Source organism: Spirosoma sp. SC4-14, assembly GCF_037201965.1.
In the GTDB taxonomy this organism is placed as follows: domain Bacteria; phylum Bacteroidota; class Bacteroidia; order Cytophagales; family Spirosomataceae; genus Spirosoma.
The window spans coordinates 4,574,873-4,632,543 of sequence record NZ_CP147518.1 but is presented as its reverse complement, the minus strand read 5'-3'; the positions used below and the strand labels follow the sequence as shown (position 1 = coordinate 4,632,543).

Genomic DNA, 57,671 nt, shown 5'->3' with positions numbered 1-57,671 from the left:
TTGTGCGCAACAACGGTCGACGGGGGTAAATAGCCTTTTAGGCGGGCCAGACCACCCCGGCAGCGTTCCATAACAGCCAGCAGCAGCGCGCGGCTTTCGGGTTTCAGCGCTTTACCCTGATACAGTTTGGTCAGCAGATCGACCATGGCGGTTGGGGTCGACGTGTCGCGGGGATCGGTATTGAGCCGGGCCACTGCTGCCCGTTTCATCTCCGGTGTCGTGGCGCTGTCGAGCCGGGCGTAGAACCCGAGCGTCCACTGATCGGCAGGCGGGAGGGTAATGCCATCCAGATCGGCCAGGAGCTGAATAATGGTTCGATCGACCGACATGCCCTGAACGCCCAGTTCGTTCAGTCGATTCTGGACGGCTTTCGTCCCGCCAACCAGTCGGAGCAGGATGTCGGTGGCCGAGTTATCGCTGATCACCATCATCAGTTCGAGCAGGTTCTGAACCGAAAGCTGCACGCCCGGTTTGGCAAACAGCACATCCAGCGTGCCGCTGCCGGGATGCAGGTCGGCCGGTTTCAGGTCGACCATCGTCATCAGCGACAGTTCGCCTTTTTCGATCAGTGTAAAGAGTTGGACGGCAATGGCCACTTTTACGGTACTGGCCATCGGAAAATGGTCCTGAAGGTTGATGCCAACCTGCCGACCCGATTCGAGATGGACAGCGCAGATGCCTACTTTGCCCCTGGCCAGCGTGGCTATTCGTTCGAGTTCCTGCTGCAACCGCTGGGTTGCGATGCTGGCCGTTTTGGCAGGCGACGTGTTGCTTTGGGCATACCCTGACCCCGTGTTAAGCACAAAAAGGATCGCCAGAAACCGGATACGATTTCGTTGAAGGAAGTATAGAAAACATTGCATAGCGGAAAGGGAGCGGTTGTTTTATAAAGAGGCCAGGGCATTGTCGAGGTCAGCGATCAGATCGTTCACATGTTCGATACCAACCGAATACCGGATCAGGCTTTCGGGAATACCCAGCAGGCTCCGCTGCCCGGCCGTCAGTTCGACATGGCTGGTGGTTCGGGGTGGTCCGGCCAGGGTACTGACCGACCCCAGGCTGGCGGCCAGATGGGCAAACTGAAGCTTGGGCAGAAAGGTTTTTACCTGGTCGTAATCACCAGCCAGCGAAAAGCTCAGAATACCGCCAAAACCCGACATTTGCGCTTTGGCAATGTCGTGGCCCGGATGGCTTTCGAGGCCGGGATAAAACACGTCCTGTACCCTGGGATGCGCCTTCAGGTGCCGGGCAATGGTCAGCGCCGAGGCATTCTGCCGCTCGATGCGCAGTTCCAGGGTTTTCATGCCACGGGCAATCAGATAGGCCGGATCGGCCTGCAGGCTGGCTCCGTTGATTTCCCGGAATTGAAATACCGTGTCGACCAGTTCTTTTTTACCGCACAGCAGCCCGCCCATTGCATCGGAATGACCGCCCAGAAATTTGGTGGCACTGTGCAGCACCAGATCGGCACCCAGCGCCAGCGGATTCTGGTTGATGGGGGTGGCAAAGGTGTTATCGACTACCGTAATGGCCCCGACTTTTCTGGCTGCCGCTGCCAGACGCGCAATATCGACCACTTTGAGGGTAGGGTTGGTAGGCGTTTCCAGATAAAGCAGATCACAGCCTTTCGCAATTTCGGTTTCCAGCGCGTCGAAATCGGTCGTGTCGCAGAGCGTAACGCCCACCTGATAGCGGGGCAGAAAGTCGAGAAAGATACGGCTGGCACCACCGTAGGTATCTTTGATCGATACAACCCGTTTGCCGGGAGCCAGAAAGGCAAACAGCGTATTGCTGATGGCTGCCATGCCCGTTGCAAACGAGGTAGCGGCTTCGGCACCTTCCAGAATCCGGATTTTTTCTTCGAGTACCTGAACGGTTGGGTTTGTGTTGCGGCTATAGATATGCCCCTCTGCTTTGCCGGTAGCTACCCGATGCCATTCGTCGAGATCATCGTAGGCAAAGGCAACGCTTTTGATGATGGGGGTTGTAACGGCTCCGCTGGTGAAAGGATCGGTTTCGCCAGCCCATACCGACGTTGTACTTTTCTGGTACTTCGAAAAATCCATTGTGCGTATTAAATGTATATTGGTTGTAGATGGGTAGTTGTTCTGCCCGGCAAGGCTGTTGAACAAAACCGCGTTTTTATTGGTAGAAAATAAGGTATACTCCCATGGTTGGCTTATTTTCTACGGCCATATTGAGAATCGGGTAATAATACACAAAAAGAAACAGGATGCCTAACGGCTTGAGCTGGCTACGGGCAGTTCGCGCATGTCGATCAGTTGCCGGGCCAGTATCGGGTTGTCGGCCATGAGAGATTTGATGTGGTTCAGTGTTTTTTCGGGCAGTTGGGGAGTACGGCTGATGATGTCGACACCTTCGGGGGTGAAGAGGGTTTTGGAAAAATGAATGACCGCCCACTGGCCATCGGGGTCCTGTAGCATAACCTGCCAGTGGCTGTGGAGCAGGTGCAGAAGTCCGTTGCCCTTCCAGACAAATGCCGCCGAGTCGCTGGGGTTGGGATAATCGTAGCCGGTGATGCTCTTCGTCTCGCCGTTTTTAGTGTATTTCACTTCGTCCCGCAAAACGTTCTGGGTTTCTTTTTCACTGGCGACAGCATAGGTAAAGGTTGGGTTTGTCTTGTCGCCTTTCAGCCACATTGGGAAGTTGGTACTGCAAATAAACCAGGTGCCAATCAGGGTGTGAACCAGTTTGTTCATAACGATAGGGAATTGGGAAAGTGGTTGTTTTAGTACTCAGATCAACATTATGTACAGTAGTAGGTCTGGCTGTTGAACGGGGTATGCCCGGGCGATGCTCAACTACGGATGTAAAGTGCTTTTACGTGTCATTGACAGACAATCAGTCAAGACAGACAATCAGTCAATAGGTTTTCGGGTCGCGTCGTGACTCGATACCCAATCGAGCGAGGAGATGGCAGCGGCCAGCGATAACTCACCAGCGGCTATAACCCCCGCCACAATTTCGGCAAATTTGTTGACCTGGCCGTCGCCATAACAGCCCATCAGTTCCAGACATTCGCGCTGGGTAGGGAGACTGGTTCCGCCCCCAACTGTCCCGACCACAAGCGAGGGTAAGGTAATGGAACCGTAAAAATTGCCTTCGGGCGTGAGTTCAGAATACGTGATGGCTGCCGACGATTCGGCCAGGCAGGCCACATCCTGCCCGGTTGCAATGAACAGCGCAGCCAGGCCATTTGCCGAATGGAGTCCGTTGTTGTTGGTACCCGCGAGTCGGGCGCCCACGTCGCCCAGCCGCGCATGGCGGATCAATTGCTCCGGCTCGACCTGTAGTTCGCGAATCAACAGATCGCGCGGAATGCATACTTCGGCCGTTACGCGTCGGCCCCGTGTGTTCAGCATATTGAGTTGCGATGGTTTTTTATCGGTAGCCATGTTCGATTCCAGAAAGAAATGCTCGATATGTCCCGGATGCTGTCGGTCATATTCTTCCAGAATGTAGGTGCAGGCCGCCAGGGTCGCTTTGCTAACCATGTTTTGTCCGGCTGCATCGCCGGTGTGGTAGCCAAAGCGCAGATAGGCGAGTTTTCCATTGAGGTACGTATCGACATACTGAAGCCGGGCAAAACGCGACGTCGATTCTGCTTCAGTAGCCAGTTGGCGCTGCTGGCTGTTAATCCAATGCGTAAAATTGCGGGCCTGCCGGGCGTCGGCAAACTGAAAAACTGGTGCCCGCTGCATGGCGTCGTCCTGAACCGTGCACAATACCCCCCCGCTCTGATTAATGAGTTTCATACCCCGGTTATAGCTGGCTACCAGCGTGCCTTCGGTAGTGGCCAGTGGAATCAGGAAATCGCCCTGAGCGTGTTCGCCATTGATTCGTAAGGGGCCTGCCAGTCCGATAGGTACCTGTGCTACACCGATAAAATGTTCGCAGTTGCCTTGCACCACGGTTGGGTCGAAGGCATACTGTGTTAGCTGACGGGGCGCTGTTTTTGTGAAATGGTGCATAAACTGGTGCCGCCGGGCAATAATTTCCGGTGAATAATCGTCGGTCAGGCTGCGGGGAATACCCCACAGTTCCGGGCCGGAGCGGATGGGTGTATCGGCCTGTAGTTCATCGTCAACCGTAAGCGTAATGGTGCCGAAGGGCTGGGTATGCAGCGTTAGTTCGAGCGTATGCTTACCGGGCGATAGCGGTTGGGCAACTGCCTGTATGTGCACTACCTGGCGCAGGGGAAACGCCAGAGGATTGGTGGGCGAAATTTGCGGGAGAGCTACCGGCTCGTTGCCGGTTATCGTTAGCGTGAATTGGTCGGCCGCATACTCCTGGCCATCGATGCGGGCTCGTTGCAGACCGGTGAAACCGGCGTCGGTGAGCCGGTTTTTTAGGGAAAACGTAAAGCCATTGGGCGTATTGCGCAGGCTATTGCGGTTGTATAGCTGTTTCAGGAGAATGTTCGGAATGAATCGAAACACAATGCGGGATGGTTAATGATCGGTCTGTAATTTACGGGCGAGTTTCCGTCCACCCTACAAATTCCAGTAGTTGGTAAACCGTAATGGGCTGGATTGGTTTACTATGCCTATGCCCAATGTTTCCATAATTATACCAACTCTGAACGAAGAGCATACGCTGCCCCGAACCTTGCGGTTGCTACAACGGCTGTGTCCCGAACCGCTCGAAATTATTGTTGTCGATGGCGGCAGCACAGACCGGACAGTTCAGCTAGTCGAAGCAACCCGTCCCTGCTTTCGGGCGTTACGCATCATGCGGAGCCAGCAGCCGGGAAGGGCTCCGCAGATGAATGCGGGCGCTGCCAAAGCGTCGGGCGATATACTCTGTTTTCTTCATGCCGATACAACCCTGCCCGACGATGCCCTGCGGGTTATTGCCCATACCTTGTCGGACCCCAAAACCGTAGCAGGAGGTTTCATTTCGGTGATGCGGGGAGCAATGACCACCCGCTGGCTGACTTCTTTTCATAACTACATCAAAACCTACTACGCCCCACTGCTTTTTCGGCCCTATCTGTTCTTTTTCAAAGGTGCCCGGCTGTTGTTTGGCGATCAGGTTATTTTCTGCCGTCGCGACCAGTTTATGGCAGTGGGAGGGTATACCGAAGCGATGCCGATTATGGAAGAGGCCGATCTGCTGCTCAAACTGATTCGGTTCGGTCGGGTTCGCCAGGTGAACCGTATCGTCGAATCGTCGGACCGACGGGTGGCCAAATGGGGGTTCTGGAAAGCCAATGCGGTATTTCTGTCGATTGGTTTTTTGTGGGGAATGGGCTATTCGCCGGAGAAATTGAAGCGGTGGTTCGTAGACATTCGGTAAATTACGCTTTTGATGTAGATTTGCCCGACTACTCCTATACCCGCATGAAACGACTTCTTTTACCCCTTGGCGCCGTGGCGGCACTGACGTTGGGCTGGTCGCAGCTAAGGCCGAACCTTACCGACGATAAACCCAACGACAACACCAACTGGGCCGAATACCTCGGCGGTCCCGATCGCAACCATTACTCAGCCCTGACGCAGATTTCGCCCGACAATGTAACGAACCTGAAAGTGGCCTGGACCTATGCGGCTCCCGATAGCGGCCAGATTCAGACCAACCCGATTATTGTCGACGGTATTTTGTATGGTGTTACGCCTACCGTTCAGGCGTTTGCGCTCGATGCGGCTACGGGTAAGGAAATCTGGAAATTTGGCGATCCGCTCAAGGTCTGGCATAGCACAAGCCGTGGGGTGGCCTACTGGCAATCGGGCGACGACAGGCGGATTCTCTATACGGTTGGACCCATGCTGTATGCGCTCGATGCCAAAACGGGGAAGCCTATTCCGAGCTTCGGCGACAATGGTCATGCCGATCTGCACGAAGGGCTGGGCGAAGCCGCGAAAGATAAATTTATTATCTCGAATACGCCCGGTACCATTTTCGAAGACCTGATTGTGATGCCGGTTCGGGTGGCCGAAGAGGTTGGAGGGGCACCGGGCCACATACGGGCGTTTAATGTCCGGACTGGCAAACTGGCCTGGACATTTTATACGATTCCGCGACCCGGACAACTGGGCTACGATACCTGGCCAAAAGACGCTTATCGGAATCCCGATATTGGTGCGGCCAACAACTGGTCGGGGATGGCGGTCGACCGTCGGAGAGGAATTATTTATGTGCCAACGGGTTCGCCTTCCTACGATTTTTATGGTGGGAATCGATTGGGTAAAAACCTGTTTGCCAACTGTCTGCTGGCGCTCGATGCCCGAACTGGTAAGCGGCTCTGGCATTTTCAGGCCGTACACCACGATTTGTGGGACCGCGATTTTCCCTCTCCCCCCAACCTCGTAACCGTAACCCAGAATGGCCCCGACGGCCGACCCCGAAAAATCGATGCGGTAGCACAGGTTACAAAATCTGGTTTTGTCTATCTCTTCGACCGCGTGACCGGTAAGCCGCTCTTCCCCATTAAAGAAGTGCCCGTTCCTCAATCGGACATACCGGGCGAAGTGACCGCACCCACGCAACCGGTTCCGCAAAAGCCCGCCCCCTTTGCCCGCCAAACCATGACCGAAGCCGACATAAACCCCTATTCGGGCGATAAAGACTCGTTGCTGGCCGTTTTTCGGTCGGTAGGAACGCGGTTCTATGAACCCATCAGCAAACGCGGTAGTCTGATGTTTCCGGGAACGGATGGGGGGGCTGAGTGGGGTGGGTCGGCAGCTGATCCCGAGGGGATTCTGTATGTCAATGCCAACGACGTGCCCTGGATTTTTAAGATGATCGATACGCCAAAAAACGATGAACTGGCGCATCTGAGTCCGGGCCAGCGCGTATATACCCAAAACTGCATTGGCTGCCACGGACCCGAGCGGAAAGGGAATGCCCGAAGCGGCTATCCATCGCTGGTCGATATTGGCCAACGGCGCGACCGGCCCTATGTGATGCAGATTGTTAGCAATGGCAAAGGAATGATGCCCGGTTTTACGGCGCTCTCGGCCGAAGAGAAACAGGCTTTGATCGCCTTTCTGTTTGGTGAAGAAAAACAGGAAGTGGGCCGTTCTGCACCAGTGGCAACGGCAAAACAGCCTTATCTGCCCTATAAAGTCACGGGCTATAATAAGTTTCAGGACAGTAAAGGCTATCCGGCCATTGCACCACCCTGGGGAACGCTTAATGCCATCAATCTGAACACGGGCGAATACGTCTGGAAAATTCCGCTCGGCGAAGACAAAGCTTTAAAAGCAAAAGGCATTCACAATACCGGTACTGAAAACTACGGTGGCCCGGTCGTTACGGCCAGTGGCTTGCTGTTTATTGCCGCCACTAAAGACGAAAAATTCCGGGCTTTCGACAAAAAAACAGGGAAACTGCTTTGGGAAACCGATTTGCCTGCCGCTGGCTTTGCAACGCCAGCGACCTATCAGGTCAATGGAAAACAATATGTGGTAATTGCCTGCGGTGGCGCTAAATTAGGCGCTAAAAAAGGGAATCAGTACGTAGCTTTCGCGCTGCCATAAGTGGTGGCTATCAGAGGTTGGACATTGGGGTTAGCTGTTAAATAAATGTCTAATAGCCAATGTCCAGCCTATAACATCCAGATTAGCGATGAAACGACTCTTCTACATCGGCATTGTGGGCATGATTCTGTTCGAGATTGCGAACGTGTACTTTATCATGCCTATGCCCGGCAGTCAGCGAATGGTCAGCATCGATCTGGCTTATTTTCTGTATTCTTGGCGCTGGGCGTTTCGGGTACTGTTCGCTGTGCTGATCATGTCGGGCATTGTCAGCGCGTTTCAGCAGACAAAATGGGGGGTGTTCATGGCAATACTCGTGCTGGTAGGAGTGGGCTATGCCTTTAATTTTCAACTTGCAGCCGACCATATGTTCTACCAGCCCGGCCAGTTGACGTTTGCCGCCGGGAAGGGCAGTAGGGTCAGCACCGATCGGGAAATTGTAGGCGTAGAACTGAATGGCCAGGCCAAAGCCTACCCCATTCAATACATCGCATACCATCATCAGGTACGTGACACCATTGGGGGCGAAACCGTAATTGTGACCTACTGTTCGGTATGTCGCACCGGACGGGTGTTTCGGCCATTGGTGAACAACCAGCCTGAGGTTTTCCGGCTGGTAGGTATGGATCACTTCAATGCTATGTTCGAGGATGCGACAACGGGTAGCTGGTGGCGTCAGGCCAATGGCGAAGCCATTGCTGGTCCGCTGCGGGGCGATACCCTGCCTGAAGTATTTAGCCAGCAGGTTACGCTGAAACAATGGCTGGCTCTGTACCCAAACAGCCTGATCATGCAACCCGACAGTACGTATAATGACTCGTATGCCAAACTCGACAAGTATGAACGGGGCAAAGGTGGTAGTGAACTGACCCAGACCGATAGCCTGTCGTGGCACGACAAATCGTGGGTTGTGGGCATACAAGTCGGTAAGCGAACAAAAGCCTACGACTGGAACCGGCTGAAGCGCGAACGGGTCATCAACGATACACTGGGTGAGCGCCCAATTCTGATCGTACTGGCTCCCGACAACCGAAGTTTTTTTGCGTACCATCGGCCATTGCCTGCCGACCAGTTTCGGCTTCAGCACGATACGTTATTAACCAGCCAGCAAGCGTATCGAATTACGGGGCAAAATATAACCAACTCAACTGCGCCCCTTGCCCGGCTGTCGGCTTATCAGGAGTTTTGGCATAGCTGGCGCACGTTCCATCCCGATACAAGCCGGTGAAGAATCGGTTTACGGCGGCTGCGCCTATTAGCTTACACCTTCTGCTACAACGCAATCGTAAACCGTATATCACAGCCCATTACCACTCATCCCTGAATTTGGCCGAATATATATGTTTAAATAGTTGTCTAAATAAGTAATTAGATATTTGTCTAATTGTTTAAAGTCGTCTATATGAATAATCTCTTTAAAGCACTGAACGACCCGACCCGACGGCAGATTCTGGATTTACTTCGCGACGGTGATCTGAATGCGGGGGAGATTGCCGACCGCTTCGATATGACCAAACCCAGCATTTCGCATCATCTCGATTTGCTGCGTCAGGCGGGGTTGGTAGAAGCAACCAAGCAGGGGCAGTTTATCCACTATTCGCTGAATACGACCGTTATGGACGAATTGCTGGCCTGGGTAATGAGCTTTCAGAAACCGACGAAAGCGGAGTCGACTGCTACTGAAAAAACAGAAAAATAAACCACCATAACCTTATCAAACGCATGAAAACGAAATCAACAACAGCCGAACTCCTGATGGTTGCTCCGTGGCTGCTGGCCATTCTCTATGTAGCCTCAATCTGGAATCAGCTTCCGGCCAATATGCCTATTCATTATGATGCATCAGGGAATGTGAATGGCTGGGAAAGTAAAAATGTAGTGGGTGGGGCAGGGCTTCTTTTGGCGGTATTGCTCTATCTGCTGTTTCGCTATCTTCCCAATCTTGATCCGAGAGGCCGACTGCAATCGGCTAACTATCAGAAGCTACGGTTTGTGATGATGCTATTTCTGGCCGCAATTCTGGTTACAATTTTTTACCTGGCCATTCATCAGGAAAGCAGTAAGTCGTTGTTGAGGCCTGAGTTGGCATTAATCAGCTTACTGATTGCTGCAATTGGCAACTACCTGACTAGTATAAAACCTAATTTTTTTGTCGGGATTCGTACCCCGTGGACATTGAGCAGCGATGCCGTATGGCGGAAAACGCACCAACTCGGCGGTCGATTGATGGTTGCTGGTGGTCTGGTGGGGGCCGTGCTGGCTCTGATTGTCCCAATGCCTTACACGGTTTGGGCGGTAGTAGGCATTATCCTGATTGCTTCGCTGATTCCAGTTGTCTATTCATACGTCTATTTTCAGCGCGAAAAGAACCATCAGTTCAATTAGACCAGGTACACACCATTACCAATTAAACAAGACTGCAATGAATCGTTTTCTCACTACCACCCTTGTTCTTCTTTTTGTTAGTCTGGGGGCTTCGGCGCAAACCGAAGAGCCTATCCACTATAAAATCACCGTTCCGGCCGGAGCCGACCTAACCCTCGATGGCACATTGACCCTTCCTGACGATACCAAAAAGCCCGTACCGGTGGTACTGCTCATTGCCGGGTCGGGGCCAACCGACCGCGATTGCAACAGTGGTTATGGCCTGAAATCCAATGCTTTCAAAATGCTGGCCGACAGCCTTGTGAAGCAGGGTATTGCGGTTGCCCGGTATGATAAACGCGGGTCGGGTACGAATTTACAGGCAGCGATAAAAGCGATAAAACCCGAAGAACACCGCTTCGATTTCTACGTAAGTGATGCTGTTGGGTTCATTCGGCAATTGCAGGCCGACAAACGATTTGCGGGCGTATATGTAGCCGGGCATTCGGAAGGTTCGCTGGTGGGAATGCTGGCCGCCGGGCAGACAAACGCGAAGGGATATATTTCGATAGCTGGTGCCGGTCAGAATATTGTGGAGGTGATGAAGGCGCAGGGACGGCAGGCTAATTCAAAAGAACTGCAGGCCGAAGTCGATGCGGCCCTGGATTCGATGCGGGCCGGACATATTGTACATCCCAAAAATCCAATCCTCAAAGCGCAGCTTTCGCCATCGCAGCAGCCTGGTTTGATTTCGTGGATGCAATATGATCCGGCTGTTGAAATCAAACGCTACAAAGGCCCGGTGCTGATTATCAACGGGAAAAACGATTTGCAGGTGGCCGTTGGCGAAGCCGAGCTACTAAAAGCAGCCCGGCCCGATGCCAAACTTGTTCTGTTCGATGAAATGAATCACATCCTGAAAAATGCGCCTGCCAATCGTATCGAAAATATCAAAACATATGCCGATCCGAAGTTGCCGCTTACACCCGGTCTGGCAACAGCTATTGCGCAGTTTGTGAAGCAGCATTGAGTTAGTTGGCTGAATAATGCTGTAGATAGGCAATCAATCGCTCAAAGTGGAGCTGTTCGTACGGGTTCTGGGTTTGACGGATCAGAATATGCCGGTAGCTATCGATCAGACCATCGAAGTAAGGGTTATGATCGAGCCGGGCCGCCACCAGTCCTTTATAGCACCGATGGGTCTGGTTGTAAACATACTGGCAGGGTTGAGCCGGATGTTCGTTCAGCAGTCGATCCAGATTGGCCAGCGAGCAGGCCGTGTCGAGAAAGGAGAAGCCTTTGGTATCGAAAAACTGTTCAATCTGGGTGCAGATAGCATTCAGATCGTCTTCGGACTGGATCTTATAGCGAAAATACTGAAACCCACTGAATTTACCGATGGAGACAATCAGCGTGTTGGCTTCTGGCCGGAAATCGGGTAAGTTATTCAAAAACTGTTGGGCAATCTGTTCTACCTGTTCGTTCCGGCAACCGAAGTTAACCTCCAGAATGGTTTCATCGCCATAGAAGGATGGCGACAGAATGACATTCTGGAAACCGATTGGAGTGGTTCGGCGGTACTGTTTTTTTTCGGGAAGTAACGCAAAGGCGTGCTCCGTAAAAAACGGAGTTAAGTTCTGATAGAGGGTCGTTTCAAAAGCCGTGATGGTCATTAGCGTTCATTGTATAGATCATGGGAAAGAGGAAGTAGAGTAACCACATAACTAGCTAAAGGCGAATTAGTTTATTAAAGTTAGTACAGAAGTGAGGGAATGTGTACACCACAAACTGAACCAAACCAATTTTTTTCAGGTTTACTGATACACGCCCACAGTGGGAGTCAGTTGGGGACGACCGGAATTGACAGCTTGCTGAGGTCGCGTGTAAGCATGCCGGGAGTTGGCGGAATTTCCCGACCCGAACAAATCGTCAAAACAATAACTGGCGAGTATAACTACGCCATGGCTGCCTAATCCGGAGGATTAAGCAATAGCCATTGTCTCCCCGGCCTACGTGCTGCTGGCTGGATCAGGAGGCATCGACTCGCAGCGCTGGCTCGGTTTATGGTGTTAACGGCCGAGTGAGAAACAAGCACCTACGGATGAGGTTTGGTTTGGTACACACCGGACCGATTCCCGACAATCCTAAGGGTACCTAAGCATGTAGAAAGCACGACGGTTTCCTTGACTGGACGAGAGTTCGAATCTCTCCGTCTCCACAAAAAAGTAAAAACCCCCGAAATCTGGTTGATTTCGGGGGTTTTGTTCTTAGCCATAGCAGGGTAACAATTCCAGCTATACTACACCAATCGTTGTCGGCAGGGTAAATTTATTTACTTATGTGAGTAACTAGTTGACGAGTATTTGGTAAGCTTGCCAGAAAACGCTGGGTCAATTTTTTACGCAACGTGTTGACCGTTCCTATTGTAATCGCTGATTCCATATGGATGTTTACCCGAAAGTACCACCAAATCCATCGGTGTTTGACCCCGTCTTCAAGGTGAGTTTCTTAATATTTCCCAAGCCCTGGAGCGTAGGAGTTTGATACGCCTTTTTGGGCGAACTGTTTGGTATATGTTTAGATTTTGTTTTCATCTGTTAAGAAGTTAACATGGGTGAAATCCACAACTGATTTGGCAAATAATCCTTGCCGTTCTTCTGTACTGCTATACTAAGCCAATGAACGAATCTATTGAACCACGATTCGATGCTGGCGAGTTTGGCCGCGTTCTTCAACCGTCAGAATATAAACCCCACTTGAAAGTTTGTCCGTTGTCTGTAGTAATAGATTGCCCCCCTGAATGCCTTTTTTTCTGACGGTCTGTAAGCGTCCATCTATGCTATAAAAGCTTAGCCGGGCGCTTTCGGGCTCATCTAGGCGGAGGGTAAAGCTTTCATTACTCACAACTGGGTTTGGAAATGTACCATAAGCTTCATCCCGAAGAATAACCGAAATGGCTGGGAAGACCGTTACTTTTCCATTCAGGTCAGTTTGGCTAAGTCGGTAATAGCTGGTACCTGGGTAAGGAGATGAATCCAGGAGTTGATAGCTTTTCAGCGAATTGTTGTTGGCCGTTTCTGAGCGTATTTCACCAACTGTCTCAAAGAGTACTAAATCTTTTGAGCGCTCAATAAGAAAGCCTTTATTGTTGGTTTCAAGCGAGGTTTTCCAGTTGAGCAAAACGGTTTGGTTCGATTGAGCCATTGCCGTAAACGATAATAGAGCCACAGGCAGAGGAGCCGCTGTTGAATTAGAAACCTGATTTGTGTTTAGATTAATCGCACCAGCAATGGAAAGGCCTCTGCCTTCCAGAGCAGCACCCGTCAATAAGCTAATGGCTCCGTTGGCAAGAATTGTCCCTCTAAACAGAGAACCAAGGCCAATATTGACTGCGCCATCGACTTGAAAATAGACATTGGCAAAGGAAGCTCCATTGGTCAGCAGAATCCCGGATCCGGTGGCAGTTGTTAAGGCTCCAGTCAATTTAATAATAAACACCGCATTCGGATTGCCTTGCCCGTCTAAAGTTAGATTTCCATCTAAAGAGGATGCTCCTGCTGGGCCGCTCTGACAGTAAACGCCTGGAGTAAGCGTCTGCCCTCCTATGTTGGCACTAACCGCCGAGGTACATGACACCCCTGTTAAGGCGGAATAGGCACTAACGACATCAATCGCTACTTGAGCAGAGGTAGCATCAGCAACATGCATTTGTCCCGTAACGGTGCCCGGCGGAAATCCGGTTAATGCACCTGCATCTGTACCAATGTCACCGCTAACGGTAGAAGCGCCCGTATTAGTAAAGGCACCTGTTACCGTAAATAAGGCATAACTGGCGGCTGTTCCCAAATTGGGAGCCTGTGCCCGGCCTACTAGCTGAAATGCTAACAATAAAATACATGTTAAGCTTAAAGGTATAGTCTTTTTCATTTTTTGTATAAATTAAAGTATTCACATATAAGATTTGATTCAATTTTTTTATAAATATAAATATTTAAAATTTAAAAAAATAAAAATAAATTAACTAAAAATGTAAAAAAGTTAACAAAGAAACTAAATTGACCATATTGCATATAACCATTGTGAATTTGAGGAATTTAATGGTAGGAAAAACGCCTATAATAGTCTCTTTACGCCGTTCGGTGAGCCGGTTTAGGGGGAGAAGTCACCCGGATATTAACATAGTTAGTCGATCGCTACTTACTCTTGATAAGTTCGCTCTATTGCCGATACGATTTGGTAAAGCTCTGATAATGAAAAGTTATCGGAGCTTTTTATGTGCAGTCGTGATCTGCTACTATAGGCTGTAGGTATTGAGTGTGAAACCAGGCCGGTTTAAGCACAGAATGGATTGGGATTCCCAGGCGCTTACGTCGATGAGAAAATTGATTAAAAGGGCAGTATTTCGGTCATGAAAGTTGCTTTCGCTCTCCATGATACTATTTTTTATTGCTTTAGGACTACTTGTAGCCCTTGCGTTCATCTATCTATACCGTACCATTAGCTTTAGTGATCGTTGCCCACGCTGTAAACGGTTAGACGAAGAGCGGATTCCCCGAAAAGGGCTGGCGAAAATCCTTTCTTATCTGGTTCCGCTTCGCGCTTACCGATGCCGGAAATGCTGGAATCGGTACATTGTAATCGACCGATCGAAACGTACTGCTTCCTAACGACAGGAATTCCTGGCCAGAGCCTACAGTTCATGCAGCCGATTGGCAAAGAACAGACAAATGAGATAAAAAGGAGGTAAACTCAATAAACGATGCCTGAATATAGCATAAAACAAAGAAGCAGACCCGTAAAACCAGCCTGCTTACCCTAAATCCTATTCTTACATTAATGCGCGAATTAACGCATATTACTGATTTGTTAAAAATCTAATAGACTATCAGTCCCCAAATGCCGATGAATGGATAGACTCAGTCGATAAATGGATCAATGCGTGCGTGGTGTAAGCCGACTGTTAAAAAAAGCTAACAACGGTTAAAAGTCGAAATAGTTTCTGAAAGTCGAAATACCTTTATCGGGAAGCAAGCTCATCTGAAAAGGTATGAAATCTATATTGACGTTTCTGCTCTGCCTGATGGCTCAACAAGCAATTGGGCAACGTTTTCCCGATAGAGTTGATCCTGAAGCCTGGAAACCACCCTACAACCTTGCCGTTCCGGATGGGTGGACTACCGAACGGTTTCCGATTCCTATCGACTTTGCTCCCCAGATTCCATATAAGGGCGTCGAAGAGCTGCGGTTTACGCCCGGCTGGGGGAAACGAACAAGCGCGGAGTATTGGTCTTACGCATACCTCTGGTGGCTCGAAGGGAGTCCGACTATCACGGCGTTGAGCTTACAGGCTAATTTAACGGCATACTACGCCGGATTGGTAAGCCGCAATAGTACCAGCAGGCATGGGTTAACCACTAAAGGGGTTGATACAACAACGCAGCTGAAAAAGATCAGATCGACCGGCGCAGGCGAGGTGTATAGCGGAACTATTGTCATGCTGGATTACATGGCTCAAACACCAATTATCCTGAACTGTCGGATTCATGTGGACAGGTGTCGCGAACAAAACCACACGGCAGTTTTCGTTGAAATATCGCCAAAACCAGCTCAGAATCCTACCTGGAAAAAACTAGATGCGCTATATGGTAGTTTTGTGTGTAAGAAATGAACCGTGCAGCCTACTGCATAACGGACGCGCATCAAACTCCTGACCAGCAATGAACGAAGACTCCGGCTTAAAACGGTTTCTGGACGCTCAGCAGCATGACTATGACCGGGCGCTGGCTGAAATACAAAACGGACGGAAACAAAGTCACTGGATGTGGTATATTTTTCCGCAGATTGCGGGGCTGGGCTTTAGCCATATGGCCCGGTTTTATGCAATTAAAGACCTGACAGAAGCTACTAACTATCTGCACCACCCTGTTTTAGGAAATCGACTTGTCGAAATAGCAGGAGCGCTACTGGCTATTCAGGGCAAAACAGCTTTGCAGATTATGGGCTCGCCCGACGATCTGAAACTACATTCGAGTATGACGCTGTTTAGTTTGGTTGAGGGTGCTGATCCGGTTTTTCAGAACGTGCTGGACATGTATTATAACGGCAAGCCCGATCCACAAACCATCGAGCGAGCTACATGAATGGGTATTGGCTGTTCGTCAATCGTCCAACGAGTCAATGACAACGGGCTCTCACTTATCGGGGGCTTTTAAGGGCTGGAGCGTGAAATAGCTGATCTGGAATTCGCCACCGGATCGGGCCGTAATCGATGCGGCTTCTCTGGCGCTCTCCTGACACTGTTGCTGCCAGTTGGCATCGCCATAGTGAATTGGATATTCGGCGTAGTTATCGGTCTTCTCATCATAAATGCCAATCGTTTCGAGTACATAGCTATGATCGACCGGTGATTCCTTGAAGGTTGTTCCATCGGTAAATGTGATGAGCGAAGCCCCCATTCGTTTTAGCCAGCGTATGTCTAGCAGGTGAGAGCCGGGAGGGAACCGGAGCGTTTCGCCGGATCTGACAACCGCATGATGTTCATAAATAAGGGTGTCGAACCGGTGTGTTGGCAAGGCCGGGAGGGATTGAGCTGGTGCTTTATCCGGCGTGAACAGTAAAACAAGAATCAGTACGTTAAGCCAGCTAATTCCCTGGAGTTTTCTCATAGCGTTACTCGTTGGCATTATAACAGCCAAATCACACTACGAAGTAAAGTGAATCAGAAAACATTGCTACTCTGAACCGACCCACTTTGTAACATTACGGCATTCCGATGGTGGGCTGGTCTTCTATGAGCAGGCATCATTCAGTAAACAAAAATCCCCGTTCTCATCTGGAACGGGGATTTCGCCCACCGTAACTTGTACTTAACCTGATAATTCGGACCCGTTCTGAATAAAGTTGGTTGGAATGCAGTCCTGATTTATTTATTGAAAGCGTAAACCAGCGTCGACTTTGCCCGAAACTCCTCGTTCGTATACTAACCTGCCGGGCATGGTCTGAAGCCTGACCCGCCAGGTAGACTAACAAAACCTGCGGCCTGTCTGGAGCGGGTTTTGTTATAAAATAGGGAGTTGTAGGATGAAAAAATGAATTTGGCTACCAGACAGGGTACCATTTCCTTGAAACGAGACTATATAAGCAGAGTGCTATTAGTACCGTTATGCCACGTCCAAGAAAGTACCCGATTCGAATTGTTGTTGATGGCGAACTAGTCCATGTGAAGCCAGTGGGAGGAGATGTTTTTCGGTCGAAAAAACACGATTACCGGGTGGAATACGATTCCTCTGGAAACTTGATCGGTAAACTGATCAAAAAACGTACAGTTTCTTACTACTGATCAGTAGTATTACGCCGATGGGTTTGCGGCCGTAAACCCATCGGCGTATGTGCGCTAATTTCCAGCCACACGGGGATCGGGTTTCGTTTCCAGCAGAAACTCGTGGGGTGGTTCGGCACCGAGCAGATTTTTTACAAAATAATCCCAGCGTCGACGGGTCATATAAGGCGTATAGCTGCCAAAACCGTGGGCGCTGTTTGGGAAAATGATCAGATCGTAGTCTTTGTTCGCTTTCTCCAGCGCTTCAACAACAAGCAGGGTGTTGTAGGGCGGCACATTATTGTCCAGCATACCATGCGCCAGCATGAGTTTACCTTTCAGGTTTTTGGCATAGTTCTGGTTGGCCTGGGCTTCATAATCCGATGCGGATGTCAGGCCGTTGTAGCGTTCGCCCCAGTCGTCTTCATAGTTTCGGTTGTCGTGGTTACCCGATTCTGAAATGCCGACTTTAAAGAAATCGGGGAAGCGGAACATGGCCGTTGCCGTTGCGAACCCACCGCCCGAGTGCCCCCAGATGCCTACGCGGTTCGTATCGATATAGGCATACCGCTGAGCTAGTTGGCGGATTCCCGTGATCTGATCGGGGAGGGTGTTGGTAGCCATGTTGCCATAGCTCATATCATGAAAACTTTTGGACCGGAGTGGGTTGCTGGTGCCTTCAATCTCTACAACAATAAAGCCTAACTCTGCCAGCGACTGATTGTCTTTTCGGGCGGCAGCAAACGACCAGTTGCCAACACTACCTCCTTGCGGACCGGGGTAAATGTAGTCGACAATGGGGTACTTTTTCGATGGGTCAAGCTTCGTTGGGGTATACATCAGCCCATAAATATCGGTCTTCCCATCGTCGGCTTTTACCATGAAGGGCACTGGAGGATGCCAGCCGGTAGCTGTCAATCGCGAAATATCGGCTTTTTCGAGCGTGCTGATGAGTTTTCCGTCCATATTGCGCAATACAGTGACGGGCGGTACGTCGGGTTTCGAATAACTGTCGACAAAATAATTACCCGAGGGCGAAATCGATACCTGGTGGTTTCCTTCTTCGGGAGTCAGGACGGCAAATCGTTTTCCATCGAATCCGATGCGACACAACTGGCCAAAATACGGATTGACAGCCTGGCGGCCATTGGCCATAAAATACAGCAGCCGGTTTTTTTCGTCAACCTTCAGCAGTTTCGTAACCAGCCAGTCGCCTTTGGTAATCTGGTTTTTCAGTTTGCCCGTTGCGGCATCATACAGATAGAGATGCCCCCAGTTGTCGCGCTCCGAAAACCAGATGAACTCGTTCGACTTGTCGAGATACCGCCAGTTGATGGCTCCCCATCCTGACTCGTATTGAGTCGGTACGGTTTCCTCAAATACCTCGCGAACAGCACCCGTGCTGGCATCGGCCAGCCGAACCTTCTCCTGCTTATGGTCGCGGGAGGTGGAGACAAATGCCAGTTTAGAACCATCTTCAGACCAGTTCACATCGTCGAAGGTTCCACTGCTCGAAATATCGTCGCTCAGGGTAGCCCGGTGTGGGTCAGGTGGAATTTGCAACATGATCACCTTCGGTGCGTCGACGTCGATAATTACCCGCTGAATTGTTGGAATGGCGTTATCGCCGGGTAGCGGATATTTCCACTGCTTGAGGGTTGGTTTGCCCACGTTGGTTGTCACCAGATACATGTCGCTAACTTCCCGCTGGTCCTGCTTAAAGGTCGCAATCTTTTTTGAATCGGGCGACCAGGCCAGAATTGGGCGGTCGCTTGAGCGCCAGCCTGCATTGTCGGTGGCATAGCCGAAATCCCTGCTGCCATCGGTCGTAAGCTGGGTTTCTTTGCCCGTTTGCAGGTCGCGGACCCATAAATTATAGTCTTTAATAAAAGCGGCTCTTTTGTGGTCGGGGGATATAACATCCAGGCCAGCCGCTGCTCCACGCGCAGGCCTGCCGCCTTCGTTGGTATGGGGGCTGGTTGTGGGAGCGGAGTCTGGACTGAGCTGAGCCGACGAAAGGGTATATTCCCAGTGTTTTCCCGCCACCAGAAACGATACCGACTGGTTGTCGGGCGAAAAGCTGATGCTGTTAAACGGTAGTTTGTTGGCCGTATAGGAATTGCCTGTTGCTTTTGACAGGGCGTCGGCCAGTTTCTGATGGTCGAATGCAACGGTACGGGTTCCTTTGGCCGGATCGACCACGATAAACTGAGTACCATTGGCCGTTAAATCGCGGTACCAGAATCGGTCGCCGGGTAGCCAGTTGGGGCGGATGCTGGCATGATCGACCAATTGGTCGGCGTTGGTAGCGAGGAAACGCTGAGCCTGCTCATAGTCGTTTGCCGTTACAGCCGGGCGCTGCTGAGCCTGAGCCGTTATGAGCAGCATAAGCGGTAGGCCCGTTAACAAAAGTTTATTCATAGTTTGTTTGATTACAGCATACAGGTTTACCGATCTGTCTGCCGTGCTGAGGTAGATGAGTGTGAAAACGAACAAGACAACAGAGTATAAGGCTTGATGAAGCCTGGTGACCATACAATTTGGAAAAAACACATTGCCGAAAGATAATACGGAATACGGCTCAATGCCAATTTTTCAGCAGAATTGGCCCTTTGTCGCTGGCTATGAGAATTAACCCAATGACAAAGGCCCAGTATAAAACCAGAAAGCCAGTCTGCATCGGGCAAACTGGCTTTCTTATTTGATCTAACGTATCCCCTACAGGAGAGTATCTTCTTTCAGGAGGATATACGGATAAGTGTTGTGGTTGGGTTGCGTCGACCTGTGTAGATTTATTAAAAGGTGGCTTCGCCATTACTTAACTTTCACGATCTCACCAAAGTAGTTCATAAATACCGTATACTCTGTTGTTTTTTGATCGATGGGATCAATTAACTGCATGGTCAGGGTGATGTATTTCTGGCTGTTGAACGTGGGTTTGTAAGCGACTTTTTGCAAAAGCGATTGATTGATCGATTCGTCGTTTTTGCTGAAATAGAGCAGATCATCTTTGAGCAGCGTCCGTTTGAAAACCCGACTGCCCGACTTTTTAGTAGTCAATACCGTAACGCTATGATTGAAGTAGCAGCCGTTGGTTGTTTGTGTGGTACTGCTGTCCTGTTCCAGGGTCAGGGCCACTTTAATGGGCTTGGCCGATTCCTGATATTCGTCGGCTTTGCCCAGCTTATCGGCCTCGATCACCGATTTACAGTTCTTGGGCTTAGCCGGGGCGGCTGCAACAGAGTCGGAATGGGTTGTGGAAGACTGATCACGGGTTTCGGTTTGGCCGCAGGCTACCAGCAGGCTGGTTACCAGTAGGAGTACACATGCGTTTTTCATGCTGTAAATTTCGTATTTATCCGTCAGTTACACATGCCTTAAGCTGCATATCTTCCGTTCGCTGCTCATTCTGGCAGGCAATGGCAGCTACGGTTGGCTACTTTCTTCGATCCATCTTTGGGCACTATCCTGGTCGATAAACAACTGGGCGTTGGCATGTTGCCGCAAAATGGTTGATGGATACTGTTCTGAAACCCGATCGGTCAGGGTGTGTAGAATGGCCTCTGCTTTGTGTGCGGCAGGAACCATGCAAAATACGGTGGGTGCTTTTACCAATGCCGGAATGGTGAGCGTCAGCGCATATTCGGGGACCTGATCCAGGGTAGCAAAACAGCCGTCGTGAACCTGTTGCATGCGGCTGGTTAAGTCCAGATCGATTTTTTTGATCAGTACCGGGTCATTGAAATCGGCCACGTGCGGGTCGTTGAACGCAATATGGCAGTTTTCGCCGATGCCCATGCACACAATATCAGTAGGAAACTCGTTCAGCAGAGCGTCGTAGCGGGCACATTCTGCTGCCGGATCGTTATTCCCATCGATGTAATAAATAGCCCGTAGCGGTACTTTGCTGAACAATTGATGGTTCAGGTAATTGCCAAATCGCTGGGGCGCATCGTCGGACAGACCAACGTATTCGTCCATATGAAAGGCATTGATACGATTCCAGTCAATGTCTGGCTGAAGGGCCAGAGCATCCAGAAACTCATTCTGCGACGGTGCTGCGGCAAAAACGATATTGACCGTTGGCTGTTTGGCCAGTAAAGTACGTATCGCTTCAGCAGCTTGTATGGCCGCGTTCCCGCCTAGCGCCCGTCGGTTTTCGTATAGGTTTACCATCAGGTGATCGACGCTGAACGAGCGAAGTAACGAATCTTGAGTAGTCATAAATGAAGGGTTTTGGGCGTCATTGATTAGTTGTCATTCGCTATGCGGATTAAATCCGTCACCAGTCTGCCGATGACTATTGACCATTGACGAGTATTGAATTTGCATAGACGAGTTTTCCCCGAACAAAGGTGGCATTGACCCTAAAGTCCTGATCGAACAGGACAATATCAGCATCTTTACCGGTAACCAACGAGCCTTTTCGAGTGTCTACACCCATAATGCGGGCGGGTGTGGTGCTGGCCATCCGAACAGCATCGGGCAACGATACATCGGCTAGTTTTACCATGTTTCTGACGAGCTGGTTCGTGGTGGCAACGCTGCCCGCAAACGCCGTTCGGTCGGGGAGCTTAGCAACACCGTCTTCAACAATAACTGCCAGTCCGTTTTTAAGTGATCCGAGCATACTTTCGCCTTCAGGCATGCCAGCGGCCCGCATGGCGTCGGTAATCAGCGCAATGCGGTCGGGGCCTTTTATTTTGTAGACAAGTTTGAGCAACGGAGCGGGCAGGTGAATACCATCGCCAATGAGTTCAACATCCATATCCAGCAACAGCGCACTCTCGATCGTACCCGCATACCGGAAGGCATTCCGACGTGTAACGCCCGACATGCCCGAGTATAGATGCGTAGCCAGCGAATAGCCATTTTCGTAGGCCGTCAGCACATCGTCGTACAGGGCGTCGGTATGGGCAATAGCCGCTAGTATGCCTTTCTGTCTTAGTCGTTGCCCGAAAGCAATGGCACCATCCAGCTCGGGAGCGGCACTCCAGCGTACAATAGAAGATGAATAACTGAGAATTCGCTCATATTCGGCCGGGTCTGGATGTCGGATGTATCGCGGGTCCTGCGCTCCGCGTTGGCTGAGGGCGAAATAAGGCCCTTCGAGGTGCATACCCAGCAGAGTAGCTCCTTTGGCGTTGACCCGGTTGGCAGCTTCAAAAGCATCCAGTGTTTGTAACAGATCATCCAGTTCGGCCGTGAGCGTAGTCGGAACCAGCGATGTGGTTCCGTAGCGGGCGTGCAGCTCGGCAATACGCAGAAAAGCGTCTTGGGTACCATCCATGAAGTCGGAACCACCTCCGCCATGCACGTGAATATCGATAAAGCCGGGTGCCACAAACTGCCCAGTGGCATCGATTTCAACGGCATCGGGCACATCGACTGCTCGTTCGTGAAGGCCCAGAATGGTGCCATTTTCAAAAACGAGGGTGCCGTTCGGAATTGCCCGGAAGGGTGTAAGAATGGTTCCGTTGGTTAGTTTATAGCGCATCAGATACTCCAGCGTTTGATTTTATGGCCATACAGGGCATAATAAACCAGATACAGATAACAGGGGAAAAGTACCCAGTAGGCCATACGGACATCGAATTTATCGGCAAAATAACCGTAAAACAGGGGCATAATGGCATTGCCGCATAAGCCCATAATCAGGATGGAAGCACCGATTTTGGTGAAACGTCCCAGTCCGTCGAGTGCCAGTGGCCATATGCCCGCCCATACCAGCGAATTGGCCAGGCCCAGCAGCACCACAAACCAGATCGACAGATCGGCCGTATGGCCCAGAAACGTCACCGAACCTTTGGCGAAAATAATAAGGAGCGTGAACACCGTACCGAGCAGCGTACAGAAACGCAGCGCATTGACCTGACTGATAAACCGGGGAATGGTGATGATGCCGATCAGGTAGCCACAAATGGTGCAGGTTAGGGTGTACGACGGAAACGTTTTAGCTTCCAGGAGGTCGATGCCCATCGAGTTGGCATACCCAATCACTGTGTCGATGGCGATGACCTGCGTGCCTACGTGCAGGAAAATAGCAACGGCACCCAGAATCAGGTGGGGAAACTGAAGAATGCTGTTTTTCCCGGCATTGGCGGTGGCAACTTCGGTATTTTCGTGCTCTGTGTCGATCTCCGGCAGTGGAGAGCGGTAGACCAGATAGCCCAAAACGAACAGAAAGGTGCCTAACACACTATAGGGCATGATGACCCGCCGAACCAGTTCGTCGAGGGCTGCCCCGCGTTCAGATGCGCTCATGGTATTGAGTTGAGCAAACAGATCGGTGTCGGTGGGGCGCAGAATAACGGCGGCAAAAATCAACGGAGACAGAATACCGGCGGCTTTATTGCAGATACCCATCATGCTGATTCGCTGGGCAGCCCGCTCTTTCGGTCCAAGGATGGTGATATATGGATTGGTGGCGGTTTGCAGAATTGCCAGCCCGATGCCAATTGTAAACAGACCCAGCAAAAACACCGTGTAGGTGCGGGTCATGGCGGCCGGTACGAAGATAAACGCACCCAGCGCCATAGCCCAGAACCCAACCATCATCCCTTTTTTGAACCCAACGGCCTTGAGTAGATACGACGCCGGAACCGACATGATGAAATAGGCAATGTAGAACGCAAAGGCTACCAGATAGGCCTGAAAACTGGTCAATTCACAGGCAATTTTAAAGTAGGGAATCAGAATGGAATTGACCCACGATATAAAACCAAAGATGAAAAACATCAGCCCGACCAGAAAGATCGAAATGGTGGTTTCCCGCTTGCTAAGCGCACCCGCATCAATGCTTAAAGTTGCCATTCAAATTTTACGTTAATTGGAAATTGGTCATTGGCCTAAACAGGCCTAAAAGGTTTTAAATACCTTTTAGGTCTCATCGGCATAGGTTCTACACCGTCGGCTCCCAGCCCTTCTCATAATCGCGCTGCCAGAACTTAAGCGCGGCTTTGTTGTTTAAAATATGCCCGTTTTTCGAATCGATTTCCAGCGTTCCCCCCGACCTCAGGGCTATGTTGCCGAGCTGACAAAGTAGTGTGCTCTGATGGCCACCCACAATACCCGATGCCAGCGGTGTTCCTTTTTTGATACCATCGACAAAATTTTGAAGGTGAGTGGCATCCAGCGCCTGTGAGGGGTTCATTTTGTTGCGGGGATCGATCGGTAAGTCGTTCTTTACCTCTTTAACGAGTTTATTGTCGAGGTCGAAGATTTTGTAGGCATTGCCACCGCCATATACCAGCGATCCTTTTTCGCCGTAAAACGTAACGCCTACATCGCTGCCCTCAACGGTGCGCCCATTACAGCTACGCCCTTCCCAGGTCATGGCCGTATTGTTGTCGAAGGTAAGGCTGATTACCTGCGTATCGGGCGTTTCCCAGTCGTCGTTGTATCGATAGCGACCGCCCAGCGAAACCACTTTGTTCGGATAGTCAACGCCCAAACCCCAGCGCATCAAATCGAGCATGTGGGTGCCGTTGTTGAGGGCTTCGCCCGTGCCCCAATGCCAGAACCAGTGCCAGTTGTAATGAATGACATTGTCTTTATACGGACGACGTGGAGCCGGACCCTGCCACAGGTCGTAGTTGAGCCATGCCGGAACAGCCGCCTGTTTGCCGATGCCGATGGTAGCCCGGTTGTTGGTATACCAGCCTTTGGCAAAATAAGGTCGGCCAATGGCTCCATTCTGGATGTCCTGAATGGCCAGTTTTACATTGGGCCACGACCGACGCTGATTGCCCATCTGAATCACGTTTTTGTATTTTGCCGCAGCCGCTACCAGCAGTTCGCCCTCGTGCGGATTGTGGCTACAGGGTTTTTCGAGGTAAACGTGTTTGCCTGCTTTGGAGGCCAGAATGGCGGCTGGCGCGTGCCAGTGGTCGGGAGCGGCAATCACGAGTGCATCCATATCCTTGTTGTCGAGGGCTTTTCGAAAATCGGGCTGGTTGCTGGGTTTGCCCGATTGTAGCCCAGCTACGGTCGAAATGGCTTTTTCGGCGGCTCGCGTATCTACGTCGCAAATGGTGGCTACTTCGCAGTTGGGTTGCAGAGCAAAATTGCTCGACAGGGCCAGCCCGCGACTATTGACACCCATGACGCCAACCCTGACTTTTTCATTGGCGCCCAGAATGCGGGCGTAGCTTTGCGGACTGAATCCTGGCAAAATTCCGCCTGCCGACAGGGCGGCAGTGCCGACGAGTGTTTTTCTGATGAATTCGCGACGGGTGTCGGTTGTGGGCTCGTGAGAAGCGTTTTTCATGAAAAAGGCTTTTGATAAACAGATGATTAGTTGCTTTGAGGAGCCCAGTACGTGCAGTAGCCCGTTGTATGAACAGGCCCCTTAAACAACATACACCCGCCACAGGCTTTGCCCGCTTTGGGCGGAAGCCATAGGTTGCAGTTACCACACTTCGATTCGGGCCGGGGCGACTGATCGACGTAGCCTAGCTTTTTGCGGGTTTTCAGGTCGGTTTCGCTAACGCCCGAAAAGTCGGTGCAGGGGTCGATTGCCGTTGCTGATTCCTTGGCATCAGAAGAGCTTTTTGACCGACACCTACTCAGCAACAGCGATAAGCCGAAAACGGATGTTCCCACAGCCATGAATTTTCGTCGTGAATACGATGGATTCATAAATTGGATTTTATATCTATCTCTTAACCGCAGAGAAGGTCTGGCGCTCTTTGCGGTTAAAACCTATACTGTACGCGTCTGGCCTTCTGCCACACCTTTCGAGGCAATGGCTTTCCAATGCGGTTGTTTATCGAATAAGGCCAGTAGTTCGGCGGTTTCGTTACCGCGTTTTCGGGAGCCTATGACAAAGGCGAGATCATGCAGAAAAGCATCCGCATAAGGGGTTTCGGTTTTGAAGATTACGCCATTCTGTACCAACTGCTTAGCCAACGCTACCGACGAGCCCGATTCAGAACTTAAAATGGCTGTTCGGAACCAACGATCCCGACCGTATTTTTCCAGGATACGTGCCAGCGCAGGTACAACAGTTGGAGAAGAAAATTGTCCTAGACTCAAACTCGTCTGAAACACCACCCGTGCCGATGAATCGCTGGCTTTGTCGATCAGTTGCGGTAAACAAGCCGAGAACCGTTCGGCCTGCATCGCGCCATACGCTCTGATCTCCGGTTGTATATCCTGCATACCCTGAACGATCAGACTGGCATCCAGCGCATCCAATCCTTCGAGAACAAAAAAAGCATGGAGCCGGGCCTGAGAATCAGGGTGTTTCGCTGCCATTGTTCGTAGGGCTGGAATTGTCGATTTATCCTGTTTTTCGAGCAACAACCGATGTGCCTGCAACCGCCACCACTGGTTCGGATGGGCGAGTAAGGGAATCAGTTCGGCGCTGGATTTGCTGCGTAGTTTTGGCCGAACAGTAGCCGCGTTATGGGTTTTTGGCGCTATGCGATAAATCCGTCCCTGTGTGCGGCCATTCGTAAAATCCATTTCTTCTTTAAGATCGTCGGGGATGGCCGTTGGGGTTTCAATATGTTGCCGATACATATCGATCACGTATAGGCAACCATCGGGCCCGACCGTAAAATTGACTGGTCGAAACCAGGGATCGGTAGATGCCAGAAACTCATGTTCTTTTTCCTGACTTCCCCGACTGGCAACAAATGCAGGGCTGGTGGGCGAAGTGGTGAGCACATCGCGGTGTACCAGATTACCGGCTACATCGCCCGTGAAAACAGAACCATAATACTCCTTTGGCAAACCATCTCCACCGTAAAACGTGCCACCTGAAGCGCCCGTAAAATGATCGTCGGCATATTCTTTCCGGTCGAGGTTGGCTTCGGCAAACTGTTGGTTGCGTCGTTTTGTGCGTTCGGCCCGCCAATACGGAGCGGGGGTTTCCTGAACCATAATGGGGGCATGGTCCGAAATATTGACAGTTGCTTCAACGGCAGGCAGATGCTTGTGCCGATATAGATACCGGGCGGGAATTGGTGCCTGCTGTATATGTAGGCTGTTTTCGGTGAAGAAGCGGTTGCCCCAGTTATCGATGGCGAGGCCAAACTGGCCGTTGCTGGATTCGATTTCAAACTGCCCCCGGTCGAGCCGGAACCGAAAATCACCCCCTTTCACCGAAACAGCGGGTGCTTTCGGGTTTCGCATAAACCGGATTTCGCCTTCCCGACCAGTATTGGATGCATATATCCAGTTATCGATACTGTAGCGCAAGTTGGTGATCTGTGCTTCGGAATTATCGGCAAAGAATCCCGTAAAAAGCACTTCTCTGATGTCGGCCCGATGGTCGCCCGTCGTATCTTTCAGAAACCAGATGCTGGGCGCAGCCGTCACCAGCAGGCCGCCCTGCCAGGGTAAAATGCTGGTCGCTTCCGACAGATTATCGGCAAAAACGAGCGACGAATCCATCCGTCCGTCGCCGTTGGTATCGGTCAACATCCGAATGGTACCGTTCCATTGGCCGTTTTCGGGTTTAGTCGGGTAATCGGGCATTTCAACAACAAAAGCATTGCCCTCTTCATCGAAGGCCATCTCAACGGGGTCGAGCACCTGCGGTTCGGCGGCAAAGATGCTTACGCCCAATTGTTCGTCGGCAAGGGTAAAGCTATTGAGGGCATCGTCGGGCGATAACGCGTCTTTGTAATGCGAGCAGGACAGGCATAAACCCGTAACCAGTAGCAAACCAAACCATTTCATAGTGACTATTTTTTTGACAGGATTTACAGGGGTGTAATCCTGCTAATTCTGTAAATCCTGTCGAAAACAAATCTTGATCAAGTCCTGAATCTCGTGTCCATCGTGCTCAAACCGGGCCAGTGTATAGACCGACCCATCTGTACCGATAGCAATGGAATTGACGTAGGTTGGGCGATTGCCGTCGGCGTAAAAAATGGGGCCGTGGTCGGTATAGCGTTGTGTTGGTAAGTGGAACGTTACCAGATGCAGATTCTCCAGTCCTTTGGCGGCTCCTTTCGCAATCTGGTCGGCACCTTTCACCCGTTTTCCGTCGATGTAGATAGGGCCACCCGTCAGGTAGTAAATGGTCTGTTGATCGGGGCCGGGCTGAAATCCCAGATAGCCGTAGCTAAACTGATCGAACATACCGCTTTTGCGCGACGGCTCCGAGGTAAGTCGTTCTACGAGTTCGATTGTGGCCTGTTCGGGATCGAAACGGAACAGATAGCCCGAGTTACCGTGAATGCCGTAGGCTACCTGCTCGGGCGCATACCAGAAAATTTTGCGCCAGTTGTAGCCCATGCTGCCGGGGTGTTTGGGGTCGTACTGACCAAAATAATCGAGCCGAAGATCGACTCCATCCACTTTTTTCAGCGATTCGCTGCCGGGTCGATACGAGAGAATATCGCCTTCTGAGGTAGACAGATAAACCGTTCCGTCGCGTGGATCGACAACCATCGACCGGCATAAAACCCGGTAGTCGTCGCCCACGTTTCCTGCTTCACCTTTAGCCGAAACGAGTCCGAGGTTTTGGAGCGTATCTGCCTTGATATCGTAGTCGATAAAATAGCCCATTGGCCAGGTGATGCCATAGAGATGGTCGCGCTCCCGGTCGATGGTCATGGTTAGAATGCCTTCGCCCTCAGGAGCAATGGCCAGGTTTTCGAAAGTCCCCGTTGCCAGATCGTAGGACAGAAAATGGCCCCCAGGATACAGGTTTTTGCCATCGGGGGCCTGCTGAGGTAACCGCTCCATACCGTCGATCATCTCGTAGACACCGATGTGTGTGGCAAAATACAGCTTTCCCTTGCTTTCGTAGAACCGCACGTGGCTCTTGCCCTGTGGAATGGCATTCGCATTGGCTTCTTCGCAGAGGGCGGTCAGATCGGCCAGCCACTGTGTTTTATCCGTAATGGGATCATAGACATAAAGTTGGCCGCCCTGGTCGTAGGATTCAGAGCAGAGTACGTAGTAGATTTTACCGTCGCTGGCGGCCGTAATGGCGTTATAGGTATCGTGTGCCAGCGGAAAGCCCGAATAATAGGGCGTTGCGGTTAACGACGCAGGTGCTAAAACCAGACGGGCTGTATGAAGATGGGACATGGTAATCTTGTGTCGATTTATTTGCTTACGGGAATGCCCACTTCTTCAGCGAGCCGGTTTATTTCGTCGTAGATTAGATTCGGGACCGATGATGCCCAGACGCTCGGCAGGCCATAGACCATCTGAGACGAAGCTCCTTCGTAGCCACCTTCCTGCAAAATGGTAGCGGAAGGGATATAGCCCATGACATCGTTGTTGTAACCCATCACGAAAATGTCAGGCCCGAAGCGTTTTTTGCAGACCAGTGCATACTCGATAACCAACTCACCGCCAAAACTCAGAATTGGCTGATTGCCCAACTGCCAGATTTGCAACGGGTAAGGATAACTCCTGACAAACGGTTTGCCCCGTTTCTGTTCGGCAAGCAGGCGAGTTGCCCAGCGTTTGAGGTAAGGTGTTGTCTCGCTGGCGGTTTTGCGTAGTTCGGCTTCGGTTGGTGGAGCTGAGAGCGGAAGTTCGATTTCGGAATAAGCGGTTTTGAGATGTGGTTCGAGGGGGCGCATCGGCTCTTCCAGTACCCGATCTACGGCAGCCGCCAATTCGCGCCCGTACTGCCGGGCAAGCGACACCGTTCGGCGGGGGAGTGGATTCTGATCGCCAGCGGCACCCTGAAAAAACAGGGCCGTTGTTCCGGGATGCGCTTTCTCCAGTTCGATCTGCGCAAATCCTGCGTAATCCCCCGACCACTGGTATAGGTCGAGCACCGTTGGGTGGCAGGCATAGCCAAACACAATGGCTTTCAACTTGCCGGTTGCGGTCGTGATCTTAATGACCGGAACGGCATAATCGTTAGGGCCTTTCAGTTCGGTCTGTTCCAGCAAAGCTCCTTCTTTGTTGTTGCGCCGATTTACCTGAAAGCGCGTTACACCGTTCTGAGCAGCCAATGAAACGGGTTCCAACTGCTTTAGGGCATTGCCCACCAGCATTACAAGCTGATCTTCCAGCCATCGGGTATAGCGGTCAATGATGGCCTGCTGACTGGCATCCAGCGGATAAATATCCTGCAACGCATGGCCTAGCACTGGCCCCGAATGCGTGTGCGAACTGTTCAGAATGATCTGGGCTTTTGAGAGACCGTATTGTTTCTTCAGGCGTTCCCGAATGGGGTCCGACAGGTCTTTCGGAAACCCCAGCATATCGGTCGTAACCAAGACCGCCCGCTGGCCCGATTCGTCTTCCAGCACTAGTGCTTTTGCCCATAAATCGTGGAGTTTCCCGTCGGATGGGTGCGTACGGGACGCATAGCCCGCCAGCCATTGTGGTTCTTTGGGCGTAATAATCTCTTTGGCTACCCCCGCTTTCCAGCCTTTTGACCAGACCGATCCTGCCATCAAACTCAGCAGCAGTAGACTACCGACGAACCAACGTATGTATTTCATTTCTGACTTAGCAGTTTATCCGCATTGGCGTGAATTTTTTCGATGGCACTGGCAATTTCATCCATGTCCGATTGGGAGCCGAGCAGCATGTTCTGGGTGAACCAGACCGCTTCTTCGTTGCAGAGTCGGTCGTTTTGCGGGCAGTGATTTCGTTCAACATAAGTCCTGAAGCTGAGCATTTCTTTCGGATACATCTTCTGGAAATTCTTCGACTGAAAGGCATCGTTCAGATACGGCATGTTGTTGAGCGTAGCGTATCCCTTCGAGCAGGGAATGCCTTCGGCAGTCAGGGCTTTCAGAAACACCTCGCGCGAAAGTCCTTTGAAGGCTTCTTTCTGGTAGCGGAACGGGAACAGGTGAAATGCCCCGCGGGTAACGCTGTCGTATAGTTTGTAGGGAACAATACCCGGAATGTGCCTGATCTTGTTTTTCAGATAAGCCGCATTGGTGTTGCGGGTCGTGGTTTCGGCATCGAGCCGTTTCAGTTGCGCCAGACCAATGGCGGCCTGGTATTCGGTCAGCCGAAGTTTAGTGCCCTGGATGAGCGTTCCGGTTCCGATGGCTCCGGCAACGGTGCCGTATGGGTTGCCGTAGTTGTGGTATGAAAAACAGCGATCCATAAATGCTTCGTCGTTGCTGACAATGGCTCCCCCTTCGCCAATGGCCAGGTTTTTCGAGTTCTGGAAACTGAAACAACCCGCATGGCCAAACGTACCTACTTTCTGATGATTGATTTCGGCCAGGTGCGCCTGACAGGCATCTTCAATAACGACCAGATTGTGTTTTTTCGCAATGGACAGAATCTGCGGCATATTGGCCGGAAGTCCCAGAATATGAACGGGCAGAATGGCTTTGGTGCGTGGGGTTATTTTAGCTTCAATCTTGGCCGGGTCGATCTGAAACGTTTCAGGGTCGACATCGACAAACACAGGCATAGCCCCATTGGCCAGTATAGGGGCAACCGTGCCGATAAACGTGTAGGGTGGCACCAATACCTCATCGCCACCCCGGATGTTAAGCTGGGCCAGCGCTGTTATGATCGCATTGGTGCCATTGACAACCGCCAGCGACCGTTTGGCTCCGACGGTTGAGGCCCACCTGGTTTCAAATTCGCTAACAACCTTGTCGCGCGACCAGATTCCACTCCGAATCACTTCCAGCAACAGTTTCTCGTCCTGTTCGGGTTTCCAGAGCGGCCAGGCAGGCCAGTCTTTCGTTCGGACGGGTTTTCCACCCAGAAGGGCAGGCGGCTCGGTTACCAAAAATGAGGTAGAGCGGATGGGCATGGCCGACGAAGTCGCTGCTGCTTTGGGTGGTTTATTGGTTAAAAAAGAGGGGGTTAGCACTGCGCCCAGACCCGTTAGCGAGTTTCGCCAGATGAATTCACGTCTTGAGTAGTTCTTATGTGCCATAGGGGTAATGATCTAAAGGTCTGTTAAGGGAAATAGGCCATTGGTCATCTGGCATTGGGAGTGAAATCAATATACTAATCTCCAATGACCGCTTATTGCTTTGCCTTCGCCAGCACGCTTTCCAGTGTAACGGGGGCTCCTCCGCGTCGTTTGCTTTCGTCGGCAGCTTCCATAAAGGCAAAAATCTCAATGGTTTCGTCGGGCGATACGGGAACCTGTCCAGTTTCGAAATAGTGGATAATGTCGTCCAGCAAAGGCTCGTAACCACCATAAGGCCCTAAAATGAGATTTCCCGATTTGGTGAAGACCGTTCCGCCGTAGTCGTGTTTGCCCGTACGTGTACCCCGAACGGTGCCTACGCGCCCATCAGCCCAGGTGCCTACGATAATGTCTGTACCGTCGGTATGCACCCGCACCACCTGTTTGCACCCCGTTCCCATGACCGTATAGAGTGTTTCGACTCCATGGATGCCATACCAGAAAAAATCGGGGTGGGTTTTTTCGAGTACGGCCGGACTAAAAGTGTCGGCACCAACCACCTGGCTTTTATCGACTTTTTCGATACCCTTGATGTGCCGAAGCGACGAAGCGGAAAACAAGGGGATGTTGTATTTTTTTGATGCATCGAAAATGGCGATAGCATCCGTTAGAGAGGCCGCAATAGGCTTGTCGATAAAGACACGTTTCCCCGCTTTAAGTACCTGTAAGGCCTGTTCGCGGTGGAGTCGGCCATCGTTGGTTTCGAGCAGGACAACGTCCACTTTTTTGAGCAGATCGGCAATTGAATCAACGATTTCGACATTTAGCTTTTTCACTTCGTCGGTATAGGCCGGAATCCGCGACGTACTGCTTTCAATGTCTTTGCTCCCCTGCGGGTAAGCGGCCACTACTTTATAGCTCAGAAACCGGTCGCCAGCATCGGGACCGTTCAGCGCTTTGGTAAAAGCGGTGCTATGCGACGTATCGAGCCCAATAATGCCCACTCGTTTCCCCGTTGCCGCTGAGGGCTTAGGCAGGATAAACTCAGGGCCCAGGAGCAGAGCGGTGCTGGCCTGTGCGGTTTGCTTCAAAAATGTTCTTCGACTAGGTGATGGGTTCATAGATGTAGGTTTTGATAAATCTTGACAGGTTTATTTTCGACAGGATTAACAGGATTTACAAGATTGTAATCCACGAAATCCTGTTAATCCTGTCGAAAAAAACTGACATCACACTTTAGCCTGCGTAGTGCCGCCTTTCGTCATCGAAATATCGACGGGTTTGTTCGTCTGCCAGGAGCCACCCGTGAAGTCAGGTACGTCGATTGAGCTGGACCGATGCGCTACCGACCAGGCACTCAACGGCCCCACCGAACTCCAGAGTGCCGCATCGTACACGTCCTGATCAAGCGGCAATCCATTCCGCAGGCAGTCGATCGTACGCCAGTCCATCAGGAAATCCATGCCACCATGACCACCCACGTTTTTAGCAATTTCGCCCATTTTCTTCACAATGGGGGGCATATATTTCGTTTCCAGTTCTTTCACTTCTTTCTCGTTCATCCACTCATGACCCGTTGAGTAACGGGCTGGTTCGGGGTATTTTAAGGCTACGGCTTTGGTACCACTAATGAGCTGGATGCGGGAGTAGGGTCGGGGAGACGATACATCGTACTGCACCATAATGGTCTTTCCTTTTTTGGTGCGGATGGTGCTGGTGTTCATGTTGCCGTTAAACGACTTGTTGGCGTAGGGCTTGTAGAAATCATCGTTGGCTGCCAATTCTTTGGCCATCTTGCCCAGCACAAAATCGTTACTCGACATCGACGTCAGATAGTCCATCTGGTCGCCCCGGTTAATGTTCAGTACCTGACAAACCGGACCCAGGCCATGCGTTGGATAGAGGTTCCCTTTCCGTTGGCTCATTTCATTCAGTTCCCACATTTGGTAGAAGTGGTTTTTCGAGAAAACCAGCTCCTGCAGGTTGTGGATATAAGCCGCTTCGCAGTGGGCTATTTCGCCAAAGAATCCGTGCCGGGCCAGATTCAGGTTAAGCAGTTCGGTGAAATCGTAGCAGCAGTTTTCGACCATCATGCAGTGCTTTTTGGTTCGTTCCGAAGTTTCGACCAGTTGCCAGCATTCGTCGAGGGTTTTAGCTGCCGGGACTTCCACGCAAACGTGCTTCCCATGATTCATCGCGAACACCGCCATTGGCGTATGATAGGCCCAGGGGGTAAGGATGTAGACCAGGTCGAGGTCGGTGCGTTCGGCCAGTTTTTTCCAGACATCAGTGCTACCAGAATAAAGTTCGGGTTTGTGCCCATTGGGGTCAATTTTCGATTTCGCCAGATTGACACGCTCGCGCCGAAGATCGCACAGGGCTTTTATGGAGACACCTTCCAGTTTATTCAAGCGCTCAACAGCTCCAATGCCCCGGTTTCCAATACCAATAATCCCGACCCGAACGATGTCGAGTTTTGGAGCTGCGTAGCCGCTCATGTTAAACACCTGAGGTGAGGTTCGCTGGGCCTGTTCGGCAATAGCCTGTAGCTCATCGGGTGTTTGGGCATATACCGAAAGCGGAGTGCTTGCCAGTAGCCCCAGTCCCGTTTTCTTCAAAAAATCCCGACGGTTCGTTTCCATAGTGTTAGTATCTACTTTTTGTTTTTACCGCAGAGGTCGCAGGAGTTAAGCGCAAAGTACAAGAAGACAATAAGCTTAGCGCTCTCTGCGAATTCCCTAGCGCACTTTGGGTTAAAAGAGGATTCTGGTTGTAAATCAATGTTTATCCTGCAAGCACATCGCCCAGAAAAGCGGGTTTGTAACCGTTCTCGGTAGCCCATTGAACGGCCGTCAGAATACGTTCCCGATAGTCGGGCTGGTAGGCTTCGTAAAACGGATAGAAGTACTGTTCGTGAATCAGGAAATCGGCAAAGGGTGGCAGTCCCGATGGCTTATCGGCGTAGCTGTCCAGAAAGGGAACAATATCGGACAGGTCGGTTTTGTCGAGTACAATGCAGGCCCGGACGAACGAAATAGTTTCCTGATTATCGTGCCATACGAATCGCTTTTTCAGGTGCCTTCGTTGGGCCTCGGTCAGGTAATACGAAACCGCTGGCAGGTTATCATCGACATTGAAATAGCCCAGTTGTGCCTTATAGCCTGCATCGCGCAGCGCCCGCGACCCCTCCACCGTTGCTTCGCCCCAGTGGAGTGTTGTAACGGGGCCCCTAACAGCCTCCCCCGCAAACCGTTGAATTTCGGTGTTAACCACGGCGCAGTCCTGACTAACCTGTTCATAGCCCGCTTCGCGGTAGGGCATATCCGGGAATTCACCTTTAGCGTGAAAGCTGAGCCGTAACCAGTTGGCATTGGCCTGCCATTCGGCTTTGAACCGTGCCGGAAATTGCGACAGGTTGAAGCCATCGGTTTCGTAGAAGAGGTTCAGGTGGATTTTTGTGCCGTAGGTGTTGTGGACCTGCCGCAAAAACCCCAGATACGGGTTGTCGAACAGCGACTGATAGTTGTCTTTCTGTTGGTAAATATCGCGCAGAAACCAGATGTTGTCGTCGATCGACAGGCGGTAGTGGCCCGCAAAGTTCGGGAGCCAATAAACCGTAATGTGCTGGCTTTCGTTGGTGGTGCAATTATGAACGGTCAGCGTATTCTGAAACTGAGTTAATAGCACTTTTCCGGTAAACGTACCCTGCTTGTAGGAAGCGCCAATATTGTTGATTGTCAGGTAATGGGAAGCCGGAGCCGACACCCGTACGTCGATTTCCAGACCGGCATCGGTTCTGTTGCCGTCGCGGGCGTGGAGCATGTCGCCGTCGATAGGGTGCAAAAACTGAATAGTATTGTTCATGATGGTTAAAAGTCGGGGGTAAATTGTTGGACAAACGACCGGGCCGGGCCCTGCTTTTGCTGAATCTTATAGTCGAGCAGTTTCAGGTGCAGTTTGCGCCAGAGACCAAAATCAACATCGAAACGGCCCAATATCGTATTCAGCCGGTAGGGCATATTTTCCGACAGCCAGGCCTGCGCGTATTGTTGTTTGAGTTCGCCCGTTTCGTCCATGGCATCAACCAGCAGGCTATGGCATGGGTAGGTCAGATCGTAAAAAACATAATCCGGGTTTTTCTTTACAAGCATGGCGTCGTTCCAGCGATCGACAATGGCTTTGGCCCACAGAAACCGGCTGGCCGAATAGTTGATCAATCGGGCCGATACGAGCAACGAGTTGACATAGCTACTATCGGCGGTAGACTGGCGCAGTACCGAAATCAACCGGGACTGCGCTTCTTCGGTATGTTTACGGACCTGCTCAAAATCGGTCTGATGCTGGTTGGTAATAGTCAGGTAATAATCCGAAAACGGATTCGACCAGCTTTCGACCAGCGTGCCACGGGGCAGGCTTTGGGTATTTTTGCCAAGGCATTTTTCGAGGTAAGTTCCCGCCGTGGCCAGATGGTCGAAGGCCGCCTGCATATCGGTGGCCTGTGCCGGATACAGTACTGAGGCAAAGGCACCCGTAAAGGTAGCTTGGTTGGGGGCAGTGCCCTGCCAGGCTGCTATGCATCCGTAAGCCATAAACAGCCACGATGCCCGCACGAAGGGTTCGACCGAATCGGTCCAGACCGACGTGATGTAGCCCAGGGTGTTATGCCGAAGTCCGGTTTGCAGGCAGAGATCCATGTTGTTGTAGGTGTAGGTCGACGACGGGTAAATGTGCCCCCAACCCGACACGGCTGGCTGGATAAAAAACGGCTTTTTTTCGGTAAGAACAGGATTCAGGTACTGGTAAATGGCGGTGGTGTCGGGCGAGTATTCCCAGATGACGGGAATTACGTCTTTCGGAAATTTGCTGATGATATTCGGGTAAAACAGGCTCATGTCGGTCCAGGCCAGCAGGGTTTTGCCGTGCTGTTTCAGTTCTGAACTGACAAAACTCAACTGCTCAATGTAGAGCGTTTCGGGATTGAGGTGTGTCGATGAATCGCTGGCAATTCGTTTGGTTTCCCAGGTTTCATCGAAGCCAACGTGTATGAACGGACTGTTGAAGAGTTGCGTATACTGCCCGATCCAGTTTTTAAGCAGTGTCCGAACCGCCGGATTGCGTGGGTCGAGTTCGTGTCCGTAATGCCCAATGCCCAGCGAAGCGTACTTTTCGTTCCGTACCAACTCATGCAGATGACCGTAGAAGTTCACGAACGGAATCACGTCCATATGCCGCTCACGGGCGTAGGCAATGATGTCCCGAACCTGCTTCTGCGAATAGCTGGCTTTGTAGTTCAGCGTCGAAAAACCGTCGAGCTGGATACTCACCTCATTGTAGAAATAGTATTGATTGGTTTTCCAGCGGGCCAGAAAATCGATCTGTTTCTTAATTTCATCGACCGTAAGTAATCCACCGTGCGCAAAATCCATCATCACCCCCCGATAGGCCAGCCGGGGCTGATCGCGGATGGTCACAACCGGAAAATAGGCATTGCGGCCCTGCCCCTGTACTAACTGCCGGAGCGTCTGAACGGCATAATAGAGCCCTGTTGAGGTTTCGGCAGCGATGTCGATCCCTTTGGCGGTAATGCTCAGTGTATACTGTTCACGGGTGTTTCTTGTGGCAATTTCATCCGTACCGGGTAATTGATGCCCTGAGGTGTTAACCGTGTAACGAATGGTGGATGTGGCGGCCGACGAACTTTTCTTAACTGGCTGGCCCGATTGGGTGCTAACAAATTTACTGAATTCGGACAGTGCAAAAACAACGTCGGCCGCTGCGTTGGGTGCTATATATACCGACAGATTATGCACCGGTAACTCACCCTTTCCATACTGCACAGACTGTGGCACAGGCAACAGCGTTGGGGGCTGTTGGGCCTGTGCCGCACCCTGCAACCGGCTAATGAGGAAGACGATGATCCAGAAACGTTTCATGCGTGTTTGAATAAGCCTCTGGCCAACAGTAAACGGTTGGTCAGAGGCTGTTCCATTGATTAATAGGTAGCTCGCCCTCCCGACAGGTCGAAGGTGAAGCCAGTGGTAAAGCTGTTTTGGGGCGATATAATGTAGGCTGCCAGGTTAGCCGCTTCGTTGAGGGTACCGCACCGCTTCATCGGAATCTTGTCGGTCATGTATTTCACCTGCGCGTCGGGCATGGCATCAACCAGCGGTGTCTGAATAACGGCCGGTGCCAGTGCATTGACGGTGATGCCCCGTTCGGCATATTCTTTTCCCTGTACTTTAGCCATTGCAATCACGGCCGCTTTTGAGGCCGAGTAAGCCAGCATTCCGGCATTGCCTTCTTTCCCGGCAATAGACGCAATGTGCAGAATCCGACCGTAATTGCGGGCAAGCATCAGCGGCAACACGGCCTTTGAGGTATAAAAGCTACCCATAAAATTCACGTGAAATACTTTGTGCAGGTTTTCGCTGCTGACCTCGTGACTGTGTACGTTCGTAATACCCGTAATGCCTACGCAGTTGATCAGCGCATCAATTTTGCCAAATTGGGCATGGACTTTCAAAATGGCATCGTTCACGCGGGCTTCGTCGGTAACGTCGACACCAACAGATAAGGCATCGGGACCATATTTTCCAAAGGTTTTCTGCAACGCACTTTCATTAAAATCCAGCAGGCCAACCTGGGCGCCATCGGTCAGTAATTTGTGGGCAATGGCTAATCCAATCCCCGAAGCGGCTCCGGTAATCAGTACTACCTGTCCGTTAAAATCGTTCATACTGTGGCAAAGAGTTAAGGAGGAATGATGAATTATAAATGATGAATGATTATGTGAGAAGTGTCAGCTATTTCATTATTCATCATTCCTACACGATCAGGCTATTCGCAACGGGGCGAATGGCATAGTTTTCATCGTTGAGTAAATCCAGAATGCGGTTGTTAAGCTCGCGTATGTAGCTGACCGACGAAGGGTCGGGGATGTAAGCCGCCTTGCGGGCGATGCTGTTGCTTAAAACCCCTCGGGCGATGAGCAGTTCTTTCTCGGCATAGTGGAACAGTTCCATGTTTTGCAAGGAGAAGAAGATCTGCGGCATTACCTTTTCGAACAGTTCAAACGCTTTGGTTGTCTCGCCATTGGAACGCAGGGTAAAGATTTTCTGGAGAATATCGGCTACGGCCAGCCCCGGCATTACACCCCGGATGCCTACCGGTACCAGTTCGAGCATGTAGAGCCCTCCCCAGCCTTCGAAGAGGCCAATTTTATTCTCGGTGGCCTGAATGATTTGCTCAAATTTGGGTGCGCAGAGGGGTTCTTCCAGTTTGAGGTAGTTGAAATTAGGATGCTCATCCATTAGCCGTTTAATCAGGTCGACACTGATGGACGAACCACCGGGGTTGAAATCCTGAATCAGTACGGGGGTGTTGGGAATGGCCTGGAAAAACGCTGACAAATACTCCTGTATAGACGATTCGGGCAGGCTGAAAATGCGCGGTACCGCCAGCGAAATGACATCGGCGCCTGCTTCTACATTGGCCTGCGCCAATCGGATAGCTACTTTTAGTGATGGATGGTTAGACTGAGCAACAACTTTCATCCGACCGGCAGCGTGGTTGACCGCCACCCGAACCACCTGTAGTTTTTCGTCGTCGGTCAGTTTATAAAATTCACTGGCATAAGCGGGCAGGCAGGCAGCCCGGATTCCACCATCAATGGCAAAGTCGACTAAACTCCGAAGGGCCTCTTCGTCAATTTCTTCCGTTTCGGTGAATGGTGTGGGAATGATGGGAACTACACCAAAAAGTTCGTTGTCTGGGTTTGTCATAACTTTGCCGGTTCTTGATTGAGATTAACCATTTTTTTTTGTTGTACTTTACTATCGACAATAGATAGGATAAGGGTTGAGACGAGTACGAGTATGCCGCCAATAATGGCCTGTTTACTAAGGCTTTCGCCGAGCCAGATGGCCGCAATGGGCAGGCCCATAAACGTAATGAGGTAGTTGGATAAGGCGACCTGTGTCGCATCCAGATTCTTCAGGGCTTTAAAGAACAGAATCATCGACAGGAAGTTGTGGAAGAGCGTCAGCGACGTCATACCGATCCAGGTATTGGTTGTGAATTCCGGGATTCGGGCAAAGGTGTTGGGTTCGTAATAGAGCACCAGTGGAGTCAGCAGAATCGACATGACCAGATAGGTATAAAAAACCATTTCCATTTCGGTGAACCGATCCGCCACTTTCTTGCAACCTACGTTGTAGTAGGCATTACCCAGAATAGCCAGAAAAATCAGCACGTTGCCCAGCGCATACCGCGAACTTAAATCGACCCGTTTAATATCGTCGGTCGAGCACAGCGCTACCCCAAGGATGGCAATGACGAAGCTGATCCAGCGGGCGGTGTTCATTTTCTCTTTCAGAATAAGAAAGGCGAAAACGGCCGTGATGATGGGCAGTGTCATGACCAGAATGGCCGCATTGCTGGCCAGCGAATACTGGGTTCCCCAGGTCATGAGTACCTGCGATGGGAAAGCCCCCAGTGTGGCCAACTGCACAAAAATCAGCGCATCTTTCAGCTTTTTTCCGCCTTTCCGAAAGTCGCGGATAACAAACGGAGCCAGAAAGAGGGTGGCCAGCAGCATGGGAGCCCAGACCGTAAAATAAGGCCCGACCTGATCCTGGGTTAGCTTGATGCTGGTGAAGTGAAACGCCCAGATGAGGTTGCAGAAAAAGAGGATGGCCCACGAAACAAGAGATTTGTTCATAACATCGCGAGGAGTGTCTGGTTAGTCGAATAGGTTGCCAGTGCGTCATAATCCAGCTCGATGCCTAGTCCGGCTCCCTGCGGAACGAGGGCGGCTCCATTCTCGAACTGGATCGGTTCAACAATCAGATCGTCGGTACGGACCAGCTCGCCAAACAGATCGGATGGGAGGGTACAGTTGATACTGGCAGCAGCAATGTGTAACCCCATCGTTTCGGAAATGCCCAGGTCAACTTCAGAACCTCGCCAGCATTCTTTACCTTCCAGATGGGCGATTTCGGCCAGCAGAACCGAGTTGTAGGCCGACCCGTTGATGTTGTAGCCGTCGACCGCATCGGCTCGCACAAAGGCAATCATATCGCGAATGTCCTGGGTGTAAGGCAACGAAATGTGCCGGTACATCGGCATGCCCAGTGTTTCGCGCAGGTATTTAAATCCGGCCACATCGGCATGTAGAATGGGGTCTTCCAGGCCCAGCATAATAGACGGGTCTACGCCCTCCATGAGCCGAAGGGTTGTTTCAACGTCCGTCCAGCGCTGATTGGGATCGAGCAGAATTTTGATGCCGTCGCCACATTTTTTTCGGATTTCCTCGGTCCATAGTCGAACCGGGTCGTCGTCGGAGCATTTGAATTTAAACGCTTTATGGCCTTTCTGCATGGCTTCGTAGGCTTTCTGTGCGGCCTCTTCCGGCGTTCGGCGACCCGTCCAGCCAAAACAGTCGATTTGCTCCCAATAGGCTCCGCCAAGCAGTTGGTGGACTGGCACATGCAGCAGTTTGCCTACCACATCTAGCACCGCCGATTCGAAGGCTTCGTAAATGCGCTGATCAATAACCGGTAATCGGCGCCAGTTGAGTTTCAGTACATCCTGCCCTACAAACTGCTGCATGGCCTCGTAGAGGAGTTCGCCCAGGGCACTACGGTAGGTTTCGCCAATGCCCGTCAGGCCGTTCGCTAAGGTTAGCTGAATGATCCATTTGGGCTGGTTGGCAAACTCGGTCCAGCGTTCGCCAGTCAGGAATTTCTTGGCAAAGGCCGAGTCACTGTCAATCACCTCATCGGAATTCAGACTGCCGGGTTTGGCAGGAACAATAACTTCGGTGGCTTTTATTGATTGAATGATTGTCATTTACTGTCGTTGGCAGAGGTTGATGAATAGCGTTGGGCAAGTTTCCGAATGTCGTAGCTGAAATTGATGAACTGCTCTTCCCAGTGCTGCGCCGATTCGGGTGTGTACGGATAAAAACCCTGTGCGTTTTGCACTCCCTTCGCCCCCGCAGCCACTAGTTCTTCCATGAGTTTGGGCGTTTGGGTTGCGTTGCTGAGTTCGGGAAAAAGATCATTCATCACTGTCAGGTAGGCCGGTATGCCCGTTAGGTCCATGAACCGAAACGGCCCGGCGAAGGTGATCCAGTAGCCCAGGTCGTTACGAAGCGATCGGTCTACATCCTCAATGGTGGCATACCCATTTTCGACCAGATGGAAGGCTTCGCGGAGCATGGCATACATGATCCGGTTGGTGATGAACCCACGAATGTCTTTCCGCAGAAGCGATGGCTCTTTACCCCAGCTTTCGGCTAGTGCCACAACCTGTTTTGCATACTGAATATCTGACTCATTACCGCAAATCACTTCCATGAAGCGGGTGATGTGTGCAGGCTCAGCCCAGTGAATGCCCAATACTCGCTCAGGATGTTTCAGCCCGTTCTGGAGCACCGTAACCGGAATGGCCGACGTGTTGCTGCCGATAATAGCCGTGGGTGCCAGAACGGTTTCCAGCCGGTGGTAGACACTTTTTTTCTCCTCGATATTTTCGATAATCGACTCGATAACCACTTCATAATCGCGCAGGAGCGTTACGTCGTCGGTGATCGTCAGCCGATTCAGAACGGTTTCGGGCAATTCTGTTAACAAACCTTCATCCTGTAGCTGATGCAGAAAACCCAGTATTCGGTCACGGGCTTCGTTGGCCTGACTCAGCTCCTTCACCAGCGACATGACGGGATGACCAGCCGCCAGAATGCAGGTAGCAATGCTGCTGCCCATCAGGCCTAAGCCAACCGTGCCAATTGGTAGTTTTGGTGTTTGCGTCGTCATGCGTTAAGCTTGTTTAGCCGTAATACGAGCAATGGCGTCGATCTCGATCCTGATTCCATCCGACAAAACTGACTGAACCGTGGTGCGGGCCGGACGAATGCCGGTAAAGAACGAGCCGTAAGCCACATCGTAGCGATCAAACTCCCGAATGTCTTCCAGATGCACCGTACATTTTACAATGTCATCGATGGTGCCACCGGCCGCTTCTACAATTGCCCGAATGTGCGACAGGGTCAGTAGGGTTTCTTCCTCAATGGTACCGTGTTTTACGTCGCCCGTTGTCAGATCCAGAGGGCCTTGTCCACTGATAAACAGCAAATCGCCGACTAAGACACCGGCCGAGTAAGCGCCTGTGTTAATGGCTTTGTCGGGATGCTTGATTTCTATTTTACGCATGGTTTTGTTGTCAGGTTTTCGGATAATGGCCAGTTTTTAAACGATTCCAGAAACTGGATCAATCCAGCCAGTGCCTGATCGAACAGGTGTTTGCCTTTTTTGGCAGTACCAAGCTGGGGTTCGCCACTGCTGCCATTGCTGGAGATAAAGGCGGTTTGTTTAAAGACCGTAACACCCCGGTAAGGCTCATCGTCTTCCCAGCCGATGTAGCCATTTCGTTCGGGCCGCTGGGCCCGCTCTACCCGATCCATCCAGACTTTTTCGGGGAAAAGATGAAGCATCAGGCTGGTTTCGTATTCGCAGGCATGACTCAGCGCCGGGCTTTCCATGGGTGCCGAGCCTGCAAATGCTTTTCCACCCACTTCCCAATAGGTAGCTAATGCGATGGTTGGCTGATGACTCGCGTCGAACTGTTTACTCAGAACAGCCAATGCCTGTTTGACGGGGGTGATGTTGCCACCGTGTCCATTGAGCAACACAATTCGCTGATGCCCGCTCATAACCAGCGATTCAACCAGATTGGTTACCACCTGCGTGTAGAGTTCCGGCGCAAGACTTAGCGTGCCGCCAAACGACAGGTGATGGTGGCTGGAGCCGACCGGTAGCGTAGGGCAAAGCAGAACGGTGTCGGGAAGGGCTTTTTCGACTTCCTGGGCCATTCGGGTAACAATGTCCGTATCCGTCGAAACCGACAGGTGAGGGCCGTGCTGCTCGATAGCTCCGAGGGGAAGCACCACAACAGTGTCTGTTTTTACCTGCTGAATAGTCTGATAGGTGGATGCGTAAAACAACATACAGTTAATGTTTTGAACCGGATAAAGCAACGCGGCACCGGTAGACCGACAGTTTTTTATGATGTGTTCTGATCGCGGGAAATCAGAACACACCATAAAAATCATAAAGATCGGCGTTCTATTGGCTTAGTATCCAGGGTTTTGTTTTAACATAGGTGCGCCGTTCACCACACTGAGGTCAATCTGGGCTTGTGGGATCGGATAGAGTTCATTTTTTCCTTTCGTAAACATGGCTCCTTTCATGTAGGTGAAATCATAGCCCGGTATCGACGTTTCGTGCTGAACATAGGCATTCAGTGTACTGGCCATGTAGCCAGTGCCGTTGTCCCAGCGACGCAGGTCGAAGAAGCGGTGGCCTTCCATTGCCAGTTCCAGTTTACGCTCGAACCGAACGGCTTCACGGGCGAAATCCTTACCATTGGCCACAAACTGATCTGTGTAGAGACCCACTTTGTAGTTGGCTGCTGGCTCAGTTGTGTATCCTTTTAATGGGGCCGTGGGATCGATATACTTCTTCACCCAGCCAGCCGGATTAGCTGCCCGCGCCCGAACCTGATTGACATAGTCCTGTGCTTTGGCCAGCGAACCAATTTCTACTTCCACTTCAGCCGCCCACAGCAGCACATCGGCAAAACGAATCATGGTGTAGTTGTTGGAGGTCCAGCGCGAATACAGCGACGTTGTTGCCTGAGCCGCCTGATAGTAGATGGTTTTGATGGGACTATACGGACCCGCTACCGATTGCACTCGAATCCAGGCTTTGCCAGGGTGATTTCCCCAGTCGAGGTACGGAATACCCCGGCGGCCAACCGTCCAGTCGAGTCGTGCATCGAGCGTGCCGGCATAGGGCGTAAAGGGGGCACTGCTTTCGATCCCCTGATCGTTGGTGATGTCCGAATCGTTGAATGAGGTTAGCAGAGGTAATCCCGTGTTGGGGTCCGTTTTGTAGGAGTTGACGAGGCTAAACGACGGCTGATAGGCACCGCAGCAGGTGGCGGGGCCGCCCATTGGAAAGTTGAGTGCATCGCCGTAGTTGCCGTTCTGGTAGGTTTGATCGATCGACATCTGGACCGCAAAAACTGACTCGGCACTGTTCTTTTTCAGCGGATTGAAGTTGTCGGCAAAATTGACCAGCGCATATTTAGTGCCCGAAGCCGTTACACCATTGGCGATAATGTCGTCAAGTAACGGTTTGGCGTCGGTATATTTATCCTGAAACATATATACTTTGGCCAGAAACGCTTTGGCTGCCCAGCTATTGGCTCGCCCTACATCCGACTTGGTAGCGCTGAGGTTATCGGCGGCAAATTTAAAATCGGCCTCCAGTTTCGACCAGACCGATGCCGTGTTCGCTACATTGTAGTTCCCATTGGCATAGCTGATGGTTTGGTCGACGTACGGAACGTTTTCCCAGAGTTTAGCTGCTTCAAAATGATAGACCGCCCGCAGAAATGTAGCTTCGGCTTTAATCTGAAGGGCTTCGGCTTCGGTTAAGGAGTTGTCCTTTACCTGAGCCAGCACCCGAAGTACGTCGTTGGCTCGTTGCACACCCGCATACAACACAATCCATTTGTTGTTGAAGGGAGCCATCGTTGGGTCGTAGTTATAACTTTCTACCGACTCCATTGGTGGCAGGGCTGAGGCCTGGGTGCCCGTGTGGGCATCGTCGGAGGTGACGCCCCCATAAATCCAGTTGCTGACCCCAATAAAATAATAGGTAGTGTTCGGAACCCCCCAACCGTCGAGGAGGGAGTAGGCACCCACGAGCAGGCCGTTAACCCCCGCTTTGTTGGCCAGCGTCGATTCGCTGGTGGCACCAATAGCCTGTACTTCGAGGTATTCCTTTGTGCAGGAATTTGTTGCTGTTAAAAATACCAGGCAACACGATAAGCTGACAAGTATGTGCTTATAATTCATGATCGATGGCGGTTTGAGGTATTTTTAAAAAGAGATGTTAAGACCCAGGATGTAGTTTTTCTGATTGCTCGGATAGTTGGCATAGTCGACGCCAAAGGCCGAACTTACTCCGCTTACCTCAGGATCGAGGCCGCTGTAGTTGGTAATCATAAACAGGTTGGCTCCCTGTGCGTAGACCCGAACTTTGTTCAACCCAACTTTCCGAAGTAGTTGTGGACTTACGGTATAGCCAATGATTAGCGAGCGCATTTTCAGAAAGGAACCATTCTCGACATAAAACGAGTTGGAAACCCCCGACGAACTAAACGAACCCGTCGACTCAACCTTCGGAATAGCGGTATTGGTGTTTTCGGGTGTCCAGGCATTTAGCAGGTCGTTGCTCTTGGCACCTACATACGTGCTGAAGAAGTGCGTGAACGACTTGACGGTATTATAAATCTCATTGCCCTGCGAACCGTAGAGCGTTGTCGAGAAATCGAAGCGCTTATACGTTAGCCCCAGATTCAGACCATAGGTGAAATCGGGATTCGGGCTACCGAGAAACGTGCGGTCACTGGCGTCGATTTTACCGTCGCCATTAATGTCCTGGTATTTGAAACGACCAGGAGCGGCCCCACTCTGAGTAGGCGCAGCGGCCACTTCGGCATCGCTGTTGAAGAGGCCAATGACTTTATAGCCGAAGAACGAACTGACTGGCTGGCCAACCTGATTGCGGATGACGTTGCCCAGGTTCTGCGTATTGGCAGTTTCGAAATAACCCGGCGACGGAATACTTACGACTCTGTTGTTGTAGGTGGTAATGTTGGCACCAAGGGTGAAATGAAGATCGCTATTAACGGTACCTCTATACGTAAGGCCAATGTCGAAACCTTTATTCTGAATATCGCCTACATTAACCGTAGGTGCCGTAGCACCACCAACGGTAGCAGGCAGAGTCTGGGGAAACAACAGGCCATTGATCGACTTCTTATAGTATTCTATGGACAGGTCGAGTTTGTTGAACAGGGTTGCATCGAAGCCCACGTTGGTCATAACGTTTTCTTCCCAGCCCGTGTTGGGGTTGCCAATGTTGGTTTGGGTAAATCCCTGAACAATTTTACCGGCCCCTGCAATGTCATAATAAGCATCGTAGAACGAACCGCCAAAAAGCGTAAAGGCATTTTGTGGGCTGACGTTATTTTGCGAACCCAAAACGCCATAACTGGCCCGTACTTTCAGGTCGTTGAGCCACGAGATGTTTTTCATGAAGGCTTCACTGCTGATCCGCCAGGCTGCCGAAACCGAAGGAAACGTACCGAACCGGCGCTGCGAACCAAACTGCGATGAGCCATCTCTGCGGACGGTTACACCCACCAGGTATTTTTCATCGAATGAATAGTCGACCCGGCCAAACAATGAGAACAAGGTATTTTCGTAGGCGCTACTCGTATTGGTTACGTTTGAGGTTCCGTTGGTAAGCGTCAGGTAATCGAAATTAGAAGAAAAATACCCGCTGCTCGATGCCGTTACGGCCCGGCCATAGTTGCGGATTGCTTCGGAACCGACGATGGCTTTCACGCTATGTTTACCAAGCTGATTGTTGTAGGCCAGCGTGTTGGTCCACATGGTGTTGCTGTTATACAGCGCGGTTTCGGCAAACGAATTTGGATTGGTGTTGCCCTCCGAATTGTTGTAGGGTGTAAAGGTGAAGTTGGTTGCGTACTGATTGTCGATGGTGCCACTAAAACTGGTGCGAGCCGTGAAGTGCTTCAGGAAATCGACTTCGGCAAACACATTGCCTACCACATCCCAGGCATTGCTTTTGTTGTTGACCGTATTCATCTGAACGGCTACCGGGTTGGAAGAGCTACCCAGTTCAGGACCATCGAAGGTGCCGCCGTAATTACCTTTGATGTCATAGACCGGAATAATCGGCATGGCACGGTAAGTCCAGGCAATGGGGTTACCGCTGCTCAGGTTGTCGAAAGTTGGGTTTTGCTTGTAAAAGAAGTACGCGTTTTCGCCGATACGAACGTTATTCTTGATCTTAAACTGCGTATTGACCCGTCCCGAATAGCGTTTCAGATAGCTTTTCAGCATGGTGCCCTGCTGGTTGAAATAGTTTAGCGAAACCATGTAGTTCGACTTGTCGGTGCCGCCACTGGCCGTGAGGTTATGACTGGTGATGGGGGCCGCTTTGAAGAGTTCATGAAACCAGTCTGTCCCATTTTTATTGACTTTCTGAATCAGGTAGTTGTTGGCCGGATTGGTAGCGTCGAAATTATACTTCGACGGATCTACGGCTGCATCGCCTTCATTGCCAACACCCGTTGCGCCAGGGCCCCGGTAGGTGTAGTCGGGTAAACCGTTCTGAAACAGGCCCGTAGTTGGGTAGGCAACTTTGGTTAGCCGGGCAAAATCCTGCGAATTCATCAGGTTAAATACGTTGCCCTGCAATGGAACCTGAGTGCCATAATAGGCGTCGTAGGCAATGGTTGGTGCGCCCGATTTGCCTTTTTTGGTGGTAACAATAATAACACCGTTAGAGGACCCCCGCACGCCATAGATGGCCGCAGCTCCGGCGTCTTTCAGCACCTGAATCGATTCAATATCACTGGAGCTGACGTCGTTCAGTTCGGCCTGAACCCCATCGATCAGAACCAGCGGTTTCGTGCTGCCAAAGGAGCTAATGCCCCGAATGAAAATATTGCTGCTGCTGCCGGGTGCTCCCGAATTAATGATGTTCACTCCTGGAGCCTGACCCTGTAACGCCTGCACAGCCGAGCCTGCCGGAATCGATTTTAGAGCCTTCATGTCGACAATCGAAACCGAACCCGTAATGTCTTTCTTTTTCTCTGACGTATAGCCTGTTACAACTACTTCGCTGAGCGATGTTGCGGCCGGAGCCAGTGCAATAGTAAGGTTTGTTTGTGCCCCAACCGCAAGTTCCTGGGTCTGATAGCCGATATACGACACCACAAGGCTGGCATTGACCGGAACGGTGAGCGTAAAACTACCGTCGGCATCGGTTGAGGTTCCACTGGATGTGCTTCCTTTGACCAGTACGTTGGCACCGGGAATCGGTTGCTGGTCTTCGGCACCAATAACTTTACCAGAAATCAGGTTTTGTCCGTTAACGAGAACGGCCGAGAGCATGCCCAGGAGCAGCATGCACAATTTTTGTTTTCGCAGACGTAGTGAGTAGGTCATAATTTAGTTTTTGTAAAAGAGTTACGCGTTTATGGAGGTTTATTGGCAAATTCCGTTTCGTACTCATACGCTCAGCGCATTCTGTTCAGGTTACTTGTAGAATGGCTCCAACTACTCAGTCTTTAGTTAAAAATCGTATCGGTTGCATGATCACATTGCTTTTACTACCCACAGTGCAATGAGCAACTGTGGAATTAGAAATTGGCTTACTGATCGGATTTATGTGGAGGGTAAGGGAGTTGTATTACGCCCTATGGTTGAATTTTGATTACAAATAAAAGGTAATTTTGTAAACAAAAAAAATTTTGAAATTATTTTTTGTCCTGGCAGTTTAAGACCCTGCTCCATGAAGGTTAGTAGGCTTTTGACAGTTATAATCTGTTTACAAAGCAGCCAGCTGTGGCCTGCGGGCGCAGATACCTCCTTTTGTTGTTGACGAATGAGCTAATAAGCAAGAAGGCCCATTGTAAACGGGCCTTCTTGCTTGAGTTTTTCTGGAAAGGTTGGTTAATGGGAGCTTAAGCGATCAGTCAATATCGATGGATGACACTTCACCCCGGATCAGGTGTTTGGTTAAAGTGTCCTGTGCTAGTTGTAAGTCTTTATTCTTTAGGGCTTTAACAAGTTGGCGGTGTTCCATGTCGGTTTGTTCGTAGTCGTCCATGTGCATCTGCGTTTTGCCAATTTTCTGATGAAATAGCGGAATGTTGCTGATCTGGTAAATATCCATCAGTTTGCTGTTACCAGCCGAATCGATCAGGGTTTCATGGAATTTCATGTCTGCTTCCAGGGCACCACTCAGATACCCCCGCTCGACCATTGCTGAAAAGTCGTCGCAGATGGCTTCGAGTTTAGTAATCTGTTGATCGTCAATTTTCTGGATAGCCAGCCGGATAGCGCCCAATTCAAGGATTTCCCGAATTTCCCGCATTTCCCGTATGTCGCTGGCAGTTAGTGATTTTACGAAATAGCCGCCTTTCTCGCCAAAAACCACCAGTTGTTCTCCCTGCAATCGGGTTAGGGCCTCGCGAACGGCAATTCGGTTAACCTCCATTTTTTTGGCCCACAGGTCTTCTTTTAGCCGGGTTCCAGCCACTAACTGGTTCGATAGAATCTTACGTCTTATCTCGCTATATACTTTGTTGGCTAACGAATCAGCTTTCATTTTGTAAACAAAAATATAGGTATATAATTAACAAATTAAGCTAGTTTTAGTAAAGGTACTAAAATATTTTACTTCTTCATGATCATCTGTCAACTGCTGCCAGTTAATTGGATTTTGCGAATCAATAATTAAGTTTATCAAATTGTTGCCTTTAATACTGGTACCATTGCCACCCTTTAACGATCCCATCTTGCATGGTCTGGAAACAGGTAACAGATCCCTTTAACAATATTATACTATCGGTACTGATTGCAGCGGTGCCCATTCTGTTCATTTTCTGGGCGCTGATTATCCGGAAGATGAAAGGCTATCAGGCCAGTCTGATTGCAACAGGAATTGCTGCCGTTATTGCTATACTGGTCTATGGGATGCCCGTAAAACTGGCGATGCTATCCGTTGCACATGGAGCCATTTATGGCTTGTTCCCAATTTGCTGGCTGGTTATTATGGCCGTATTTCTCTTTAACCTGACCGTCAGGAGCGGTCAGTTTGAGATTATCAAGCACTTTATGGCCTCCATCACGGCCGACCGGCGGTTGCAGGCGTTGTTGATCGCCTTTTCATTTGGTTCGTTTCTGGAAGGAACGGCCGGGTTTGGCGCACCGGTGGCCATTACGGCGGCCATGCTGGTTGGGCTTGGCTTCAATCCGCTCTATGCGTCCGGAATTTGTTTAATTGCCAATACAGCTCCGGTGGCGTTTGGCTCTATTGGTATTCCCATTACGGTGGCTTCGCAGGTGTCGGGGATTCCCGAACTTCCCATTTCGCAGATGGTAGGTCGAACCTTGCCGATTTTGTCGCTCATGCTGCCGTTTTATCTGGTTACGATTGTTGCCGGATTTAAAAAAGCGCGTGAGGTTGGCCCGGCGGTTCTGGTATCAGGACTTACGTTTGCTTTTCTCCAGTATTTTTCGTCGAATTTTCTGGGGCCGTCCCTGCCCGATGTCATTGCGGGTCTGGGCTCAATTATCAGTCTGATGATTTTTCTCCGGTTCTGGAAACCCAAAACAATCTGGCGATTTGAGGACGAACCAGCGGCTACCCTCCCTTCTGTTACGGCCTATTCGGCTGGACAGCTTATTCGGGCATGGTCGCCCTTTCTGGTGCTGACGATCATGATTATTGCCTGGGGGTTACAGCCCATCAAAGATGCCTTGAATTCGGTCGGAATGCTTCAGTTTGAGTTTCCGGGGCTGCATAATGCAATTCAGGGAGAAGATGGCGGACTGCTTCCCAAGGTTTTTAAGGTCAATTATCTGACGGCTGCCGGAACGGCTATTCTGATTGCTGCCTTGCTGGCTATTCCGTTGGCAGGCCTGACGTATCGGAAGGGGCTTTCGGTATTTGGGGCTACGCTAACTCAGTTGAAGTTTCCGATTTTGACCGTTGCGGCCGTATTAGGGTTTGCCTATATCGCCAATGATTCGGGCATTACGCTGACGCTGGCGCGGGTATTAGCCAATACGGGTACATGGTTCCCCTTCTTTGCCCCCGTATTAGGCTGGCTGGGCGTGTTCATTACGGGTTCCGACACCTCGGCAAATGCGCTGTTCAGTAAACTTCAGTTTGCTACCGCCCAAACAATCGGTGTCGACCCGGTGGTGACGGTGGCGGCCAATGTCTCGGGGGGCGTTGTTGGGAAAATGATTTCTCCCCAGTCCATTGCGGTGGCCGCAGCGGCCGGCGACTTGGTTGGCCGCGAGGCCGAGCTGTTCCGCTTTACCGTTAAGCATAGCTTTATTATGCTGCTGTTTATCTGTTTTCTGACATTGGCACAGGCCTACGTCATTAAATGGATTATTCCGATCTATGAACTGCTGACGGTCAAAAGTTCGGTAACCACTCCCAACTTAACTACGGGCTACGTCTATCTGCTTATTCTCGCCATTTTGCTGGTGTCAATCGCCATTGCTATCCTGCGCCATGCCCGCCGGAATCAGCAAATAGCTGAATTTGAATGATTGAATTGTTGAATTATGGCTCGCCTTTACATTTTGTGAATGACAAGTTTGGTAAACATTCAACAATTCAATTTCCCCCGCAATAGCCTGTTTTCCGGGCATGAACGTACTATAGCAAAGCGGGCCGTCGACCGTCGGCACTAGAAAACAATGAACACGAATCAAATGGAGCAACTGGCCATTCGGGGTGGTGAAAAAACAGTAAAGGCGACATTTCCCTGGCCTATCTACGATGAAACCGAAGTAGAAGCTGTCGCCAATGTAGTACGAAGCGGTCAGTGGGGCAATCCCGATTGTGCCGATCTGGTTGCTCGTTTTGAGGAGCAGTTTGCAGCTTATTGTGGAAGCAAATATGCCATTACCTGTGTCAATGGCTCGGTATCGTTGCGGATGGCTCTGATGGCCTGTGGATTGCGCCCCGGCGATGAGGTAATTGTGCCACCCTATACGTTTATTGCTACGGCTTCGGTTGTGCTGGAAATCAATTGTGTGCCCGTTTTTGTAGACATCGATCCGCAAACCTATAATCTCGATCCATCGAAAATAGAAGCCGCCATCACGAGCCGAACTAAAGCAATTGTTCCGGTGCATTTTGCCGGACTGGCCTGCGACATGGACGCTATTCTGGACATTGCCCGTCGGTATAACCTGCGGGTTATTGAAGATGCCGCTCATGCGCATGGGGCCGAATACAACGGCCGGAAATTGGGTACGTTTGGCGATGCGGGTAGTTTTAGTTTTCAGTCGTCGAAGAACCTGACCAGTGGCGAAGGTGGAATCGTGATAACGGACAGCGACGAGCTCTACGAAACGATTAACTCGCTTCGGAATGTGGGCCGGTTGCCGCATGGCCAATGGTACGATCATTTTAATCCCGGCTGTAATTATCGCATTACCCAGCTCCAGGCGGTCTTATTGTCGGAGCAGTTGAAACGGCTCGATGAGCAGACCCGCGTTCGTGACGAAAATGGCTTATATCTAAATAGTTTGCTGGCTACGATTGCTGGCGTGGTTCCATTGAGTCGTGGTGATGTTGCCATGCGGCATTGTTATCACCTGTACATTTTCAAATACGACAAAGCAGCGTTTGCGAATCTGCCCAGGAAAACGTTTGTCGAGATGTTGTCGGCCGAAGGCGTGCCCTGTTCGGCTGGGTATCCGCATCCGCTATATAAGCAGCCCGTGTTTCAGCAGAAAAACTTTATGTGCTATGCCATTCCCGACTCAGTCGATTACACACAGGTAAGCTGCCCCGAAGCCGAACGGGCCTGTGCCCACGAAGCTGTCTGGATTTTTCAGCACGCCATGCTCGGAACAAAAGCCGATATAGAGTCCTTTGCGCAGGCTATCCGTAAAATTCAGCTAGCAGTTGCCCGTGAATGACAAACACATGGTTGTCCGCAGAGGCCGCAAGTAGCCCTACTATGGATAATTTTTGATTTATTAAAGTGTTTTTTTTGACAGGATGAACAGCCGGGCCGATGTTTCGGATTTTCATCCTGTCAAAAAAAACTTGTCCTCTCCTGAATCCATGAAGTATAATCGTTTTTGTCAGGGTCTACTCAACGTTCTGGTCGTGCTCATTTCCTGTACGTATAGCGTAGCCCAATCGATCAATCTGAAGCAGGCCGTTATCCTGGTATCGCCATCTGTTCCGTCGCCAATGCGCGAAACGGCTCCCCGAATGCTGAGTGAAGAAATTGCGAAGCGAACGGGTATTCAATTGGCTAAATCGGCAGGCTGGCCTAAAAATAACATAACCCGTATTGCGCTGGTACTGGCCAGTGACAACGAATTGGAGGGCGTTCAGATTCCGGCTTCTGCAACTACTGATCGACCAGAACAAAAACCTGAAGGGTTCCGGGTCGTTAGCGAACAGGCGCCAACCGGTACAACACTCTGGGTAATTGGAGCCGATAGTCGGGGAATTTTGTTCGGAACGGGCTGGCTGTTGCGGAATCTGCTAATGGATCGTAAGCAACTTACGCTGGCGGGACCGGTCAATGTTGCCCTATCGCCCGCTTATCCAATTCGTGGACACCAGTTAGGGTATCGGAATACGGCCAATTCATACGATGCCTGGACGGTTGCCCAGTTCGATCAGTACATCCGCGATCTGGCTATTTTCGGCACCAACGCCATCGAAGGTATTCCGTTTCACGAAGACGAGAAACCCAGCGTTCATTTCAAAATTCCGGCGGCAGAAATGCGGGTAAAAATGAGTGAGATCTGCCAGGCCTACGATCTGGATTACTGGGTCTGGACACCTGCTACCTTCGAGCTAACCGATGCGTCGAAGCGGCAGGCTGAGCTGGCGATGCATGAGACTTTTTATAAAGCCTGTCCCCGGCTCGACCATATCTTTTTTCCCGGTGGCGACCCTGGCGATAACCACCCAAAAGATGTGATGCCGTTTCTGAAAGACCTGCACGACCGATTGGTAAAATACCATCCGAAAGCGAAAGTCTGGATTTCATTACAGGGGTTTAATGTCGAACAGATCGATTATTTCTACGATTATCTGGCTCAACAGAAGCCCGATTGGTTAGCAGGTGTTGTATACGGGCCAGGTAGCCCATCACTTTCCGAAACCCGCTACCGATTGCCCGAACAGTATCAGCTTCGGCAGTATCCCGACATTACCCACACGGTCCGCTGCGAATTTCCGGTCGAACGCTGGGATCAGGCCTATGCGCTTACGCTGGGCCGGGAAGCTTCCAACCCACGCCCTTATTTCTACGCCCGGGTTCAGGATGCAATGGCACCGTTTACTGATGGATTCGTTTCGTATTCCGATGGATGCCACGACGATGTGAACAAGGTCGTTTGGAGTATGCACGCACTGGATGCATCGATGCCCGTTCACCAGATTTTGAAAGAGTATGGCCGCTTTTTTATGAGTCCACAACTGGACGAATCTGTTGCCAACGGCATTGAAGCACTGGAACAAAACTGGAATGGCCCGCTGGCGCAGAATGGTGGGGTTGAAGCAACCGTCAACTTCTGGAAATCGCTCGAAACCGCTAACCCAATCCTGGCAACAAACTGGCGCTGGCAACTTCTCTTACTGCGGGCCTATTACGATACGTATACACGTAGGCGTTTGCTGTATGAACAGAATCTTGAAGCTCAGGCAAACACGCTCTTAGTGCAGAAAGCCGATAAGGAACCTGACAAGGCCATGCAACAGGCTCTTGAGCTGCTCAATCGGGCCGACTCCCAGCCAACCGCGCCGGAGTTGCGGGCAAAAATTGAGCGGTTGTGTGCCGATTTATACACGTCTATTGGTCTTCAGACCAGCGTGCCCAAATATAAGGCCAAAGGCTATGAACGGGGAAGTCTGCTCGATTTTGTCGATTATCCGCTGAACAATCGCTGGTGGCTGGCCGACGAATTCGAGAAAGTTCGCGGCCTGAAATCGCCGGATGAAAAAGCTAAACGCCTGATTGAAATCGGCACGTGGGAAACCCCCGGAACGGGGAGTTATTATGATGATGTGTCGAGCGTAAGTAAAGGACCACGGGTGAAAACCATCTCTGATGATGCCACTGACATTGCCTGGTGGAAAGATGGGTTTAGCCGTGCCCGACTGTCGTCGCAAACGTTTCAGCGAAGCCCGTCGCTGGATTATGCCAACCTGGACCCTGGTGCCCATTATATTATTCGCGTGGTGGGTTTTGGGGAGGCTTTGCTGCGGGTAGATGGTAAGCGCTTAAGTCCAGTCAAGTACAATCGGGAGGCCGATGCGGTGAAAGAATGGATTGTTCCATTGGCCGATACGCAGGATGGGCGTATCAGTGTTACCTTCGATGAGCCGGAAGAATCGCACCTGAACTGGCGCCAAAATTCCCGAATCTCAGATATCTGGCTCTTGAAAGAGACGGTGAACAAGTAAAGTAAATGGGGAGTTTAGATAGCCGTGTCCTTATTATTGGGGCATGGCTTTTTGTATGTGTGGCGGTTCGTTCGTTTGTAACCTGCGGGGCGAGTGCTGTCTAATGATTCATGAAACGCGACGATACCCTGTGGAAGGCGATCCGGGAAGATATCTTTGATGATTTTCTTCGGTTCTTTTTCGCCAACGCCGATGAGTTGGTGCAGGTTAAACTGGGTATTGCCAAACGACTCTTATCGAGTTCGTTGCCGAAGGGTAAAGTGCGCAGTCTGATGAACTTCCTTCGGTATTATGTACGTTTGGAAAATCAGCAGGCAAGCGATTGAATCAATTACAGGCCGAAGTACAGCGATGGGAATCGAATAATTTTTGTTGGAACGTGCTAAAAAAGAAGGAGTTGAACAGGAAAAACGCCTGTTTGTGATCCGGCTGTTGACAAAAACCAACTTTATTGCCGAGCAGATTGCCGATATGGCTGGCGTATCGGTTGCGTTTGTTGAGCAGGTTAAGAAAACGATGCCATCATAACTGATGTCGGTAGTTTTGATATTGCCGGCTATTTTCCGGCCAGATACCGGTTGCGGTATTCCAGGGGCGTACAGCCTTTTACCTGCCGAAATTGCCTGGAGATATTCTTGCTATCATTGAAACCCAGATCCATGGCAATCTCAAAAACAGTCTGGTCGGTTTCCAGCAGTTTTTTAGAGAACTTCTCGATTCGAAGATTCTGGATGTATTTGTAGATAGGGTAGCCAATAACGTTCTGGAACCGCATCTCCAGCGACCGACGTGACAAAGGTACCTGCTTAACGACTTCGTCTACCTGTAAATTCTTGTCGATATTCTGGTGAATGTATTTCAGCGACGACGCAATGTAGTCGTCATGAGTTGCATAGATGTCCGTCGACTGCCGGGTAATGACCTGGGTTGGTTTAACGATAATGTCGTAAAAACTATCCGTTTCTTTCCGAATCATGCGGTCGAGCAGCCGGGCGGCATCGTAGCCGCCCTTCTCAGCATCCTGAGCAATGCTGGATAGCGGAGGGTCCGAGAGTTCGCAGAGCATTTCGTCGTTGTCGACGCCCAGCACGGCTACTTCGTCGGGAATGCGAATTCCCGAATGTCGACACGCTTCAGTAATATGCTGGCCCAGCCGGTCGTCGCAGGCCATAATCGCCACTGGTTTGGGGAGCGAAAGTAGCCATTGACTTAAAGAACTGGGTTTGTAATACCACAATTCGGATTCGTTGGCGCGAGCGTTACGGTTCTCAAAATAATGGACCTGATACCCAGAGCGAGTAACTCGTTCATCGAACCCTTCGGCTCGCTCCCGCGACCAGACAATGTCGCTAAAGCCATAAAAGGCAAAATTCTGGAAGCCTTTTTTCAGGAAATAGTCGGCACCCATAGCACCGGTTTCGCGGTGATCGCCCGTAATGTTCGGTATTTCAGTAAAACGCTCCTTAAAATCCTGTGCAATGAGCGGAATGCCTGCCTTAACGATTTTTTCGATGCTTTCGTCATTATAAAGC

The 57,671-nt window shown here is 50.8% G+C and carries 47 protein-coding genes and 1 other RNA gene (2 of these 48 running past the window's edge); 15 read left to right on the top strand and 33 right to left on the bottom strand.

The features are described from left to right. From bla to WBJ53_RS18840, 4 genes are all read right to left on the bottom strand, one after another. Nucleotides 1-863: the 5' portion of a class A beta-lactamase gene (bla, locus tag WBJ53_RS18855; protein ID WP_338868949.1), read on the bottom strand. Its footprint begins 181 nt before the window's first position; the window shows 863 of its 1,044 coding nt (coding positions 1-863); the start codon lies at nt 861-863; the stop codon falls past the left edge of the window. A 21-nt stretch (nt 864-884) separates the two neighbouring features. Further along, a complete protein-coding gene (locus WBJ53_RS18850; RefSeq protein ID WP_338868947.1) occupies nt 885-2,066 on the bottom strand; it encodes a cystathionine gamma-synthase family protein in 1,182 nt (393 codons plus the stop codon). Between the two features lie 171 nt (nt 2,067-2,237). After that, on the bottom strand, nt 2,238-2,720 hold the full coding sequence (locus WBJ53_RS18845) for a lipocalin family protein (RefSeq protein WP_338868945.1): 483 nt from the start codon (nt 2,718-2,720) through the stop codon (nt 2,238-2,240). A gap of 159 nt (nt 2,721-2,879) precedes the next feature. After that, complete coding sequence (locus WBJ53_RS18840) at nt 2,880-4,460, bottom strand: hydroxymethylglutaryl-CoA reductase (RefSeq protein ID WP_338868943.1); 1,581 nt, start codon at nt 4,458-4,460, stop codon at nt 2,880-2,882. A gap of 109 nt (nt 4,461-4,569) precedes the next feature. Between WBJ53_RS18840 and WBJ53_RS18835 the strand changes: the two genes are divergently transcribed. The 6 genes from WBJ53_RS18835 to WBJ53_RS18810 all read left to right on the top strand — a co-directional run bounded on the left by WBJ53_RS18835 (nt 4,570) and on the right by WBJ53_RS18810 (nt 10,896). Continuing rightward, the gene (locus WBJ53_RS18835; RefSeq protein WP_338868941.1) at nt 4,570-5,319 is read left to right on the top strand and encodes a TIGR04283 family arsenosugar biosynthesis glycosyltransferase; all 750 of its coding nucleotides are present in this window, start codon (nt 4,570-4,572) and stop codon (nt 5,317-5,319) included. A 44-nt stretch (nt 5,320-5,363) separates the two neighbouring features. Next, entirely contained in the window at nt 5,364-7,502 is a 2,139-nt protein-coding gene (locus WBJ53_RS18830) for a PQQ-binding-like beta-propeller repeat protein (RefSeq protein ID WP_338868939.1), read from the top strand. An 88-nt stretch (nt 7,503-7,590) separates the two neighbouring features. Continuing rightward, nucleotides 7,591-8,730, top strand: a complete 1,140-nt coding sequence (locus WBJ53_RS18825; RefSeq protein ID WP_338868937.1) for a DUF3179 domain-containing (seleno)protein — start codon at nt 7,591-7,593, stop codon at nt 8,728-8,730. A gap of 174 nt (nt 8,731-8,904) precedes the next feature. Continuing rightward, entirely contained in the window at nt 8,905-9,201 is a 297-nt protein-coding gene (locus WBJ53_RS18820) for an autorepressor SdpR family transcription factor (protein WP_338868935.1), read from the top strand. 23 nt (nt 9,202-9,224) lie between these two features. Next, nucleotides 9,225-9,887, top strand: a complete 663-nt coding sequence (locus tag WBJ53_RS18815) for an SdpI family protein (protein WP_338868933.1) — start codon at nt 9,225-9,227, stop codon at nt 9,885-9,887. Between the two features lie 37 nt (nt 9,888-9,924). Continuing rightward, nucleotides 9,925-10,896: an alpha/beta fold hydrolase gene (locus WBJ53_RS18810; protein WP_338868931.1), complete on the top strand. Its 972-nt coding sequence runs from the start codon at nt 9,925-9,927 to the stop codon at nt 10,894-10,896. Nucleotide 10,897: 1 nt separating this feature from the next. Here WBJ53_RS18810 and WBJ53_RS18805 read toward each other — a convergent pair whose 3' ends face one another. Then, on the bottom strand, nt 10,898-11,539 hold the full coding sequence (locus WBJ53_RS18805) for a hypothetical protein (protein ID WP_338868929.1): 642 nt from the start codon (nt 11,537-11,539) through the stop codon (nt 10,898-10,900). A 173-nt stretch (nt 11,540-11,712) separates the two neighbouring features. Between WBJ53_RS18805 and ssrA the strand changes: the two genes are divergently transcribed. Beyond that, nucleotides 11,713-12,087: a transfer-messenger RNA gene (gene ssrA / locus WBJ53_RS18800) on the top strand. Between the two features lie 467 nt (nt 12,088-12,554). Here the strand turns inward: ssrA and WBJ53_RS18795 are convergent. Continuing rightward, on the bottom strand, nt 12,555-13,793 hold the full coding sequence (locus WBJ53_RS18795) for an ice-binding family protein (protein ID WP_338868927.1): 1,239 nt from the start codon (nt 13,791-13,793) through the stop codon (nt 12,555-12,557). Nucleotides 13,794-14,296: 503 nt separating this feature from the next. Between WBJ53_RS18795 and WBJ53_RS18790 the strand changes: the two genes are divergently transcribed. From WBJ53_RS18790 to WBJ53_RS18780, 3 genes are all read left to right on the top strand, one after another. Continuing rightward, nucleotides 14,297-14,533: a hypothetical protein gene (locus WBJ53_RS18790; protein ID WP_338868925.1), complete on the top strand. Its 237-nt coding sequence runs from the start codon at nt 14,297-14,299 to the stop codon at nt 14,531-14,533. A gap of 380 nt (nt 14,534-14,913) precedes the next feature. After that, nucleotides 14,914-15,534 (top strand): hypothetical protein, encoded by a 621-nt coding sequence (locus tag WBJ53_RS18785; protein WP_338868923.1) that lies wholly within the window; start codon nt 14,914-14,916, stop codon nt 15,532-15,534. 49 nt (nt 15,535-15,583) lie between these two features. Then, the gene (locus WBJ53_RS18780; protein WP_338868921.1) at nt 15,584-16,006 is read left to right on the top strand and encodes a DUF1810 domain-containing protein; all 423 of its coding nucleotides are present in this window, start codon (nt 15,584-15,586) and stop codon (nt 16,004-16,006) included. A 51-nt stretch (nt 16,007-16,057) separates the two neighbouring features. Here WBJ53_RS18780 and WBJ53_RS18775 read toward each other — a convergent pair whose 3' ends face one another. The 26 genes from WBJ53_RS18775 to WBJ53_RS18650 all read right to left on the bottom strand — a co-directional run bounded on the left by WBJ53_RS18775 (nt 16,058) and on the right by WBJ53_RS18650 (nt 50,283). Next, complete coding sequence (locus tag WBJ53_RS18775; protein ID WP_338868919.1) at nt 16,058-16,531, bottom strand: hypothetical protein; 474 nt, start codon at nt 16,529-16,531, stop codon at nt 16,058-16,060. Between the two features lie 728 nt (nt 16,532-17,259). Then, nucleotides 17,260-19,605 carry a DPP IV N-terminal domain-containing protein gene (locus tag WBJ53_RS18770; protein ID WP_338868917.1) on the bottom strand — a complete coding sequence of 782 codons (2,346 nt, stop codon included), beginning with the start codon at nt 19,603-19,605 and terminating at the stop codon, nt 17,260-17,262. Between the two features lie 393 nt (nt 19,606-19,998). Continuing rightward, a complete protein-coding gene (locus WBJ53_RS18765) occupies nt 19,999-20,523 on the bottom strand; it encodes a hypothetical protein (protein ID WP_338868915.1) in 525 nt (174 codons plus the stop codon). Between the two features lie 87 nt (nt 20,524-20,610). Further along, nucleotides 20,611-21,408, bottom strand: coding sequence for a glucosamine-6-phosphate deaminase (locus WBJ53_RS18760; protein ID WP_338868913.1), 798 nt, complete (start codon nt 21,406-21,408; stop codon nt 20,611-20,613). A 76-nt stretch (nt 21,409-21,484) separates the two neighbouring features. Then, the gene (gene nagA, locus WBJ53_RS18755; protein WP_338868911.1) at nt 21,485-22,681 is read right to left on the bottom strand and encodes an N-acetylglucosamine-6-phosphate deacetylase; all 1,197 of its coding nucleotides are present in this window, start codon (nt 22,679-22,681) and stop codon (nt 21,485-21,487) included. Further along, nucleotides 22,681-23,997 (bottom strand): sugar MFS transporter, encoded by a 1,317-nt coding sequence (locus WBJ53_RS18750; protein WP_338868909.1) that lies wholly within the window; start codon nt 23,995-23,997, stop codon nt 22,681-22,683. The genes nagA and WBJ53_RS18750 overlap by 1 nt, the downstream gene beginning before the upstream one ends. Nucleotides 23,998-24,085: 88 nt before the next feature. Continuing rightward, complete coding sequence (locus WBJ53_RS18745) at nt 24,086-25,453, bottom strand: Gfo/Idh/MocA family oxidoreductase (protein WP_338868907.1); 1,368 nt, start codon at nt 25,451-25,453, stop codon at nt 24,086-24,088. 26 nt (nt 25,454-25,479) lie between these two features. Continuing rightward, nucleotides 25,480-25,824, bottom strand: a complete 345-nt coding sequence (locus WBJ53_RS18740; RefSeq protein ID WP_338868905.1) for a high-potential iron-sulfur protein — start codon at nt 25,822-25,824, stop codon at nt 25,480-25,482. A 63-nt stretch (nt 25,825-25,887) separates the two neighbouring features. After that, nucleotides 25,888-27,873 carry a PVC-type heme-binding CxxCH protein gene (locus WBJ53_RS18735; protein WP_338868903.1) on the bottom strand — a complete coding sequence of 662 codons (1,986 nt, stop codon included), beginning with the start codon at nt 27,871-27,873 and terminating at the stop codon, nt 25,888-25,890. 42 nt (nt 27,874-27,915) lie between these two features. Further along, on the bottom strand, nt 27,916-29,235 hold the full coding sequence (locus WBJ53_RS18730) for a hypothetical protein (protein ID WP_338868901.1): 1,320 nt from the start codon (nt 29,233-29,235) through the stop codon (nt 27,916-27,918). Nucleotides 29,236-29,252: 17 nt separating this feature from the next. Then, on the bottom strand, nt 29,253-30,614 hold the full coding sequence (locus WBJ53_RS18725; RefSeq protein WP_338868899.1) for a neutral/alkaline non-lysosomal ceramidase N-terminal domain-containing protein: 1,362 nt from the start codon (nt 30,612-30,614) through the stop codon (nt 29,253-29,255). Then, the gene (locus tag WBJ53_RS18720) at nt 30,611-32,026 is read right to left on the bottom strand and encodes a DegT/DnrJ/EryC1/StrS family aminotransferase (RefSeq protein ID WP_338868897.1); all 1,416 of its coding nucleotides are present in this window, start codon (nt 32,024-32,026) and stop codon (nt 30,611-30,613) included. Before WBJ53_RS18720 ends, WBJ53_RS18725 begins: the two co-directional genes overlap by 4 nt. A gap of 92 nt (nt 32,027-32,118) precedes the next feature. After that, a complete protein-coding gene (locus tag WBJ53_RS18715; RefSeq protein ID WP_338868895.1) occupies nt 32,119-33,126 on the bottom strand; it encodes a Gfo/Idh/MocA family oxidoreductase in 1,008 nt (335 codons plus the stop codon). A gap of 108 nt (nt 33,127-33,234) precedes the next feature. Next, nucleotides 33,235-34,647 (bottom strand): Gfo/Idh/MocA family oxidoreductase, encoded by a 1,413-nt coding sequence (locus tag WBJ53_RS18710; protein ID WP_338868893.1) that lies wholly within the window; start codon nt 34,645-34,647, stop codon nt 33,235-33,237. A 142-nt stretch (nt 34,648-34,789) separates the two neighbouring features. Next, nucleotides 34,790-35,869: a hypothetical protein gene (locus WBJ53_RS18705; protein WP_338868891.1), complete on the bottom strand. Its 1,080-nt coding sequence runs from the start codon at nt 35,867-35,869 to the stop codon at nt 34,790-34,792. Nucleotides 35,870-35,874: 5 nt separating this feature from the next. Continuing rightward, entirely contained in the window at nt 35,875-37,938 is a 2,064-nt protein-coding gene (locus tag WBJ53_RS18700; RefSeq protein ID WP_338868889.1) for a beta-N-acetylhexosaminidase, read from the bottom strand. A 59-nt stretch (nt 37,939-37,997) separates the two neighbouring features. Further along, nucleotides 37,998-38,741 carry an SDR family NAD(P)-dependent oxidoreductase gene (locus WBJ53_RS18695; protein ID WP_338868887.1) on the bottom strand — a complete coding sequence of 248 codons (744 nt, stop codon included), beginning with the start codon at nt 38,739-38,741 and terminating at the stop codon, nt 37,998-38,000. Between the two features lie 88 nt (nt 38,742-38,829). Further along, nucleotides 38,830-39,786 (bottom strand): dihydrodipicolinate synthase family protein, encoded by a 957-nt coding sequence (locus WBJ53_RS18690; protein ID WP_338868885.1) that lies wholly within the window; start codon nt 39,784-39,786, stop codon nt 38,830-38,832. Continuing rightward, nucleotides 39,783-40,724, bottom strand: a complete 942-nt coding sequence (locus tag WBJ53_RS18685; protein WP_338868884.1) for a DMT family transporter — start codon at nt 40,722-40,724, stop codon at nt 39,783-39,785. The genes WBJ53_RS18690 and WBJ53_RS18685 overlap by 4 nt, the downstream gene beginning before the upstream one ends. Next, nucleotides 40,721-41,854, bottom strand: a complete 1,134-nt coding sequence (locus tag WBJ53_RS18680; protein WP_338868882.1) for a mandelate racemase/muconate lactonizing enzyme family protein — start codon at nt 41,852-41,854, stop codon at nt 40,721-40,723. Before WBJ53_RS18680 ends, WBJ53_RS18685 begins: the two co-directional genes overlap by 4 nt. Continuing rightward, nucleotides 41,851-42,822: a 3-hydroxyacyl-CoA dehydrogenase family protein gene (locus WBJ53_RS18675; RefSeq protein ID WP_338868880.1), complete on the bottom strand. Its 972-nt coding sequence runs from the start codon at nt 42,820-42,822 to the stop codon at nt 41,851-41,853. The genes WBJ53_RS18680 and WBJ53_RS18675 overlap by 4 nt, the downstream gene beginning before the upstream one ends. 3 nt (nt 42,823-42,825) lie before the next feature. After that, nucleotides 42,826-43,218, bottom strand: a complete 393-nt coding sequence (locus WBJ53_RS18670) for a Rid family hydrolase (RefSeq protein WP_338868879.1) — start codon at nt 43,216-43,218, stop codon at nt 42,826-42,828. After that, the gene (locus WBJ53_RS18665; RefSeq protein WP_338868877.1) at nt 43,206-44,012 is read right to left on the bottom strand and encodes a creatininase family protein; all 807 of its coding nucleotides are present in this window, start codon (nt 44,010-44,012) and stop codon (nt 43,206-43,208) included. The genes WBJ53_RS18670 and WBJ53_RS18665 overlap by 13 nt, the downstream gene beginning before the upstream one ends. A gap of 126 nt (nt 44,013-44,138) precedes the next feature. Next, a complete protein-coding gene (locus WBJ53_RS18660) occupies nt 44,139-45,929 on the bottom strand; it encodes a RagB/SusD family nutrient uptake outer membrane protein (protein ID WP_338868876.1) in 1,791 nt (596 codons plus the stop codon). Nucleotides 45,930-45,953: 24 nt separating this feature from the next. After that, complete coding sequence (locus WBJ53_RS18655) at nt 45,954-49,079, bottom strand: TonB-dependent receptor (protein WP_338868874.1); 3,126 nt, start codon at nt 49,077-49,079, stop codon at nt 45,954-45,956. Nucleotides 49,080-49,644: 565 nt separating this feature from the next. Next, nucleotides 49,645-50,283: a GntR family transcriptional regulator gene (locus WBJ53_RS18650; RefSeq protein ID WP_338868873.1), complete on the bottom strand. Its 639-nt coding sequence runs from the start codon at nt 50,281-50,283 to the stop codon at nt 49,645-49,647. 194 nt (nt 50,284-50,477) lie between these two features. On the opposite strand from WBJ53_RS18650, the gene WBJ53_RS18645 reads away from it, so the two are divergent. From WBJ53_RS18645 to WBJ53_RS18625, 5 genes are all read left to right on the top strand, one after another. Beyond that, entirely contained in the window at nt 50,478-52,244 is a 1,767-nt protein-coding gene (locus tag WBJ53_RS18645) for a lactate permease LctP family transporter (RefSeq protein WP_338868871.1), read from the top strand. Nucleotides 52,245-52,394: 150 nt separating this feature from the next. After that, on the top strand, nt 52,395-53,627 hold the full coding sequence (locus tag WBJ53_RS18640; protein WP_338868869.1) for a DegT/DnrJ/EryC1/StrS family aminotransferase: 1,233 nt from the start codon (nt 52,395-52,397) through the stop codon (nt 53,625-53,627). 148 nt (nt 53,628-53,775) lie between these two features. After that, nucleotides 53,776-56,139 (top strand): hypothetical protein, encoded by a 2,364-nt coding sequence (locus WBJ53_RS18635; RefSeq protein WP_338868867.1) that lies wholly within the window; start codon nt 53,776-53,778, stop codon nt 56,137-56,139. Nucleotides 56,140-56,249: 110 nt separating this feature from the next. After that, nucleotides 56,250-56,465 carry a hypothetical protein gene (locus WBJ53_RS18630; protein WP_338868865.1) on the top strand — a complete coding sequence of 72 codons (216 nt, stop codon included), beginning with the start codon at nt 56,250-56,252 and terminating at the stop codon, nt 56,463-56,465. 46 nt (nt 56,466-56,511) lie between these two features. Continuing rightward, on the top strand, nt 56,512-56,667 hold the full coding sequence (locus WBJ53_RS18625; RefSeq protein WP_338868863.1) for a hypothetical protein: 156 nt from the start codon (nt 56,512-56,514) through the stop codon (nt 56,665-56,667). A gap of 28 nt (nt 56,668-56,695) precedes the next feature. On the opposite strand, the gene WBJ53_RS18620 is transcribed toward WBJ53_RS18625, so the two are convergent. Next, on the bottom strand, nt 56,696-57,671 hold the 3' portion of the coding sequence (locus tag WBJ53_RS18620) for a DNA-binding transcriptional regulator (RefSeq protein ID WP_338868861.1). The gene runs 194 nt beyond the window's last position; only the last 976 of its 1,170 coding nucleotides appear in the window; its start codon lies beyond the right edge, outside the window; the stop codon is at nt 56,696-56,698.

Coding starts and splice junctions, on each gene's coding strand:
- WBJ53_RS18850 (WP_338868947.1), bottom strand. CDS start 2,066: ATGGATTTTTCGAAGTACCAGAAAAGTACAACGTCGGTATGGGCTGGC.
- WBJ53_RS18845 (WP_338868945.1), bottom strand. CDS start 2,720: ATGAACAAACTGGTTCACACCCTGATTGGCACCTGGTTTATTTGCAGT.
- WBJ53_RS18835 (WP_338868941.1), top strand. CDS start 4,570: ATGCCCAATGTTTCCATAATTATACCAACTCTGAACGAAGAGCATACG.
- WBJ53_RS18830 (WP_338868939.1), top strand. CDS start 5,364: ATGAAACGACTTCTTTTACCCCTTGGCGCCGTGGCGGCACTGACGTTG.
- WBJ53_RS18825 (WP_338868937.1), top strand. CDS start 7,591: ATGAAACGACTCTTCTACATCGGCATTGTGGGCATGATTCTGTTCGAG.
- WBJ53_RS18820 (WP_338868935.1), top strand. CDS start 8,905: ATGAATAATCTCTTTAAAGCACTGAACGACCCGACCCGACGGCAGATT.
- WBJ53_RS18815 (WP_338868933.1), top strand. CDS start 9,225: ATGAAAACGAAATCAACAACAGCCGAACTCCTGATGGTTGCTCCGTGG.
- WBJ53_RS18810 (WP_338868931.1), top strand. CDS start 9,925: ATGAATCGTTTTCTCACTACCACCCTTGTTCTTCTTTTTGTTAGTCTG.
- WBJ53_RS18805 (WP_338868929.1), bottom strand. CDS start 11,539: ATGACCATCACGGCTTTTGAAACGACCCTCTATCAGAACTTAACTCCG.
- WBJ53_RS18795 (WP_338868927.1), bottom strand. CDS start 13,793: ATGAAAAAGACTATACCTTTAAGCTTAACATGTATTTTATTGTTAGCA.
- WBJ53_RS18790 (WP_338868925.1), top strand. CDS start 14,297: ATGATACTATTTTTTATTGCTTTAGGACTACTTGTAGCCCTTGCGTTC.
- WBJ53_RS18785 (WP_338868923.1), top strand. CDS start 14,914: ATGAAATCTATATTGACGTTTCTGCTCTGCCTGATGGCTCAACAAGCA.
- WBJ53_RS18780 (WP_338868921.1), top strand. CDS start 15,584: ATGAACGAAGACTCCGGCTTAAAACGGTTTCTGGACGCTCAGCAGCAT.
- WBJ53_RS18775 (WP_338868919.1), bottom strand. CDS start 16,531: ATGAGAAAACTCCAGGGAATTAGCTGGCTTAACGTACTGATTCTTGTT.
- WBJ53_RS18770 (WP_338868917.1), bottom strand. CDS start 19,605: ATGAATAAACTTTTGTTAACGGGCCTACCGCTTATGCTGCTCATAACG.
- WBJ53_RS18765 (WP_338868915.1), bottom strand. CDS start 20,523: ATGAAAAACGCATGTGTACTCCTACTGGTAACCAGCCTGCTGGTAGCC.
- WBJ53_RS18760 (WP_338868913.1), bottom strand. CDS start 21,408: ATGACTACTCAAGATTCGTTACTTCGCTCGTTCAGCGTCGATCACCTG.
- nagA (WP_338868911.1), bottom strand. CDS start 22,681: ATGCGCTATAAACTAACCAACGGAACCATTCTTACACCCTTCCGGGCA.
- WBJ53_RS18750 (WP_338868909.1), bottom strand. CDS start 23,997: ATGGCAACTTTAAGCATTGATGCGGGTGCGCTTAGCAAGCGGGAAACC.
- WBJ53_RS18745 (WP_338868907.1), bottom strand. CDS start 25,453: ATGAAAAACGCTTCTCACGAGCCCACAACCGACACCCGTCGCGAATTC.
- WBJ53_RS18740 (WP_338868905.1), bottom strand. CDS start 25,824: ATGAATCCATCGTATTCACGACGAAAATTCATGGCTGTGGGAACATCC.
- WBJ53_RS18735 (WP_338868903.1), bottom strand. CDS start 27,873: ATGAAATGGTTTGGTTTGCTACTGGTTACGGGTTTATGCCTGTCCTGC.
- WBJ53_RS18730 (WP_338868901.1), bottom strand. CDS start 29,235: ATGTCCCATCTTCATACAGCCCGTCTGGTTTTAGCACCTGCGTCGTTA.
- WBJ53_RS18725 (WP_338868899.1), bottom strand. CDS start 30,614: ATGAAATACATACGTTGGTTCGTCGGTAGTCTACTGCTGCTGAGTTTG.
- WBJ53_RS18720 (WP_338868897.1), bottom strand. CDS start 32,026: ATGGCACATAAGAACTACTCAAGACGTGAATTCATCTGGCGAAACTCG.
- WBJ53_RS18715 (WP_338868895.1), bottom strand. CDS start 33,126: ATGAACCCATCACCTAGTCGAAGAACATTTTTGAAGCAAACCGCACAG.
- WBJ53_RS18710 (WP_338868893.1), bottom strand. CDS start 34,647: ATGGAAACGAACCGTCGGGATTTTTTGAAGAAAACGGGACTGGGGCTA.
- WBJ53_RS18705 (WP_338868891.1), bottom strand. CDS start 35,869: ATGAACAATACTATTCAGTTTTTGCACCCTATCGACGGCGACATGCTC.
- WBJ53_RS18700 (WP_338868889.1), bottom strand. CDS start 37,938: ATGAAACGTTTCTGGATCATCGTCTTCCTCATTAGCCGGTTGCAGGGT.
- WBJ53_RS18695 (WP_338868887.1), bottom strand. CDS start 38,741: ATGAACGATTTTAACGGACAGGTAGTACTGATTACCGGAGCCGCTTCG.
- WBJ53_RS18690 (WP_338868885.1), bottom strand. CDS start 39,786: ATGACAAACCCAGACAACGAACTTTTTGGTGTAGTTCCCATCATTCCC.
- WBJ53_RS18685 (WP_338868884.1), bottom strand. CDS start 40,724: ATGAACAAATCTCTTGTTTCGTGGGCCATCCTCTTTTTCTGCAACCTC.
- WBJ53_RS18680 (WP_338868882.1), bottom strand. CDS start 41,854: ATGACAATCATTCAATCAATAAAAGCCACCGAAGTTATTGTTCCTGCC.
- WBJ53_RS18675 (WP_338868880.1), bottom strand. CDS start 42,822: ATGACGACGCAAACACCAAAACTACCAATTGGCACGGTTGGCTTAGGC.
- WBJ53_RS18670 (WP_338868879.1), bottom strand. CDS start 43,218: ATGCGTAAAATAGAAATCAAGCATCCCGACAAAGCCATTAACACAGGC.
- WBJ53_RS18665 (WP_338868877.1), bottom strand. CDS start 44,012: ATGTTGTTTTACGCATCCACCTATCAGACTATTCAGCAGGTAAAAACA.
- WBJ53_RS18660 (WP_338868876.1), bottom strand. CDS start 45,929: ATGAATTATAAGCACATACTTGTCAGCTTATCGTGTTGCCTGGTATTT.
- WBJ53_RS18655 (WP_338868874.1), bottom strand. CDS start 49,079: ATGCTGCTCCTGGGCATGCTCTCGGCCGTTCTCGTTAACGGACAAAAC.
- WBJ53_RS18650 (WP_338868873.1), bottom strand. CDS start 50,283: ATGAAAGCTGATTCGTTAGCCAACAAAGTATATAGCGAGATAAGACGT.
- WBJ53_RS18645 (WP_338868871.1), top strand. CDS start 50,478: ATGGTCTGGAAACAGGTAACAGATCCCTTTAACAATATTATACTATCG.
- WBJ53_RS18640 (WP_338868869.1), top strand. CDS start 52,395: ATGAACACGAATCAAATGGAGCAACTGGCCATTCGGGGTGGTGAAAAA.
- WBJ53_RS18635 (WP_338868867.1), top strand. CDS start 53,776: ATGAAGTATAATCGTTTTTGTCAGGGTCTACTCAACGTTCTGGTCGTG.
- WBJ53_RS18630 (WP_338868865.1), top strand. CDS start 56,250: ATGAAACGCGACGATACCCTGTGGAAGGCGATCCGGGAAGATATCTTT.